This window comes from Fervidobacterium pennivorans DSM 9078, assembly GCF_000235405.2.
Classification (GTDB): domain Bacteria; phylum Thermotogota; class Thermotogae; order Thermotogales; family Fervidobacteriaceae; genus Fervidobacterium; species Fervidobacterium pennivorans.
On the sequence record NC_017095.1, the window covers coordinates 1,053,530 to 1,111,200 of the forward strand.

Below are 57,671 nucleotides of genomic sequence, written 5' to 3' on the forward strand. Positions count from 1 at the left end.
AACACCTGCAGCATTCCTCCCCATTGTGCGAACTTCATCAACTGGGAATCTTATACTCATACCAAGTTTGGTTGAGATTAAAACTGTGCTATCTTCTGATTCTACACGCAAAACTGAAACAAGTTCGTCTCCATCTCTAAAAGTAATTGCCCTTATACCTTTAGATGTAATATTCTTGAAGTCTTCTAAACTTGTTCGTTTAACTACGCCGTTTTTTGTGACAAACAGCAAATCGCCTTTGTAATCTGAGATGTCCATCATAGCAAGCACTCTTTCATTTGGTTCCAGCTTGATATATTTAGTAATCGGTTTTCCTTTTGTAGCTCTACCGCTTTCTTCTATATCTATGTTTTCTATCTCGTATACTTTGCCTTGCGAAGTGAAGAATAATGTTTTATTGTGCAACTTGGTATAAATAATCTGAGATATTATGTCGTCTTCCATCAAATTTGCCCCAGTAACACCTTTACCATTTCTCCTCTGCGTTCTGAATGCGTTCAAATCCATGAGCTTTAGGAATCCTTTTCTTGTAAGAGTCATAACAACATCTTTGTTTGGTATAAGGTCTTTCTTGCCAAATTTCGTTATAACTTCTTCGTGTTCTGTTATTTCTGTTCTACGAGCGTCTCCGTATTTCTCTTTAACCTCAAGCAACTCTTGAACAATCACTTCGTAAACTTTTTCATCGCTCATTAAGAGTTCTTTTTCTTTCTCAAGCCTTAAAAGAACCTCTCTGTATTCCGATTGGAGGTTCTGTGTCTCGAGGTTGGTTAATCTACCAAGTCTCATATCAAGCACAGCTTTTGCTTGTTCTTCAGTCATCTGTAAGATTTCCATAAGCTGAGACATAGCATCAGATGTATCTTTTGCATTCCGAATAATTTCTACGACAGTATCAATAGACTTTGAAGCTTTTATTAGTCCCTCCAAAATGTGCGCTCTTCGTGAGTCTTGTTGATAAGCGTACTGCGTCCTTTTCCTGATAACTTCGAATCTGTGCTTTATATAAGCTTCAACAAGTTGCTTTAAGTTCATCAATTTTGGTTGTTTGTCAGCGTCAATAACAAGAAATGTTGCATTAAATCGTGTTTGAAGGTTAGTTCTTTGATAGAGATTGTTTAAGATAACCTCTTCGTTTATATCCTCGGGAAATTCTATAACTATTCTAAGTCCTTCCTTATCACTTTCATCTCTTAGGTCCCTAACAGGAACTTCTTCTTCTTGTAAGTAGGCTGCTATTTGATTTATCAGGTCTGCTTTACTTACACCATACGGTATCTCAGTGATAATAATCGATTTTTTCTTTTTATCATGTTTTACTTCGACTCTTCCTCTAACTGTGAAACTTCCTTTACCGGTAACATACATTTCCCTGATACCGGCTTTACCTATAATGATACCTCCTGTTGGGAAATCAGGACCTTTTATTATATCAATCATCTCTTCCAACGATATATCAGGTTTCTTTATAACTGCAATTATGGTATCAACAACATCTCGTAAATTATGCGTTGGTATACTTGTTGCCATTCCAACAGCAATACCACTTGCACCATTTAAGAGGAGGTTCGGAAGCTTCGAAGGGAGCACTTCCGGTTCTTGTAGTGAGCCGTCGAAGTTGTCGAGCATCCGAACAGTTGATTTGTCTATGTCTTCGAGCATTTCTTCGGCAATTTTGTGCAACCTGGCTTCAGTATACCTCATTGCAGCAGGTGGATCACGGTCGATGGAACCAAAATTTCCCTGCCCTTCAACAAGTGGGTATCTCATCGACCAAGGTTGTGCCATTCGAACAAGCGCCTCGTATATTGCAGCATCACCATGAGGGTGGTATTTACCCATGACTTCACCAACGATACGTGCTGACTTCTTAAATGGTTTGTTGTGGAGCAACCCAAGCTCATACATGGAATATAATATCCTTCTTTGTACTGGCTTTAGCCCATCTCTCACATCCGGTATTGCACGACCAATAATGACACTCATTGAATAGCTCAAGTAAGACTTAACAAGCTCTTCCTCGAGTACACGTTCTATTACATTATTTGAATTGTTGTTCTCTCTTAACTCATTATTAGATAATGTATCCTGCTTAATTTCTCTTTCATCCACAGAAAATTACCTCCCAACGTTTTCAATATAGTTTGCCTTTGCTTAAATTTAAGCTATTCCATTAGGAAATTTTTGCTCCTGGTTCTATTTCACCAGACACTGTTAAAAGTGTAAGTCTGTCATTCTTTTTTGCAGCAAGAAGCATACCTTTAGATTCAATCCCCATAAGTTTTGCTGGTTTTAGGTTTGCTACAACAACTATCAGTCTTCCAACAAGTTCCTCGGGTTTGTAGAATTGAGCGATTCCGGCAACGATTTGTCGTGTCCCAAGTTCTCCCAGGTCAATTTGCAATTTAATTAACTTTTCTGATTTCTCAACCTTTTCAGCTGATATAATCTTTGCTACTCTAAGATCAACCTTTTTGAAGTAATCAATATCTATAAGTTCGTCCAAAGAAACAACATTTTCTGCCTGGCTTACAACACTCTCTTGCTTTTCCATAGGTTTATCCCCCTGCTTATTAGATTTTTGTGGTTTTTGGATTTCCTTTTCTGTTTTCTCTATCTTTTTAAAGAGAGGTTCGCCATGAACAACCTTGCGCCCTTTAAGTATGTTCCATCCTTCCAGAAACTTTTCCGAGAACGCTTCATTTACAGAAAGCCTGCTGTAAATCTCCCTTGAAGAATTCGGCATTACACACGATACAAGTGTTGCTACTTTGAAAATACTTTCAGTTACAAGAGAAAGAACCGTTCCAAGTCTCTCCTTGCTTCCTTCTTTAGCAAGTATCCAAGGTTTTGCCTCATCAAAATACTTGTTTAAATCACCTATAAACTGCCAAAGTACCTCTAGTGCTTCGGTAATTCTGTATTTATCCATAAGTTCAATATAGGTTTGCTTAGTCTTTTCGTAATTTTCCACTAATTTCTTGTCCAGTTCTTCCAATTCTCCAATTCCTGGTATCTGAGCATCAAAATGTTTTACTATCATTGCAAGCGTTCTATGTAAAAGATTTCCGTAATCGTTGGCAAGGTCTGAATTTAGTCTTTTGACCAAGTTTTCTTCAGAGAAATCCCCATCTTTACCAAAGACAATATCTCTGACAAGGTAATACCTAACAACATCGTTACCATACTTCTTAACGTATTCCCTTGGATCTATGGCATTTCCAAGCGACTTACTAATCTTTTGACCATTTACTGTTAACCAACCATGCGCGAAGATTTTTTTAGGTAATGGTAGACCAACCGACATCAACATCGCGGGCCAAATCAAACTATGAAACCTGTTAATTTCTTTTCCAATCAGATGCACATCAGCAGGCCACCATTTGTTGAATGTATCCATATCATCAGGATATCCTATAGCAGAAACGTAGTTTATAAGCGCATCGACCCAAACGTATATGACATGCTCCGGGTCATTTGGCATCGGAACTCCCCACTTCAGAGTCGTTCGAGTTATTGAAAGGTCCTTCAACCCCGATTCAAGAATCTTAAGCATCTCGTTTCTTCGAAAATCTGGCTCTACAAAATCGGGATTTTCTTTAAAATGTTTCAGGAGGGGTTCGTTGTATTTTGATAGTCTAAAGAAGTAATTTTCTTCTCTAATCAACTGCACTTCTCGTTTACATGATGGGCAAAGGTGTTTTCCATCTTCTGAATGTTCGAGTTCATCTTCATTCCAGTAAGTTTCACAAGGTACGCAATACCAACCTTCGTAGGTCCCCTTATAGATGTCGCCATTCTCCATCATCTTTGAAACAAAATATTGCACAGTTTTCATATGATGTTCATCGGTTGTTCTGATGAAATAATCGTTAGTAATTTCAAGCTCTTTCCAAAGCTCTTTAAACTTCTGGGCTAATTCATCACACAATTGCTGTGGTTCAACTCCTCTTTCCTTCGCTGCTTGCGCTATCTTTTGTCCGTGCTCGTCGGTACCGGTTAAGTAAAAGACATCATAACCCATCATCCGCTTGTAACGAGCAAGAATGTCACCAATGATAGTTGTATAAGAACTTCCAATGTGTGGCTCAGCATTAACATAATAAATAGGGGTTGTAATATAAAACTTCTTCACCTTAAAGCACCTCCAAAAAAGTCTATAATTATGATTCTTTGTATATTATACCACACTTTGAATCCCATTGTGTGAAACTTGTGAAAACTTTATTAGCTATAAAAAGCGAGGTGGAAGGGCTTTCCACCTCGCTTTTTATTTGTCATATTTGTTATATATTAAAAACTAATAAATCTCTATCTTGCCTCAAAAAGCTCTCTAAGAGGTGGAATGAGGTCAAGGTATTTTTTGTAATAAACGATTTCCCATCCAGGTCTAATAAGGTTCGGGTTTTTGATAATGGGATTAAGTGTCATAAGTTCCACTATCGCTAATGGCAAATCCTCATCTGAAGTTGCAATACCTAATCTGTAAGCTATCCGAGCCAAAGTATCTCCAGGTTTCACTGTGTAAGTAAGTTGCACCAACGAGACTCGATTATTATCTTCCTTTGTATCTAAGACACCTTCAGGCAGAATTTTTTTAACTTGAGAGAAGAGAATTTTTTGAACAGGTATTTCGAATTCTTCCACTATTGCCCCGCTAATAATAGCGTTTTGACCGTAAGTTCTCACGGATGGAACAGAAACAACAAAGACATCAGAGTCATTGATGACCTTCCCCATAAATTGTATCTTTCTCAATTCTTTTTTGTTAATTACAACTTCATATTCAAGATTTTCGAACAAATCGTAGATCCAAGGAGAACTTACAAGACTTTTTTCAAAAACAACCTTTCCATCCTTAAAAGAAAGCATATTTAGACTCTTCATGATAATCTCTTTCACCTGTTTTCCCGTCAATTTCAACGTTTTAACTGTAGTTGTTCTACCCACTAAAGCGTAAAGGTCTCGCCTCGTAATATCTCCTTCAATAAAGCCTTCAAAATTTGGGTTAAACACGTTCCATATTCCGATATGTGAGTTTGTATACTCGATTATCGATTTATTAACTATTTCTGTGACTAAGGTATCTTCTAAAATTGCCATGTACTTGTTAAATCCTATTGTTATGTTCGACTTTATTACAGGAGTATCTAGCCACTTTTCTACGTATGTTTCAAATTGCTGAGCCCAGTTCATTACGTTTTCTACAGGCTTTATCTTTTCTAGCTTTACATTTTGTACAGCTACTTTACTGATTTTCCATTTGCCGCTTGTTTGTGAAAGAGATATGTCTATTTGATTTACGGAAGTCCCTTCACTACCGGGAATTGAAAAAACTTTATTTTGCTTGTTTATGCCTGTGTAAACAAGTGTCTGATTACCGAAAAGGAAAATATCTACGTCTTTGTTGAATTCTTTAACCAAAACATCACCTAAGTTCAAGGCACTCTGGATCGAGATTTGCTTTCCACTTACCGGGTCATATGTTATTCCAGCGCTGGTTGCTAAGATAATAACATCTGGCTGAACCTCCGATTTCAATTTTTGTATAACTGATTTAATTGTGTTGACATAGTCTGCTGAAGCTAAATTACCGTATGGTGGAACGACACCTACTGTAGCAACTTTTAAACCGTTGCGAAAAACTTTGACGTAGTAATTTTTAATAAAACCAAACTTATTCACCAAATTAGATGCCAGTACGTATGTTTTCAAGCTTTTCAAATTTTTTTCAAATTTTTCACTTTCAAGCGTTAACTCAAATGTACCTGGCACGAACACATCATAACCAATTTGGTTGAATAAAGTAACAACAGGATTTTCACTTGCATCGTTTTCTAAAAAGTAATCGCCAAACGGGCTGCCGTATAATAAATTCCCGGTGTCAACTAACAATAACTCTGATGATTTTTGTCTAAGCTGTGAAACATAGGAATAAATTTGCACCAAACCTTTTGATTCATAAGTATTCGTGAAATAGTTGAACGGGAGAACATTCCCGTAAATATTGGCAGTATGAATAATAGTGACCGTTGTTGAAGTAGCCTGACCTAAGACTAAAACTGCCAGAACAAATAAACCTACCAGTGTAAGTGTCGTTCTTCCTTTCATAATGTTCTTCCCTCCTCTTCATCTATGTTTTGTGCATTTCTTTCATAACTTTCATAACAATCTTTACAAACGGCGATGTATTTGTCCTTCCCGCCGACATCAAAAACACCACCGTTGTTTTTTAATTTGTAAGATAACGTTGCCTTGTATTCGCCACATACTTCACAAACTGCTTTCTTTTTGATAATCTCATCTGCAAGTGCCATCAATTTTGCAGTCGTTTCAAAAGGTTCCCACAAATAACTCATATCCAGTCCTGCACAATAAACATCTACTCCATCTAAGGTTATTTTTTTGGTGATATTAACTAGTTCGACATCGAAAAAGTGAACTTCATCTATAAACACCGCATCCGGCTTTTCGATTAAAGAATTATAGTATTCAAAAAGCTCGGTCGAATCTTTGACAACCCTTGCAGGCATTTTGTGAAACTTGTGAGTTACAACGTCCTCAGCACTGTAGCGGGTATCGATAGCTGGCTTGAAAATCAAAGTTTTTTTCTTACCAATTTCGTAAATCTCAGCAAAGTTTAGAAGTTCTGTTGTCTTACCTGAATACATTGGACCAGTAATTACAGTGAGCTTCCCGATCGTTTTCATAGTTTAACATTTACACCTCTCTTTTGTCCTATATTTTTTCAAAGTTACACCATTTATCATATTACCACAAAGTTAAGTTTTTGTCGATAAAGCAGAGCAACTGTAAAAAATCTTAGCATATCTGGTATAATTATACCAGAAAAAGGAGGAATAGAAAAATGGATATGGGAAGAGATGAAAGATACCTCGTAGATACGCATGCACATTTGCATATGCCACATTTCAAATCAGACTTTCAAGATGTCCTTAAAAGGACTTCTCAACTACGTTTTGTCCTGAATGTTTCGACAAGTTTGAACGATATACAACCATGCATCGATATCGCCAAAACTCTGGGAAACACTTACACAGCTATAGGAATTCATCCGCATGATTCAACTGATGCTTTCAAAACCGGAACAGAATACCTTGATATTTTGGAAAAGACGGCAACGAAAGTAAACAGAGTCATTGCTATAGGTGAAATAGGTTTGGATTACTATCGAAATATATCTTCTGTGGATGTTCAAAAGAAAGTTTTTGCTGACCAGGTAGCACTGGCACTACACTTAAAACTACCAATAATTTTGCACATCAGGGAAGCATACGATGATACATACGATATTCTTAGAACCTTTTCTTTTGAAGGCTTACGTGGAATAGTGCATGCTTTCAGTAGCGACGAAACCTGGGCAAAGCGTTTTGTTAAATTAGGCTTTAAAATAGGAATTGGAGGTCCTATCACTTATCCAAAGAACGAAATGCTAAGGTCCGTGGTCAAAATAATTGGAGAGGAAAACATCGTTCCAGAGACGGATTGTCCTTACCTACCACCACAGCCTTACAGAGGTAAGCGGAATGAACCAATTTATGTATCTTACGTCTACGAAGAACTCGAAAAAATCTTTGGTCACGACGTTTCGGAACGGCTATGGAAAAATGTTCAAGAAATCTTCGAAGTTAGTCTTGCTGAAAGTTTTGCAAACATAGAACAAAGCACGGAATCTGGAGATGGTGAAAAATGATAGAACTAGTTCGCGGAAAATTCTTGGGACGTAGTGAAGGGAAAGTTCTTGTCGATATCGGTAATTTAGTAGTTGGTATTATATGCGATGCGGAAAGTTTTTCGGAAACAAAAGAAGGACAAGAAATTATTGTGTTTACAAAACTGATAGTAACGCAAGAAGATATAAGTATATACGGCTTCGATTCCAAAGAAAAGAGAGATGTTTTTGAAAAGCTCATAAAAGTATCAAAGTTAGGACCGAAGAGTGCAATAAAGATTCTATCTTCAGCAAGCATAGAATTTTTATCAACGGCAATCGCAAATGGTGATGTTGAAAGACTCTCGTCGATTCCTGGCATTGGAAGAAAAACAGCAGAAAGAATAGTTGCTGAACTTAAAGACGAATTTGAGCCAATGCAGGTTGATGACGTATCGCTTGAAGCAATCGAAGCACTTGTATCACTTGGATATGCGAAAACACAAGCTCAAAACGCTGTGAAACAAGCGAGGAAAGAATCTCCTGATGCAAATCTATCGAAATTGATAAAAGAAGCACTTAAGATTTTGTCAAAGATGTGAGGAAACATAAGGAAAGCATAAAAGAAAGAAGGTATTAGTATGGGGTAGGTCCTGTTGGTGGAATTTCAATGACAAATTCACCAAGCGTGGTCAACCCCGTTCTGGGTTATAAATTAGATCCCGGAGAACCCGGTGTTCCTTTTGGTGCACCGGCGAGCCAAAGTTTTTTAAGAGTGATGAACCAAGAATTTGCAAATTATATTGACTTTAAAAAGCAAGCTGCCGAGCAGGGTGGATTTATAATATACGGTGGTATATACCTTGATGTTCAAAAACGAGGCTCTTTCCTAGCGGCAGTTGCAGGTAAAACCAAAGTCTTAATCTATGTGCCTGGGCAGAGAAATGGTAATACTACGCAAGAAAACCAGCAAAACAAAATAGGTGAAGACAGTAGTTTGAAAAGAAACGAAATTGAAAGGAAAATAGATGAACTGTACAGAAAGCTACAGCAAACAGCGGATCCTATGGAGCGAGAAAAATTATTGCAACAGATTCTTTTACTAACAATGGCCATAAACGCACTCATGGTTGGTATGAAGATTCCAGAGCTACTTGTTGGAATGATTTTGAATACAACCGTGTAGTTAATATACTTAACTCTCATAAAAACTTCCGGAATATTTCAGGGGGAGGGGCTTTTGTGAAAATTTCCGAAATAGCAAAAACCATAGGTTTGAAAGAGGTTGTGTTCTGCCACGATTACGAAATCGAACATTGTTACGTTGGTGACTTACTAAGTGTTGTTATGCGTTCCGCTCAACAAAATAGCATTTGGCTCACGGTCCAAAGTCATGTCAACATAATTGCAGTTGCTGCACTAACAGGAATAAAAGCAATTGTACTGTGTGAAGGACTTGATTATCCGCAAGACACTATCGAAAAAGCAAAAGAGGAAGGTATAAATCTTTACGTCTCTTCGGAGAGTTCCTATTACATTGCTGGTAAGATCTACGAATTAGGGATTCGATGATTAGATATTTTAGTTGATTATGAGAAAGTTGATGATACATGTACAGGGCTGATCTTCACGTTCATTCTTGTTTGTCCCCTTGTGCAGAGCTTACGATGGTTCCTTCGGTGGTCTGTGATTCAGAAGTAGAAATCATATCAATCACTGACCATAACTCCGCACGTAACGTTGCGGCTTTTATTTCTTTATGTAGTAACAAAATTATCGTTCCTGGCATTGAAATCCATTCACTTGAAGACGTTCACGTGCTTGGTTACTTTCCGGATATTAAAGATGCGTTAGCTGTTTCAGAAGTCGTTGAACAAATGCTGCCAAAATTCGAGTATGATCCCGAAAAGTATGGTTACGAAGTAGTTTTGAATGAGCAGGAAGAATTCACAGAATCCCTGGATTATTACCTCGGTTTTCCTGTAAGTATGACTATCGAAGATATTTTACAACTAATTACAGAGCACAACGGTCTTCCAGTCTTTGCACACGTCGATAGAAGATTTGGCGTCATTCAACAACTCGGGATGGTGCCCCATAATGTCAAACACGTTGAAGTTAAGAAAAAGGAGCTTGCTTTTGAATTGCGAAGCAAGGGATTTATAATTTTAACTTCTTCTGATGCTCATACCCCCGACGAAATCGGCTCAAGGAAAGTATATTTTGAAGAGCAACCAAAGAGTGCAGAGCATGTCATAAAACTAATTCAAGAAGGGAGGTTTAAAACCATTTGGGACTTATAACTCTCGCAGACCACGTGCATGATATAGCAGAAAATTCAATAAATGCGAAAGCAAAGAATGTGAGGTTGGTAATCAAAGAAACAGATGAAATTTTTTATTTCTTAATAGAAGATGACGCGGGCGGAATTAGACCTGATATCCTTGAGAAAATCTTTGATCCATTTGTAACAACCAGAAAAAAAGAGATTAGAAGGGTGGGACTCGGGTTACCTTTTTTAAAGCAATCCGCCGAAGCAACTGGTGGTTATGTAAAAGTATATTCCGAATACGGTAAGGGTACAAGAACAGAAGCTTTGTTCTACAAATCCCACATTGATTGTCAACCGGTGGGAAACCTTGTCGATACATTTCTTGTTCTTTTGCTAAATCAAAATATAAAGTGGTTTATCACACGGTGCTATAATGACAATTGCTACGAAATTTCTTCTGAAACAATCCGAGAATACCTAGGAGTTTTGGACACGCCAGAAAAAATAAAAGCACTGTCAGAAATGCTGGAGGAACTTGAAAGCTCAATTAAGGAGTAAATAAAATAGAGAATTACAACAAGGGAGGAAAAAAGATGAGGAAAACAGCAGTTTTACCCATTTTAACGGTACTTTTTGTCTTCATCAGTATAACTTTACATGGTTTTGTGTTGAAAGACGTGAAGTTCGAGGGATTAAAAACTATTCAAAAAAACGAGTTAACTTATGCTTACAGTGCTTACATAGGAAAAGACATAAACATGTATGCAATAGAAGACATTGTCTCCCAACTTGAAGAACTTGGATACTTCGAAGACATTCAATACGTTCTGGAAGATGTTCCAGGGAAAGAAAATGAAAAAATTTTGCTCATAAAGGTTGTAGAAAACGAACCTGTCTCACAAGTTTCCTTAGAAATCACAGGACCCGGAATTATTGCCAAGGAAACACTCCAAGGCTCGATAACCTTACAAGAAGGTAAGGCCTTTAGTTTTGAAAAGTTCTGGGAAAGTATAAACAACATTGCGAAAATTTACACTGATAATGGTTACATTGTAGCAACTCCGAAATCTCAAGATAAGACTTTTGCTTTTGTCTACATATCGGGTCGTATTGATGGCAGTAATGTACTGTTCAAAGTAACAGAATATGTACTTTACGATGTAAAATTTGAAATTCAAAGCAACGATGAACAGTTCAAATCAGAGTTCCAAAATATCGAAAAGCAATTAAGTTTGCCAAAATACAAAGATTACGAAGTCAAAGCTCCACTCTTAAGGATTTTCGACAGCCCAAAGAATTACGTTCCAACCTTACAAAAGTTCCAGGAATTTTTCCAAAACCTTTCTAAATACGTATACTTCAAAGTGATTGATATTTCTACCTTTGAAGAGGAAATAGACATTCCCGCAAAAAGTCTTGTAATTACACTAACAGACAACACTATCGTAAATCAGCCTGCCCAATTAAAGGGAATCAGAACTAAGGGTAATACAATCTTTAGCGAAAGGGAACTCGTTGGTGAGGTAAAAGAAGGAACATACACAAATTTTGAGATTTTGAAAACGATACAAAAAGTAAAAGACAAATACGATAAATCCGGATACATCGTAAATCTGAATCTGGAAACTGACAAAGAAGGTTACCTGTACATAGTAGTAAGTGAAACCAAAGTTCGAAACGTTAAAATAACAGGGAATGAACGAACAAAAACCTATGTTTTCGACGATTTGATAGCCGTTAAACCCGGCGATTATTTAAACCGTAATCAGCTGCAAGTCACGTATATTGAACTCAAAAAGAGCAACTTCTTCAAAGACGTGAATTTAAACTTTGAACCAGTGGATAATGACAGTGTCGACATTGTTGTAAACGTCTTGGAAAAAGACAAGAAATTCGACTTCCAAGGTGGAATAACATGGGGGCCAGTGAAAGACAAACCTTGGTATGAGGGATTTGCAGGTATACTCTCACTATCTTCTACAAATCCTTTCGGTTACGGTGAGAACTTCTCCATATCGTTGCAAAAAGCACTTTCTACCACGAACCTGTCGCTCAATTTTGGTATAAGAAAGCCCTTTGAAATGCCATTAAGTGTATCGTCCTCAATTTCATTTAACCAGGAAACCCAAGAGGGAACAACAACAACAAAATGGAGCACTTCAGCCGGAATAAGCACTCTAAAAATGCCTATTGGTCAATTTTCTTTGACAGCGAATTACTCTGAAACCACGACCTCGTCTACAACAACGCTCACTACCAAAACCCTGGCTTTAACAGGAAGCTACGTTTATGAAACTTTAGATAACCTTTACGTCCCGATGAAAGGTTATTCATTCACCTTCAGTGGAACAAAATATTTCCCACTCTCAGAACAAGGTTCTGACGCTGTAAGTTACTTTACAGAGGCAACATACCACTTGCCATTATCCGAGACTGTTTCATTAGCAAGCCGCATTTATAACGCCCAAGTCTTTCAAACAGCGGGGGCTCCTGTGAACTTCAGCCTTGCTGGTCCATATCAGGTGAGAGGTGTAAAGAGCGAAGAAAAAGGAACCGTGCTTGTTTTAAACAACAACGAAATCAGATTTAAAGAACCAGACCAAATATTCTACTTTTCCATTTTCTACGACCTTGGATTCATAGGTCAAGCTTACACATTTGACAACCTCAAATCTTCAGCAGGTGTTGAACTGGGCTTAGTGTTACCTATGTTTGGTTTGGTGCGTTTTGGCGTAGGTTTGCAGATTTTACCAACATTTTCTCCGAACTTCAACACATATTTCATTTTTGGTCAGACATTCTAAAGAGCATAGTAAAGGGGACTTGGAGGTTTATAATAATGCACAATATTGACGAGTTACTTAAAAATCTCGAGTCGATTAGAGAACAAGCAAAACCTCTTGTTGAATCAAGATGGGAAGAATTTGAAAAACTAAGGCAGGAAGGTTCTGAAGAAGATTTATTTTCGGAGTTGTGTTTTTGCATTCTAACGGCGAACTGGAGTGCGCAGGGTGGTATTAAAGCACAGAAAATCATCGGACGTGGTTTTGTATATATGTCAAAAGAAGAGTTAGTTAGCAAACTACGGGAAGTTGGGCACAGGTATCCTGAAGCTAGAGCTGAATACATAATATCAAACAGGTGGATTATCGGCAAATTAAAAGAGTTAATTAAGCAGGAGGATCCTCGTGAGTACATCGTAAAGAATGTCAAAGGACTCGGTTGGAAAGAAAGCTCCCATTTCTTACGCAACATTGCGTTCACAAACTATGCTATCTTGGATAAGCATGTTCTAAGAATTATGAACAAATACGGTCTTATCGAAGAGATACCAAAAGGATGGACGAAAAAACGCTATTTAGACTACGAAGAAAGGCTTAGAAAAGTTGCAGATATGTTTGGAGAGCACTTAGGGAAGTTTGACCTCTACCTGTGGTATATGATAAAAAAGACTGTGGACAAATAAACAACTTTGTTCTAACTTAAGGAAGGGGGATTTCCATGAAACTAATCGAAAGCGTTCCAAATTTCAGTGAAGGTAGAAGGGAAGAGATTGTCAGGCAAATTATCGAAGAAGCCAGTAAGTATCCAAAAGTTAAGGTACTTGACTGGTCAATGGATAAGGACCACAACAGGTCTGTCGTCACGCTTGTTGGTGAACCAGAGCAGGTTCTCAACGCACTTTTCGACATGACAAAGAAGGCAGCCGAGCTAATAGATTTGCGCTACCATAAAGGTGAACATCCAAGGATGGGTGCTACGGATGTTATTCCTCTTGTTCCACTCATAGGAACAACCATGCAAGAATGTGTAGAGTGGTCAAAACAATTGGGCAAAAGAATAGGCGAAGAACTTGGGATTCCCGTTTACCTATACGAACGCAGCGCAACGCGTCCAGAGAGGGAGAACCTCTCAGAAATTAGAAAGGGAGAATTCGAGGGATTTTTTGAAAAAATCAAAGACCCAAATTGGAAACCAGACTTTGGTCCAGATAGAGTCCACGAAACAGCGGGTGTCACAGCTGTTGGCGCAAGAGAATTTCTCATTGCGTTCAACGTGAACTTAGGGACGAATAATATTGAAATTGCAGACAAGATAGCAAAAGCTGTAAGACACATTAGTGGTGGATACAGATACGTCAAAGCAATGGGTGTAGAATTAAAAGAAAAGGGCATAGTTCAAGTATCAATGAACCTCACAAACTATAAAAAATCTCCTATCTTCAGGGTTTTTGAAACAATCAAACGGGAAGCCGCGAGGTACGGTGTTCCTGTTGTTGGAAGTGAAATAATAGGTATGGTACCACTCCAAGCTGTTGTCGATACATTTGCATGGTATTTGCAGATCGACGACTTCGGGACTAACAGAGTTATAGAGGAAAGGTTACTTAACGAATTGACAAAAGAAATAGAGTGAAATAAGATATTTTTCACAATCTCAAAATTCAAGATTTTTCGGGAGGTGCACTTGCATCTCCCGTTGTTTTTGTGATATAATATAGCGGGTAAAAAGTTCGCATCTCGAACTTTTGATTTATCCTACAGCAGGAGGTGAGTATTATGGAATACAGGAAAGTAGGTAAGTGGGGATTAAAAATTAGTGAAGTTTCTCTTGGAACGTGGCTGACATTTGGAAACCAGCTGGATTTAAAATCCACTCGCGAAGTTGTGAGATATGCTGTGTCTAACGGTATTAACTTCATTGACACAGCCGAGGCATATGCAAATGGAATTGCAGAGTCTATGCTTGGTATGATTTTGAAAGAATACAGAAGAGAAGACCTTGTCATATCTACAAAAATCTTCTGGGGTGGCGATGGTCCAAACGACAAAGGACTTTCGAGAAAGCATCTTTTAGAAGGTACTTGGAACTCTCTTAAGAGATTACAACTGGACTATGTAGACATTCTCTACTGTCACAGACCAGACCCGGAAGTTCCTATGGAAGAAGTAGTCTGGACAATGGATCAAATTGTCAGGAGTGGACTCGCATTTTACTGGGGAACGAGCGAATGGAGTGCCGAAGAAATAGAAAGGGCACACCAAGTTGCAAAAGAGTTGAACTGCATACCACCTGTTGTTGAACAACCTCAGTACAACCTCATATTTAAAGACAGGGTTGAAAAAGAATACGCGCCACTTTACGAAAAATACGGTATGGGTCTAACCACATGGAGTCCTCTTGCATCAGGGGTCCTTACTGGGAAGTACTTGGAAGGAATACCTCAAGGCTCAAGACTCGATAGATGGCCCTGGCTTAAACAAGTGATGGAAGAAAGAGGAATATTTGGAGAAGAGACAACAAACAAAATCAAAAGGTTAAAACAAATCGCTGACGACCTGGGTGTTACTATGTCACAACTATCTATCGCTTGGTGTCTTAAAAATCCACATGTTAGTAGCGTCATACTTGGTGTAAGCTCCCTCGAACAACTCAAGGAAAACATAAAAGCTGTTGAAGTGAAAGACAAAATAACTGATGAAATCTATAAAGAATTAAGTTCCCTGTTTTGAGAACAACTCAATTAAGTAGCCGCGCAGTCGCGCGGCGCTTTTTATCATTCAATCACCATAGTGTAGATTTTAAAAGGTCTGTACTCTACCATAATAGCCCCTGCATTTACATGTACCTCTCTAACGTCTTCTTCCAAAATATTCGTAAGATACACCCTACTGAAGCTGAACTCTGGAATTATCTCCAAGTTTCCTGTTGAACCGACCTGCTCGCATAACCTTAGTACCTTCTTGCCATTTACTTTTCTGTAGGAAAGTATTTTAAAGTTGTCAGACTTAACATCTATCAAATTTTTTGGTTGACTTAATAAACCTTCGAAGACTATTATTTTCTTGTTGAAATTGTCGGCTCTCTTCACAATGTCTTTCACATCGCACGGTCCATGTACATAAATAGCATAGCTGAATTCTTGCAATCCTTCGTCATCGTAAAAATCTGGATATATACCTGCCTTGAGAGCCGTCAAACTTATGGTTGAATCTTCAACAGAATGTCCATATTTACCATCGTTTATTATCGTCACCCCAAGGTCGTATTGAGAAATATCCACCCACCTGTGAGCCAAAACTTCAAAACGGGCCTTTTCGAAGTTCGTGTTTCTGTGTGTGGCTCTCTCTATAAAGCCTCCATCAATATCAAACTTTGCAGTCCTTGAAAGTATGTTAGTTGGGAATTTAATCTTTAGAACTGTTCTTCTCATATGCCAATCAATACGAGTTCTAACAACAACTTCTTCACTGTCGGAACCAATAATAAAGTACTGTTCGACCATTGAACCCTCAATTGTGTATTGGGCTTTCAGAACTTTTCTCAGTTCATTATCTTCAACTACAGAAACGTTATCTGCTTTCAAAATCTTCTCAGAAAGGTGAGAATGGTAATCAATATCCCAATTGTCCCAGTAAGCAGGAATATCCTTGTACAAGGCTAACAGATTTCCTTTGCCTTTAAAAGCATACTTTCCTAAACGCTTGTTGTATATCTGTAGCGAACCATCGTTAAAGATACTCACCTTCATATGAATGTTTTCAATTTGGTATCCGTCTCCATCTTTTTTGAGTGTAAAATCCTCTCTTACTGCTGAATTTTGAACACTATCGACAGGATTCTTGATGCTTAACGAGAGGAGCTTTAGCGGTTCAATAGTGGTGGTATCATCACCCAGCTTATAGAAATACTTCCCATCGTACGTTGGAACTCTTTTCAAGGGCTTACCATTGAAGCTAAGCTCAAGCTCCTTTTCCAGTTCGAATTCGACGCTTCTTGAAAAAGAAGAAGTATTAAACAAAGTAATATATCCACTCTCTGAAACTATGTTTTCTAAAAATAGCTTTTGCTGTAGTTCTTTGCAATGTTGTATAATATAGCTCAACTCAGCGTTTGTTGTTTCGTATACCTCATGTATTGAGGAACCAGGAAGAATGTCATGAAACTCATTGCGAAGGAGAATCTTCCATAACTCGTCAATCTCTGGTTGCAATTCCCCGTCATATAACGCATTTAAGATTTCTGTAACCCTTAAATAATCTTCCGCAATTTTGTGAAGACGTTTTGTTCTGCTTTGCGAAGTTAACGTTCCACGATGAAGTTCCAGATAAAGTTCCCCGTCCCACACAGGCAATTTATCAAAAGAAAAATCTTCTTTCAATTTTTCGAAGAAATTCTCAGGTGTTGAATATACTGTATCTGGTATTCCTGGTACGTACTTCAAAGCATAGTAGTTCTCGCACATTTCTTCGGTAGGACCACCGCCGCCGTCACCGTATCCAAATGTTAGGAAAACTTTGTCTGTGAGTTCTTTCTGGCGGAAATTTTGCCACGTATTAATAATGGATTTTGCACTAATCCGACCGTTATAACCTTCTTCTAAATTCTTGTAACTGTAATACACAACCTCTGTTCCGTCAATTCCTCGCCATTTGCATATATCATAAGGGAATTCATTCGATTCATTCCATGTTAGTTTTGTTGTCACAAAATATTCTATACCAGATTGTTTTAAAACCTGTGGTAACACCCAAGAAAATCCAAAGACATCTGGCAACCAAGCTACTTTAGAAATCTTACCAAATTCTTTCTTGAAAAAGCTCTGACCGTAGTAGAATTGCCTGATAAGAGATTCTAAACTCGGAACATTACAATCTGATTCAACCCACATACCGCCAACAGGTTCCCACTTTCCCGTTTTGACCAGCTCTTTGATTTCGTTATATAGCTCTGGAGAGATTTCTTTTAGGTCTGCATACATCTGCGCAGAAGATTGGATGTATATAAACTCCGGATATTTCTTTGCTAATTGTACTGCATTGGCAAAGGTTCTTACGATTTTTCGTTTTGTTTCTTCAACTGGCCAAAGCCATGCATAGTCTATATGCGCATGCCCTGCTAAATAAACTTTTCCTAGTTTTGGGAATCGCACAGACACTTTTGATAATTCGGATCTAAATTTCTCATAAGCAATGAGCAAAGTTTCTCTAACTTCTTTTCTCCATAATGCAACCTGAGAAGAAATCTCTGGAGGTTCCCAAACGCTAAGTACAAGATTCTTAGCTGATTTATTCTCGCTTAATCCCTCCAAATAACTTTTTGTACCGCGTGGGATCTCTATTAACTGAATATGCTCGTCCAACAACCCCAATATTAGTGTTGATAGTCCTTCATCGTTTGTTTCTTGAACCACATCAATAGCATTTTTAAAGAATCTCACTGCCTTTAGCATATCGACATCGTAACAAATTAAGTGACCTTCGCTAAACAATGGCTCAGATTTTGTTCCGAAAAGTCCTCGTGGCATGGTTTCAACAGTGAGGTTGTGTTTTCTCCCATCGCAAAATTGAGTAAGATTTATTTCCCTGTGGTATTCATTTATTTCACCAAGAGTTAGTCCATCTAGTTTGATAAGCGATTCCCCACCAAACCAGGCACGTAGATAACACGTATGAAAACTTTCCAGTAGACTCTGTTGAAATACTGATTCAAAAATGGCTGGTTCATTTCCCGCTTCCCACCTGTACGGAAGTCTTATCATTTTTCCTTTATGTATCCAAGTAAGTTTTTCAATTCTTGTAACACAATACGGCATTACCTCATCCAGTATCTTGGAAAATCTCGCACAGTCGATTTGTTTGTTCCTGTACATATTTCTCACCCTCCCTTGCTTTGAACTTCATAATAAATTTCACGCACATCATAAATTATAAATTTAGAAACGTAAGACCTCCTCTGAAAGAGGCACAAAGAATAAAGAGCAATTCTAAGATAAAGAAAGCAATTCTAAGATAAAGTTTGATACAAGTTTTTTTCTTAAATTGTTTAATTGATTCTTATTTTTTTACACCAAAAAAAGTTTTTTTGGAAATAATCTCCAATGGTAAAATTTGTATGGAAATAATCTCAAAAAATGTTTTCGAAATCGTAAACGAGAGGGTGAACTAATTCATGAAAATAAAACCCGGTATTATACTGAGTGTTCAACTGGAACCAACAGACCCAATTGTAGACCCTTGTTTTGTGCTTAGCATGGGAAAAATTGCTGAAAGTGTAGGTGCAACGGCAGTAAGAACAAACGGAGGAAAACACGTCAAAATATTGAAACAAAACTTAAGAATCCCGGTTATTGGATTGGTTAAAAACAGAGCTTATGAAGCATACATAACCCCTACATTTGACGATGTCAAAGAAGTAGTGAGTTCAGGTTGTGATGTTGTAGCTATAGATTGCACTCGTCGCAATCGCCCCATCCCGCTAGAAGAACTATTTGGGATGATCAGAACAAATTTTCCCTATGTCGAGATAATAGCTGATATAGCCGACGAAATTGATGCACAGCAAGTTTTACCTTTGAAACCAGATTATATTGCTACAACTCTCAGTGGGTACACTGAGTACACGAAAAATACCTGGTTACCGAACATACGACTCGTAAAAGAGTTGGCTTCTTTCTCGCCGGTCCCAGTAATAGCGGAAGGTGGTTATTCAACCGAAAAGGAAATTGTAGAAGCTTTTCTTTCGGGAGCATATGCCGTTGTCATTGGAACAGCTATAACACGGCCTTGGGTTACACTATCTAAATTTATCGAAGCATTCAGAAACATTAACAACATAGGAGGGAACAAAAATGACTCTCGATTATGACGTTGCTGTTTTTGGTGCAGGCTTAGCAGGAATAAGTGCTGCTGTAACTATTCGTAGACTCGGAAAAAGAGTAATCTTAATTGAACAAAGTGCCGTTGTTGGTGGTAATGCAACAGCTGGTCTTGTTAATCCATTTATGAAATTTTGGCTTGATAACAAAACACTTTGCGGAGGTTTCTTCAAAGAACTGATAGAAGATCTAAAAAACCGGGGAGGAATAATTGAAAATTGCTTTGACTCAGAAATTCTCAAATTAGTGTTGATGGAAAAATTGCAGGATGTAGACGTACTTTTTAGAGCCATACCTGTATTTGTAAAAACCAGTGAAGATGGCAAAACAAGACAAAAAAGAATAGAGCATGTAGTAGTTAAAACTTCTTTGGGAAACGAGTATGAAATAAATTCCTCACTTTTTATTGATGCTACAGGGGATGGTAGCCTTTCTTATCTTGCAGGTTGTTCGTATGATTCAGGTGACGAGACAACAGGCGAGAACCAAGGGACAACACTTATTTTTACATTGTCAAACGTAGATTTTGAAAAAGTACGCGAATCTGTACGCAGAGATCCTGATAACTTTTTTAAGTGGGTTTCACCTAACTCAAAGGTCTTATCGGTAGGGGGTTACTTTAAGGAGGTGAGAAGAGCAAGGGAAGAAGGTCTAAACTATCCGGTCGACTACTTCTTTTTCAACCAGCTTCCAGGAACAGGTAGAGTTACAGTTAACACAACTCATGTCTGGGTTAAAACAACTGATGATTTCGAACTCTCAAAAGCCCTAAAAGAACTATATAAACAAGTTGAGACAGTGTACATATTTGCCAAGCATTATGTACCTGGTTTTGAGAACTGCTATATTGAAAAAATAGCAACATATCCCGGGGTCCGTGAAAGTCGTCGTATACGCGGACTTTACAGTTTTTCTGGTGACGATGTTATGAATAAAAGAAAATTCAAAGATGCAGCTGTCAAAGCCGTATATGGTATCGATGTTCATAAAAGGACTCAGGAGAGTAACTCGAAAGGTGAGTTTGAGGTTCCAATGGATGAAGACTATTATGAAATACCAATAAGGTCACTTATTTCCAAGGACTTTGTAAACTTAGGCATCGTCGGGCGTAATTTTTCTGGAACGTTCTTAGGTCAATCCGCCGCAAGAATAATGGCAACCTGCTCGGACATGGGGGAAGCAATTGGGCGCATAGCAGGCGTTACGAAAGGCAGTTTTTACGAAATATTAGGATTTAGCGAACCAAATAACAAGAAGGAGGGGTAACCAATGAGAAAGATTTTTTTGATGATTTTTGTTCTTATCACAGTACTTGGAGTATGTAAGACAATAACACTTGAATTTTGGACACTTTCTTTAAGTCCCACCTTTGATGCCTACATAAAAGAAATGATCGCAGATTTTGAAAAGAACAATCCAGGTATTAAAATCAACTGGTTGGATATTCCATATGCCTCTGCAGTCCAAAAGCTAACCGCATCCATTGCAGCAGGACAAGGTCCAGATGTTGTAAACCTCAATACAACGTGGGCCGTGGATTTTGCTGTGCAGGGTGCTCTGATACCTGTGGACAACCTGGTTCCACCAATCACCATTAAACAGTACTGGGAAAGACTATGGAATGCAACAGTAGTAAACGGAAGAGCTTACGCTTTTCCATGGTATGCATCAACTCCTATATTAATGTACAATAAAGACTTGTTCAAAAAAGCTGGTCTTGACCCCGCCAAGCCTCCGAAAACTTGGGATGAAGTCCTTGAATATTCAAGAATCATAAGGTCCAAATTGGATATATACGGTTTTGAGCCAAACATAATTGCTATCGACGAACTTCTCTTAGAAGGCGTACCAATAGTAACACCTGATGGCAAAAAAGCCGCCTTCAACACCCCGGAAGCAGTAGCCAAGTTAGAATGGTTCCAGAAGGCTTACAGAGAAAACCTGATGCCGAGATCACTTGGAGGCTATGGAGAGGGTAGAGAATTCTACCAACAGGGTAAGATAGCGATGTACCCTGCTGGTCTAACTATGTTAAAGCATATAGAAATAAATAGTCCTAATATCTTCAAAGTTACAGAGGTAGCGCCTTATCCTGTTGGAAAAGCTGGAATCGTAAAAGTCTCCTTGATGAATCTCGCAATTCCTATAACTTGTAAATATCCCAAAGAGGCAGCTAAGTTTGCAGCACACGTAACCTCTCCAAAATGGCAGATAGAGTTTAGCAAATATGCCACTGTTATTCCATCAACTATCCAAGGTTTGGAAACAAGTGAATACTTTAGACAACGTGTCAAGGCAGGAGACCTTAATGCCAAAGCCATGTACATGGCAAGTCTTTCTATGAAAAACGCTGTTGACCTTAACGCTCCTGCTGTCATAGGTGTTCCGGCTAACAAGCTTCCAGATGTCCGAAAAGTCCTACAAGACTATTGGATGAAAGCAATCAAAGGCGAATTGAGCGCAAAAGAAGCACTCAGCTTGGCCGAAAAAGAGGTGAACGCAATACTGGGCAAGTAATTTGTTCTTTGTTGTGTAATTCACATGTGGGGACATTGTCCCCACATGTGTTAGATTATGTGAGGTGATAACATTGCGTGCAAGAAAAAGACAGACGATAATAATAGCTGTTCTCTTTTTGGCAGTACCTTTGACGTTACTATCCATCTTTACATACTACCCGATAATAAGAGGCATAATTCTCTCCTTTTGTGACTACAACATGTTCACAAAAAAAATAACATGGGTTGGTCTAAGCAATTATAAAGAGATATTTAGGAACAAATACTTTTACGAAGCGCTTGTAAATATCCTTAAATATCTTATCGTAGTTCCGTTTATTCAATTTGTGGCAATTCTTACCGCAATACTTGTAAATCAAAAACTCCCTGGGATTAAATTCTTTCGTACACTTTTCTATGTCCCCGTGATAACTGGTTCAGTTATAGTAAGTATGACTTGGCGGTGGATATACAATGTTGATGGTTTGCTAAACAGCTTTTTGCTCTCAATAGGTGTGATAAAAGAACCGGTAATGTGGTTAACAGACGAACGCTTCGCACTTTATAGTGTTATGTTTGTCACGTTCTGGAGAGGTATTGGTTATTACATGGTCATTTACCTTGCAGGTCTCCAAAATATACCAACTGAACTTTACGAAGCGGCAAAGATTGACGGGGCCAATAGCAGGCATCTATTAACTAAAATTACTTTACCACTTCTTAAGCCAACAATGTTGTTTTGTTTTACTATATCGAGCCTAGCTGCTCTCAAGGTATTTGAAGAAGTTTTCTTAATGACACAGGGCGGTTCGGGAACAACAACAATGATGTACTTGATCTACGACTATGCTTTTGTCAGATTCAAGTTTGGGCTTTCCACAGCAACTTCAGTTATCTTTGCAGGTATTCTAATAACTTTCACGGTGATAAACTTCAAATTCTTTGGACCAAGAGGTGAGAAAAAATGAAAATAAGAAAGCTAATTCAAACGCTTTTTAGCTATTTTATTCTGATATTGTTAGCTGTATTCTTTACTTTCCCTTTTATATGGGTGTTGTCAACATCATTTAAAGGTCCAGGTGAAGACTTATTTACTTGGCCTCCGAAGTTTATTCCGGAACACCCAACATTTGAGAATTATATAACTGTCTTCAAGAAAGTACCGATGATACGATATTTCGCCAACACAATAATAATAACCTCTCTCGGAGTAGCTTTCCAAGTAGTATTAGCTGCATTTGCCGCTTATCCTCTTGCACGACTTGAGTGGAAAGGAAAAGAACTTGTTTTTAAATTCATCTTGCTACCTTTATTGATACCAATGGAAGGTGCGCTGATCGTCAATTTTATAACCATTCTAAAAATGGGATTGTACGATACCCATTTGGCGGTTGTTCTTCCAAGTGCCGTATCAATCTTTGGCATATTTCTAATGCGTCAACATTATCTCTCAGTTCCTGCAGAGCTAGAGGATGCTGCTAGGATAGACGGGTGTAATGAGTTCCAGGTGTTCTGGAAAATAACATTTCCACTTGTTCGACCAGCAACCGCAGCACTTGCAATCTTTGCATTTACAGCCTACTGGAACTCTCTGCTGTGGCCACTTATTGTGCTAAGGACACCTGCAAAATACCCTATTCAGGTTGGGTTGTCTCAGTTGAGTAGCACATTTGAACCGAATTTCAGAACAGCATCGGCTGCTATTGTCATAGCCATGATTCCTATTTTAGTATTCTTTTACTTCACACAAAGGTACTTCATAGAAGGTTACAAGGGAGCAATAATTCAATGATTCACTCCCTGGATTTTATTTAAAAGGAGGAGTGAGAGGATATGAGAAAAATTTGGAGTAGAGTTTTTTGCGGTTTCTTGATTTTGATAACCACGGTTGTTACAGCTCTTCCCTCTATTGGAATATTGTACTCACCGACAACAGAAGGTTACTACACAAAACCAACCTATGACAACATAATCCGTGGTGTGCTTGCAGTCTTGGATTATGGCAAATTGGAATACGAAATCATCAATACAAGTGAGGTTACAAGTATCCCCGAATATATAAAGCTTGTTGTTGATCCTTCGAATGGAGCTTTATCCGATAACGAGGTTGACCTTGTTGAATCTTATCTGATGAAAGGTGGAAAAATACTTGCTTGCTACGAAAGCAGTCTTAAAGATGCCAAAGCCAAAAACAGAGGAAACTTTGCATATTCGAAATTCTTGGGTATAAAGTTTATTTCCTGGGATAGTGGAAAATACTATAACATGAAGCCGACTCAATTAGGAGAATCAGTGTTCCAAACTAACAAGAGCGTACCTTTGTCCAGAGGTTTCACATTTGTTGTAGAGGTCACACAAAACGCAACACCTTTGGCAATTTGGTATACCAAAGACGGAAAAGTTTCAAACGAGAAGTACCCTTATGCTGCTGTTCTTTCACCATTCGGTATTTACTTTGGTGAAAATGTCTTCCTGCAGGCAGCAACAAATGAAGAGTTAAAATCCCTGGTGCTGAACGCTATAACTTACTTACTTGGAGAGCCCGTGTCTACAGTTAATCCCCTGTTTTATATGAAGGCATCACTGGATGAAAAGATATACAGTCTTGAACAGAAACTCCTTGAATATAGAAAGAAGTTATCTAAGTCAAAGCTTTACGAATTACAGGAAATCATCTGGAATCTTAAAGACGCCGCGAAGAAGGTCTCTGATGTGTCCGAACTGAAAAAGCTTCAAAAAACAGCAGATTTGCTCGAGATACAACTCTTACCACAGTTCAACGTTCAGTTAAGAGGGATTTGGTTTGATAGTTACGCAATTAGAGATTGCGAAACCCCTGAGAAGTTGCGAGAACAAATAAGAGAGCTTAGCGAATTAGGATTCAATGCTGTGTTTCCTGAAGTTATTTACAAAGGTATGACCATATCTCCAAAACTTTCTAAATTCCCACAAGACCCTGCGTTCAGAGATTGGAAAGAAGACCCATTGGAAATTATAGTTGATGAAGCCAAAAAAGTTGGTATGGAAGTCCATGCATGGTGCTGGGTGTACGCTGTTGCTACTGGTGGGGTGAAAACACCTTTCATGGAAGCTCATCCCGACTGGATTGAAAAAGACAAGTTTGGAGGTATTTTTTCAAAAAACAATACGGCCTGGTTGTCACATGCTAATCCAGAAGTGAAAAACTATCTCATTGACGCACTACTAGAAGTGGTACAAAAATACGAAATCGACGGTATAAATCTGGACTATATACGATATGACGGCGATGAGTTTGGATACGAGGAATTCGCGGTGAAGAGATTCAAAGAAGAAACCGGCATAGATCCGTTCAGTATAGAAAAGTATAGCAAAGAGAGTGTTGTATGGCAAATGTGGCGAGAAGAAAACGTGAACACATTTGTCCAGGAGTTCTATAGTAAAGCTAAAAAAATGAAAAACGATTTGATAATAAGTGCAGCGGTATATCCTACGCTCAGTGGTGCTCGTATGGAAAAAAAGCAAAACTGGGAATACTGGGTAAAAAAAGGATATCTAGACCTCCTTATACCAATGGATTATAGAACCTCGGTTGAAGACCTTAAGATTCTTTTTGACATGCAGTTAGAATACAAGAGCGATGTATACCTCTGCCCTGGACTTCAACTCATATCCTTGGACGAACCCAAGAAAGTCATTGACCAGATTTCCCTTGCGAGTGATTATTTCAAGGCTGGATTTGTCTTGTTCTCTGTCTCTCATATAAAAAAGTTCTCAAAAGATTATGAATACTTTAAAAACGCTATGTCGAAAAAAGCCATAACACCGTTTAGAAAAATGGAAGAATTGGTAGTTGCTTTCGACGAAGCTCTAAAATCAGAACTTCAAATCTTTGCTGAGAACGACACTGTAAAAAATGATATTGAAGTTGTCTTTTCAGAATTTGAGAAAATTAAGAAATGCAAAGATTACGCCGAGCTCACGGAGAGTATTTCGAAAGCAATTTTTACCATATCCGATAATGTAAAAAACCCTGAATTGGCTTTAGCAGCAGTAGATTTGTTGCATTGGATGCTTGAAATCGTGCGTCCAGCAGCAAACAGATTAAAGCCAAGAGCAGATTTCTTTCCACAGAAACCAAAAGAAATGGTCGTGGTTGATAACATAGTTCCAATACCAAAATTAGCAGTTCGGCAAGGCAGTTCAAATCTTAATCGAAATCTTGATGAATGGAAAGATGCAGAAGCTACCGGCGAATTCCTTTACCATGATAGTGGGCAAAAACCTGACGTAAAGACATTTGCAAAGGTCATGTACGACACTGAGAATTTGTATGTTCTTTTCATATGCGAAGAACCGGATCTCAGCTCTGTAAAAATAGTTTCTGGACCACGTGATACTCGTACTTACTTAGGCGACTCTGTTGAGGTCTTTATACTTAAAGATGAAAAGAACAATACTTATTACCACTTTGTCGTAGGCTTCGATGGTACTATTTACGATGAAGTGGGTTACGATAGCAAATGGAACGGCGATATTGTAGCAACCACCTGGAAGGAGAACAATGTGTGGTATGCAGAGATAAAGATTAATATGAATTACTTAGGGTTGTCTTTAGATGATATCTCTGAACTCAGAGTCAATTTGTGCAGAAATCGTTGGAAAGGCAATGATGCGTTTTACTATGCTTGGAGTGTCACTTATGGTACGTTCCACACACCTGAAAGGTTCGGAAAATTTATTTTTGGTAGAAAATAAATCACACTGAAACTTCGGTCATTTAAACCAAAGTAAAATCAAACATACTAGAGTGGGAGGTGTTTTGTACGCACCTTGCTTTCGTAAAAATGCTCGGTTTTAAACTGCAAGGTGCGTACATTTTGCAAATGAGAGTGCTATTTCTTCCTATAGACGAAAGATTTTGCACAAAGGATTATTTCCTACATCTCTGTTCGTCCGTCGGAATAGATGTTCTCGTTCCTGAATATTTCGGTCTTAAGAAAATACCAGCTGACGTTGACTACATAATTAACTGGTTATTTGAGAACTCAAGTAACTGCGATATAGCAATACTATCATTAGACATGCTTTTGCACGGTGGACTTGTCCCTTCGAGGTTGGATTACACACAAGAGGAAACGTTAGTCAAACGGCTGAACGTATTATCTCTGTTAAAAAGGCAAAATACTAACCTAAAAATATACGTAACAAAAAGTATTACAAGAATCCCGACTTATAATTCGATGGAGGAAGAACCAGATTACTGGGGCTATTTTGGAAAAGCACTTTACGAGTATTCGCTTGAACTTGCAAAGGGGTCGAAAGTAAAAAAGACAGATATTCCAAATTGGATTATTGAGGACTTTTTGTGGAGAAGAAGGAGAAATCTGAAAATAATAAGAGAAACCATCAAACTTGTTCGGTCAGAGGTTATAGATTTTCTTACCATCATGCTCGATGACAACTCTGAAGGAAGCCTTGTTTACAAGGAAGCTTGCGAACTTCATGAGCTGGTCAAGCAACAAGGATTAAGCGACAAAATACAAATCAGAAATGGAGCAGATGAAGCTTCTTTAAGTTTGCTTTCGAAATCTCTGTGTGATTACTTTGGTCTCCAACCAACCTTCAAAATTGTTTACAGGAAACCAGAGTACGCCCATCTCGTCCCCCCATATCACAGTGACGATTTAGATACGTCAACTAAGTCACATATTGTCGGTGCTGGAGGAAAGTTAACCGACTCAGAACGTGAATTTGATATATTGCTTTACGTAAACAACTTCGCTCCGGACGAACCAAGGGAAGCACCTTTTCAAGAAAACTTACATGAACAAGAAAGTCACGACAAATTGAAGCACTTGATAGAGTTAGCCCTTGAGCAAAGCAAAATAATAGCTATTGCAGACGTAAGATATGCAAACGGCTCAGATAATATTTTAGTCGAAGAACTTTTGCAAAGGCCAATTGATTGGAAAAGCGTAACTTACTATGGTTGGAATACTGCCGGTAACACCCTTGGATCAACATGTGCACACGCTGTAATACTTTACTTCAGCAAGGTTGGGTTGCTTAAACTAAACGTACAAGATCTGGAAAAATACCAATCTATACTTTTGTTAGAACACTGGGGATATCAAGCTAATGTCAGAAAAATGCTCTATGGAGAAATAGAAAAGCTTGGTTACAGCGCTGGCTCTTGTCTCTCAATGATAAAAGACGAGGATTGGGCTAAGAACTTTGTACAAGAAAATCTTAAACCATACCTTGAGAAGATCAACAGGGCTTTTAAAAAGAGTTGGAAATGTTCCATTTTCTTTCCTTGGCATAGACCTTTCGAAATCGGCATAGTTCTGCACGATACTCAATAAAGGTATTAAACATACTGAAAACAAGAAAGGAGTTAAGGCAAGTGGGAACCAAGATCATAGGAATTGATATAGGGGGAACCACTGTAAAAGGTGCAATATACGATAATGGGATCCTCGTAGATAAGATTGTCCGAAAAACATCAAAAACGAACCCGCTTGACACAGCTATGCAAATTATCTATCAGCTACTCACAAACAATAAAAAAATAGCAGCGATAGGAATTGCAACAGCTGGCAGGGTTAACTCAAATACTGGAGAGATTTTGTACGCCACTCCTAATTTAAAAAATTGGACCGGGAGGAACATTAAAAAAGAGGTTGAAACCACTTTAGGAATACCGACTTATGTTATAAACGATGCTAAAGCAGCAACATTAGCTGAAGCCCATGTTCGAGACGTTCAATCATTAGTTTTCTTAACTGTAGGAACAGGACTTGGTGGTGGAGTTCTCATTGATGGAAAGCTGGTAGACGGAAATTTCTGGGAAGCGGGAGAAATAGGGCATACCATACTATATCCTAATGGCCGCAGATGCAACTGTGGCAAGCGTGGATGTGCTGAGAGATATGTATCGATGAGTGTAATTCACAGATATGCAAAAGTTCCATTGAACAAACGTGCTCAATTGATTAATTATTTTAAAAACAACGAACAAAAAGTCCTGACTGCTGTTGAAAAAGTGTGTTCCGATTTGGCAATCTTGATTGATAAGATATTTCTTATGATTGACCCTGAACTTGTTGTCGTTGGTGGAGGTTTTTCGGAACTGGGCGAAGGAGCTTTACAAATACTTAAAACTAAAGTTGGAATTCATGCTTCTAAATCACTTTATCGACCTGAACAAGTCGAGCTTAGCGTTTTTCAAAACGATGCAGGGCTCATCGGTGCTTCTCTTTTCGCTATAAAAAATCTTGAGGAGGGAGCATAAATTATGGCTAAAGACATCTTTACACTTTTAACTTATCAGCGTGGTGTTCTTACTAAAAAGGAAAAAATTATTGCACAATACGTTTTAGAAAATGTTGAAGAAGTTGTACATATGAGTATTACAGAACTTTCTGAGCTTTTAGGTGTTGGTGAAGGCACAATTGTTCGATTCTGCCAAAAACTCGGTTTTCAAGGTTTCCATTCGTTCAAAATCTTCCTTGCAAAAAGCATACCAAATAACAAAAGTGAAAATGGTGCTCTTTCATCGGGGGATATACTTTCACAGATTAAAATAAATCACGTTACTGCTATTGAACAAACATACGAGCTACTCAGCTCATCCAAAGATGTTCTAATGAAGTGTGCTGAGATAGTTTCCACATGCAGAAAACTTTACACTGTTGGTGTTGGAGCCTCTGGCGCAACTGCACTGGATGCGTACTATAAATTCATGCGAATAGGTATCGATGCATTCTTTTCTCAAGACGCACATTTAGTAGCTATGGTCCTGTCAAGTTCTACGTCAGAGGATGTTCTTCTTACCTTTTCTCAGAGCGGTTCAACATCAGTCATTATAGACTTAGCAAAATTAGCAAAGGAAAATAACACTAAAGTTATTGCAGTAACGGGTCACAAAAGGTCTCCCCTTGCTGATATTGCTGATTATGTCCTACTGACACCCATTCGTGAAGCACCTTTTGAAAGTGGTGCAATAAGGTCAAAGATATCACAACTGCACGTTTTAGAAGCTCTGTTTGAGATGACAAAACAAACCATGAAAGACAAGGCAACTCAATGTGTGCAACGAACTGCTCGTGCTGTAGAAAAATGGATCTATTAATTCAATTAAGGCAGCAAAAGAATTTCGTAGAACATTAATCCTGCGTTGCTTAAAAAGAATATGAAAAATGCGATAAATTGAAGAAACATGCCAATGGTTAGTTTTTTTCAGATTCATTCAACTGATGTCAAAGTTTGTGGCGATGCTTAAAGTGTTCGCAATAAAACACTTTTGAAAGATTTAAACTACCTTTTTGAAGTAACGCGTATAAACTTTCGAGAGGCAGTATCCATTGCTCTGCTTGGTGAGTTATTCTTAAGAGGTATGGCACATCACACCTCAGTCACCGGTGCTATGAAACCTTCTGTCCTCGGTAAACTTGCGTTACCGGTTTAAGAACAATTAATAACATTTGCCAAATTTCTGGAGGGATTAGACCATGGCAAGTTTCAAAACGTACTATGAGATAATGAAAGTTGGAGAATTGTTCAAAACCGTTGATAAAATGACACCACCCAAGTTTGAGAAGGTTAAAAGATACATTTTCATAGGCTGTGGTAGTTCGTATAATGCGGGATTGATAATTTCAGAAATTATGCGGAAAAATGGTTATAGCGCCGATGCTATAACGGCTGGTGAAGTATTAGTTAAAGAGATGTTCGACGAAATCATAAAAAACTACGACCTTGCAATCCTGATCTCACGAACAGGTTATACAACTGAGACTGTCAAAGTTGCTGAACTGCTAAAGGGGCGTATCCAAACGCTCGGTGTTACTTGCGACAGAAAAACTCCATTGGCTAACGTTTGCGACTTAGCGTATGAACTCGATTTTGCTCACGAGGATTCTGTAATCATGACCGGAAGTTTCTCAGCTATAGTGAGATTATTCCTGAATGGTATCAAACGAATTGACATTGATGTGGAAGAAGTTCTAAAGAAATTCGACGAAATGACCTCAAATGACATTGTGCACAAAAAGAGTCATTTCATTTTCTTAGGTTATCGCGAACGCTACCATATGGCTAAAGAAAGTGCACTCAAGGTACAAGAGTTATCGCTTGACCACAGTGAATTCCATGAGACCCTCGAATACCGCCATGGTCCCATAGCATTGCTTTCTCCTAATTCGCATGTGGTAATCTTTTCTGAATTCAAAAATCCAAGTCCCCTTGAAGAGAATTTAGCAAAAGAAATCATGGATCGTGGAGCAAGTGCACAGATCATTGTTCCCTTCACCAATGATCCTGCCCTTGAGGTGCAAGTACTCAATCTCTATGGTCAACTTCTTGGCTATAAGCGAGCGATACACAAGGGTTTAAATCCTGACAAACCTCATGGACTTACGAAATTTGTTTCACTCAAAGATGTTTAAAACCATAGGACTTTAGCACTTGATGTAAAGGAGTGATTATATGCTGGTTGAAAACGTGCTTATAGTCGACCCAGTCGATGGAGAATATGTAGGAACCGTTGAGTTTGAAGATGTAATATTAGAAATCAGAAAAAGCGATAAATCCAGCTTTGAACATATCCTGATGCCTGCGTTTGTCGACCCACATATCCATGGGATTAAAGGTATAGACACAATGACGGCATCGCAAGAAGATTTTGAAAGATTCAAAGAATACGAGGCTTTAGAGGGTGTTTGGTATTTTCAACCAACGACTGTAACATGTCCCCTTGATGAACTCAGAAAGATAAAAATACCATCGGAGCTTAAACTACACATTGAAGGTCCGTTTATAGCCCCCAAAAGGAAAGGTGCACATAGCGAGTCGTATATTCAGTCTCCTCCAAGGGACGTTCATGAGCTCGAGCAATATCTTTCCTTATCTTCGATTGGTACGATAACCGTTGCCCCAGAATATGATTCTTTCCTGGATTTTGCCAAGAGTTGCGAGCTAAACAACATTAGAATATCCATTGGACACACAGATGCAACTTTTGCTCAAGCGAAAAGAGCATTCGAAAACGGGTTTAGACGTATCACGCACTTTCCAAATGCTTTGAGTCCTCTTCATCACAGAGAACTTGGGGTAACTGGTGCAGGATTACTTTTGGACTTTACTCTGGAAATAATTGCAGATGGGATTCACTGTGCACCAGAGTTTGTAAATTTGGTCTACAAAGTCAAAGAAGCTGAAAAAATAATACTTGTTACCGATAGCATAAGCGCTACAGGACTGGAAGATGGTAACTACATGCTTGGAGATTTGCGCGTTAAGGTTGAAAATGGAATAGCAAAACTAAGCGATGGCACATTGGCTGGTAGCACTTTGAAATTTTCTCAAGCGGTGAAGAATTTTGCTAAATTCACAGGATGTTCTTTAAAAGAACTTGCAATGGTAAGCTCTTATAATGCTTGTAAAGACTTAAATCTGAATGGCGGCAGAATAAAAGAAGGATATCCTGCAAAGTTAGTTCTACTCGATAACGAACTGAACATTAAAAAGGTCTGGAATTTCTAAGGTTACCAGGTTATAATAATATTAACTGAACTGACTCCAAAAAGCAAGTTTGGGGGGATTGGAATGCCAGCAGGATGTCCATCTCTTGAAAAGAACCTGAAAAATTGCACATGCACTTATCTTTCTTGTGACAAGCGTGGAAAGTGCTGCGAATGCGTTGCTTACCACAGAAGCCTTGGTGAAATTCCAGGTTGTTTCTTTACAAAAGAGGGTGAACGCACTTGGGACAGGTCTATTGAGAATTTCATAAGAGATAGAGGTAGAAAGTAATGGGGGAGAAATTACTACATCAAAGAATTCTCGAAAACGTTCAAAAAGTTATTAAAGGCAAAAACGAAGAGACCAAAGTTATTCTCGCTGCGATGTACGCGGGTGGTCATGTTTTATTAGAAGATGTACCCGGTGTTGGGAAAACTATACTCGCCAGATCTCTGGCTATTTCATTAGGGCTTAATTTCAAGCGCGTCCAATTTACACCTGACCTGCTTCCAACCGACTTAACAGGTTTATCTGTATACGATAGAAAGACCGAAACGTTTGTTTTCAGGGAAGGCCCCATCTTTACAGACATCCTCTTAGCCGACGAAATCAACCGCGCAACTCCAAGAACACAATCAGCACTTCTAGAAGCTATGGCCGAAAGGCAGGTTACCGTAGATGGGGTAACACATAAATTGTCTGATGATTTCTTTGTTATAGCAACGCAAAATCCTATAGAATACGAAGGAACTTTCCCGCTTCCTGAAGCACAACTTGATAGATTCACGATAAGGATTAGCCTTGGCTATCCCGACAAACAAAGCGAAATAGAAGTATTAGAATCGCAAAGGGTCAGACATCCCATTGAGGACCTTAAACCCGTTGGAAGCCCAGAAGAGTTTTCTCAAGAGAAACAAAAAGTGCGAGAAGTTAAGGTAAGTCAGGAAGTAAAAGAATACATTGTCAACATCGTTGATGCAACAAGGCACCATGAATCATTGAAATACGGTTCAAGCCCAAGAGGCAGCTTGGCGTTGATGCACGTCAGTATGGCTTGGGCATACATAAATGGGAGAGACTTTGTGTTACCTGATGACGTGAAGAAAGTTGCTCCATACGTGTTGATTCATAGAATCATCCAAAGCACAGAATCGAAGATTTTAAGAGAGTCAAAGGAAGATATTCTGAACAATATACTCGAGAAAGTACCAGTAGTTGCAGAAGAATAACCTTTAGATTGAAAAGGCCATCCAAGTAGAACCGGGTGGCTTTTTTGTTGTATTTGGTCTTTAGCTTTAGGTGTTTTGCATAAAAATAAGTTCTAACAACCTTTCTTTGTTTTCAATAATCGTAACAAAATCATTTTTGAGTTTTTCTATATCCTTTTGCATCACTTCCGATTTGAATGCATACTCTACTTCTACGTATTTGGCTGTTATTCCTTCAAGTTCAGGAATGTTGAACCTTTCAAAAAGTTCGTAAGGTGTCAAATGATCAAAGCCTTTGAAAACATTTTGTCTAACGTAATGGTATGCATGATGCACAAATTCTACACCGGACAAATCGAGAATCTCTTTGTAAGAAAGATTTGTCTGATACACTGGTGATTGAGTTGGTTCTGACTCTGTGACTTTATTGTCTTCCTGGTCAGTTTTTTGTGTTAGAAAATCGTAGTACATTTTCCCCAAAAAGAAAACAGCAAAAAGGCCAGCAGCGGTTGATAAGAGCTGAAAGATAAAAAGGATGTGGTCAGTTGTGTTATTTGAAGAAGCATTAGTTACCACTGATTTTTCTTGTGTGATTACTGTCGTTGCTGGATTTGTTTGATTAAAAGCACTCCTAGTTGAAAATTCTGATTCCAAAGTTCTTTGAGTTCTTAGATTAGAAATAACGCCAGAAATCGTTGGAGCAAATACAAAGAGGAAAAATAGCAGAATAGCTATTGTAACCCAAAAGCTGGAGATTATAGTCCTTCTTTGTTCGTAGGGTGCTCGTCTTATGACCGCCAAAATGTAGAGCAAAACTGTAGTTACAACTAGCATCGACAGAGTTTCCAACAGTTTAAACAATCGTTCTCTGCTAAGATTTTCTATCTTTTCTATGAGCTCTGGATTTTTCGTTATATCCGTTTCCAATGTTTGACTCGAGCGATTCTGAACGACTTCTTCAGGGATGCTGTATCTTTCCACTTTTTGTTGAGTTGAAGTTTTCGCTGGTCTTTCTTGTGATTCGACTACTTTTACAATGTTGAACCTAACGTCTGGAAGCGGCAGTGAAAGAAAGATAACAAACAAAGAGGAAAGTAAGATCATCTTTTTCACTTTCGCTTTGTTTTCAAAAAGAGCTTTAAATTCAGGCGTGTCTGAAAAGTTAAGAACTACAAACAAAAAGACAAAGAATGGAGTAAGGTAGTGGTTAAAGAACGCTAGCGCCGAAAGATAAAGTGCTAACGTCAACCACTTGTTCTGGAAATACTTACCAATGCTTAAAGCAAAAAGCACAACGACGAGCAGGTATTTTAGCGAATCCACCCTGAAAAATGAAAGGGCATACAGCGTGGAGAAAAATAGAAGAATTCTGGAAATTATAATGCTCTGCGATAAGATATACGTCAAGAGTAATATAGTAAAAACCCAAAAATGTAAGTTTTTGGCTACTCCCGCACTAGGTACAATCAATGAGAACATTATCGAAAATAGTAACATTATCCTTCGTAATGTTTCATTAATTTTCCTATACTGCTCCATAATTTCACCTCTTGGCGGTAAGTTACTACACCTGTGCACCATCAGTGAGTTTCAAAAGGCCTTCCATAAAGCTTGTGTTCTCATGCCACACTTCCACCATTATATTTTCCTCTTCCAAAACCCTTGCGTAGTTGTACAATTCCCTTACTTCAAGAGGAACATCAAAATATGATTTAAACTTTTTGCTCGTTGCTTCTCTAAAACCGTAGGGCATAATCAGTACGACAATCCTACCGCATCTTTTTCTCAATCTTAGCAGACTTTCAACCTCATCCTTTGTCAAGAACATACCTATCAATATAACTGTATCCGTTGGTTGAACTACATCAATTACATGTTCGAGAAGTTCGGTAGTGTTTTGGTTGCCTTCAAGTGTTCCTTCCACTTCAGCCAAGTAATCAAAATAAAGCACGTAATCTGTGAATGAAAGGTTGTAAGTGCCTTTTGAATGTGATATCAACAAATTTGTCTTTTCGTGTTTGCCGGTGAAATATTTCAGCAAACCGGCTGTCGCTCTAATAGCTTCTTCTTGATATTTCCTATGTATATATTCCCAAGCTGTCTTTGAATAAATGCCTGCTGGAAGGTTTAGGTCAAGTAGAATATAATTCCTCGTCGTTCCTGCGTACTCATATTCTTTTACCATCAGTTCACCCATCTTGGCGCTCTGCTTCCAATGAATTCGGCTCAAAGGTTCACGCTCGTATTCTCTCACGTTTCTGATATAAGAAATATCTTCAACAAGCTTGTACTTACTCTTCACAACCGGAAGCATCTCAAGTATTCTTTCAACCTCAGCCTCGGCGTATTCAAGTTTTGGAAAAACCTTGACCTTGAATGGTATGTCCTCCGTAATTAACACTTGGAAGAGTCTTGTGAAACTCTCTATCTTTATCGTGTAGTATCCCATGTCCTTTGTTCCGCGTGTTCCAAAAAACGTATCAAATGAAAGTGAAACACTATCTTGTGGGTTCAAAACCAAACGCACCGAAGCTTTTTTAACAACCGCTGGTGGCACAACTTCTATAACCAATGGTCTTTTCGCCTCAGAGGAAATGTTGATAACTATGTCAAACCTTTCATTGATAAATACTCTTGTTTTCCCACTTACATTAGTCTTAATTAATCTCGAGTAGGCTTTTAGTGTAAGATATTCCAGAATCAACCATCCTGAGAAGATATCAAGTAGCCATACATATTTGTTGTAAACGAAAGCACTTAAAACAACTGAGATAATTATTATCACATAGAACACCGGGCTTACTCTTGCCCATGTTTTTCTTTTTTGACGCACGTGTTCCATATTCAACAACCTCTCATTTTAGGTTGATATTAAACAACAATATTAAACCACGAATACGCCTTAAGTTCAAACCAAAGACTAATTTTCCTAAAAGTTCAAGCAGGAGTATAATAGTAACATGAATAAAAAGACTCACATTAAAAGCAGATTTCTCAATACTTTTGATATAACTAAGCGAAGAACTAATCGATATTTGAGAGGGGGACAAATGATTGTAAAGTGCGAAAGATTCAAAAGATTGAAAAGCTTCTTATTGCTTGCTTCATTTACTTTCTTGGTGATTGCAATTATACATAATCACGGATACGCCCTTGACTTTGTGCTTTATGGTCATAACTCCGTAGTTTGGGAGTTAAGTTTCGACAATGACAAGCTCTATTCAGTCGGTGCGGATGGTACTTTGAAGGTTTGGAATAAAGAACTATTGCCGTTACAAAATATTACCTCACACGAAAGCTGGGCAAGGTGTATAGATGTTAGCGATAAATATGTCGCCGTAGGAGGTTACAAGCCTGATAACACAATAAAGGTCTACGACAAAAACACACTGAAATTAATTTACACCTTGAAAGCTCATAAAGGCTCAGTTTTCACCCTGCTTTTCTACAAAGCGTTTCTTATTTCCGCTGGCTCAGACAACACAATAATCGTCTGGAAAGATTTTAAACCTCTCAAATTTCTGAAAATTCACGACGGCTGGGTTAGAAAACTCACAATCTACAACGGTTATCTTGTCTCAGGCGACGAAAATGGTAGACTTTCATTCTCTACGCTCGACGACTTTAAATTTGAACGTTCTTTTGAATTAAAATCTCAAATCCTTTCGCTACACGTATTTCAGAATAAACTTTACGTTGGTTCATCCGATGGTTCTGTGTACAGATTTTTGCTTGATAAAGGACAGATAAAATATGAGAAGGTTCTTTCTCTCAAATCCGCAGTTCAATCAATAACAGACGATGGAAAGTTTTTGTATCTGTCGGTAGAAGGGAAAGTTATCGTTGTTAACGATGAAACAATTGGTGCAAAAATCGTGCGCAATTTCGATATGTCTGCCTCAGAGATTACTTCACTACAAATTATTGATAAAACAATATATGTCTCAAACAGGGAAGGTGACATATTCAAGTACTCAATCGATGGAAGGTATTTAGGAAAAGCACCAAAGCATTTCCTATCCTCTGCAAAAATCTCAGCAAACGGAAATTCGCTTGTAATAGGCCGTGAAGATGGGAGTATCGAAAGATACAACGTAGATAATGGTTTACTGATATGGAGTTACAAGAACGATACCAGCATCAGGTTTGTCTTAACCTTGGACGAATCTGTTATCGCAGGAGACTCGTCAGGGAAGTTGCTCGTTCTAAAAGATGGGAAAGTTCAAAGCGTTTTTTACAACGAAGACGCGTTTTTAACCTGCACTCTCGACAATTCAAAAAAGAATCCCATCTATCTTGGAAGCCGGGGAAAGGTATTTTCGCTTGAAGATATCCAGGGAAGATGGAACCTCAAAACGATTGCAGTCATCTCTGAAGAATGGATCTGCTCAATATACAATAGTGAAGGAATTCTTTACGTTGGAACCAATCTTGGAAACGTATATGCATTAGACAAAATGTCTTATAAGCCAAAGCTTATAAATTCATACCCAAGTCCTGTAGTGAAAATATCAAGACTAAACAGTCAAATTGTTGTTTTTCACTTTAACGGAACAATCGCCGTGTTTGATGGTAAAGTTTGGAAAGTTCAAAGAAGTGATGTCTTTCCACTCTATTCAGGCTTAGTTATCGAGTCACAGATTATCACGGGTGGCTCGAAATTGAGAATCGGTAACAGTTCCTATGAATTTGAAGCCTTTATTGTGGATTTGGCAGAATTTCGAAAGACAAAAAACAACATTTTCGCAAGCTTATCAAATGGTATGGTCGTTCAAATCGAAGACGGCAATGTTGTCCGTAGGTTCTCGAGTCAAATAAGCTCGATTTCGACTATTTATGCAGATGATTTAGTCATTTGTGGACATGAAGATGGAAAGGTAAGCTTGTGGAACTACAATAAAAAACAAGCTAAATTCGAATTATCGATGATTTTCGACGACCACACAGATGCAGTGAAGAGTATCACAAGATACAAAAAATACATAATATCTGCATCAAACGATAAAACTATTAAAGTATGGGATTCCAAAACTGGAAAGTTGCTGAATATTTTAACCGGCCATACTGGTTACGTATGGAGCATATTTGTGGTTGGTGATATACTTGTAAGTGGTGGATGGGACGGCAAAGTTATATTGTGGAATTTAAAGAACTTTCAAAAAATAAAAGTCTATGAGCTCCCAAAGCTTTCCATTACGGGTATTTTTGCATTTTCAAGTGACGAGATATACTTAACAACTTTGGAAGGTTTTGTGGTAAGAATAAACAAAGATAAAGTCACAAAAATAAAAGCTTCCGAGCAAACGCTTTGGTCTATTGACAGTAATTATTCTGACAACTCAAATCCTTCTCAAATCAAAATATACGTTGCTGGATGGGATGGAAGAGTGTATGTATTAGACAGAGAACTTAGAAACATTGGACAATTTAAAGGGCATAATTCAACTATTTTCAAAATTATGTTTTTTGACGGCAAGCTTTTTACCGCTGGAACGGATAATTTGATTAAGGTATGGAGGATAGTCAGTGATAAACCAGAAAACATCGGTTCGTACTCAAATTTTCGTCAATCAATTCTTTCTGTAGCAATTTCAAAAACGCTTGGGAAAGTGATAACAACAGATGGGAAGGGCCTAATTTCTATCGACTTAGAAGAAACGTATAGATAGTAGCGAATGGCGAGCAAAAATAGAAATTCACAAACGCAAATTATGGGAGGTAAAGAAAGCTATGGAAAAGACGATAACAACAGAGGTAGTATTCAACGGTATGCTATTAACTGTTCTAAGAGATGAGGTACTTTTGGAAAACGGTGCTATGAGTATTCGAGAGCACGTGCTACACCCCGGTGCGGTAGCAGTCGTTCCAATAACAAGCGATGGAAAGATTATCCTGGTTGAACAATATCGGTATCCAATAAAACAAAAGCTATTGGAAATTCCTGCTGGAAAATTTGATAAACCAGGTGAAGATGCTTTAGAATGTGCTAAGCGTGAACTCTGGGAAGAGACAGGTTACACAGCAAGAAAATACACATATTTGGGATACATCTACACAACACCTGGTTTTTCCAACGAGATTATCCATCTGTACCTGGCACAAGATTTAGTTCCTGGAGACTCTAATCCAGATGAAGATGAAATTCTCGAAGTTCGAATTGAGGATTTTGACGCAGTTGTGAAGAAATGTATAAGTGGAGAGATAACTGATGCCAAAACAGTTGCTGGTGTCATGAGAGCATATTTTAAGTTAAGAGGTGAAAAGTGATGGTAAAAGTTGTCGTAAACGGCGAAGAAAAACTTTTCAACTCACAGGACTTTGAAAACTTCAACGCTTTACTCAGAACTGTCGTTACTGAAGGTCAAGTTTTGAAAAGTTTAAAGATTAATGGCAAGGAAATTCCTGTTGCTTACGTTGAGGAACTCAAAAACGCAAAGCTAGACGAAGAATTACTAATAGAAATTGAGACACAAGATGCTGTTTCTTTTTTAAAAGAGACGTTACAGGATGTGCTGGGTTACATCCAGCATGTTAAGGAACTCTTACCACAAGTAGCGAGTAGCATAATAACAGGAAATGAAGCTGGATGGAAGGCGATAAAGGACTTATCAGAAGGCTTGGCAGCAATTGAAAACTTAAGAAGTTCGACAAATCAGATTACGAAGTTAAACGAAAGCGAATTGGCTCTTGCAACAGATAAAAATGAAATATCAAACATTCTCAGAGAAATGTTGGAAGCGCTTGATAAAAGGGATGTTTTTGAAATCTCCGATGTCGTGGAAAATAAAATACCTGTAGTTTTAGATTACTACATAGAGTATTTCACAAAAGTATTAGAAGCAATAGCAAAAGTAAATTGATTTTATTATTAAGCAATTCACGAAATAAAAAAGGGAGGTATCGTGAATGGACTATATTGAACAAATGGTTTTAACTGCAAGCCCTGCCAAGCTTATAGAACTGCTCTTGCAAAAAGCAATAAGTGTCATAGATGAGGCAAAGAACTACATAGATGAAAAAGATTATAACAATGCGAACGCAAAAATTGTTAGGGCTCAAGATATAGTAATGGAGCTGAATTTGGCACTCGACATGGAGAAAGGTGGAGAAATAGCTAAAAATCTCAGAGCACTTTACAACTACATGTACAGAACATTAGTTGAAGCAAACATCAAAAAAGATAAAAAGATGCTTGATGATGTGAAATCGTTGCTCGAGGATTTACTCTCAACTTGGAGAGAGGCTATGAAATTGGCAGGAAGCACTGCCAGTCAAATTGATGTTAACAAACCTAGGATAAATCTAACCTACTAATTTTCCGGAGAATCTGTTATCAATATCAAAGGACTGATGTGAAAATGAAGATATCGTATATTCTTTCAAACGTGCTTTTCTTAGGCTTTGTTCTTAGTTTAGTCGTAGCTATTGTTTTTTTCGAAATCGGTTTGAGGGCTTTTAGAAACGCAAACGAAAAGAAATCAAAAGAAAGCAATTCACTAGGATTTCGATGGCTTTTTTATGCGGGAATACTTCTCGCACTTTCCATTGTGTTTTCTTTAATTAAGTTCTAGGAGACTTTATTTGTTTTCGGACTGTGATATAATAAAAATAGCAGTCAACCAAAAACTTGGGGGTGAATCTATGGAGCTCAAGTTTCTTACTTTTTACCTAGGCGAAGAGGTTTTTGCAATTAATATCATGAAGGTTGAGCGTGTTAAAGAGTACGAAAAGACAACCAAAATACCAAACATTGCAGATTTTGTGGAAGGAATTATTAACCTGATGGGAGAAATTGTTCCTATTATTAATTTGAGAAAAAAGTTCTTAATGGATGATTTCGCAAACAAAGAGAAGTCAAAGATTATTGTTGTCAAACTTGAAAATGGTAAGAAAGTTGGATTACTTGTTGACGATGTTAGAGAGGTGTTAACGGTTACCGAGGATATGATAGATGAGCCACCTGCACATGTAGCGGGTATGTCTGGTGCAAAATTCATATCGGGTGTTATAAAGCTTGAAAACGAGATGGTGTTAACCCTCGAGGTTGATAACTTATTAACAACCGAAGAAAAAATTGCTTTAGCAAATATTGGATAAAAAATCATTAAAATTCTTGTTGGTTCAACACAGGGCTTGAAAAAATACAAAGATATGATAAAATCTATCATGCACATTTCAGAAATAAAAAATGGGTGTGTAGCTCAGTGGAAGAGCACTTCCCTCACGAGGAAGGGGTCGTAGGTTCAATTCCTACCACACCCACCACAATCAAAAAGAGCGGCTTTTAAGCCGCTCTTTTTCTGCTTCATATGTTTTCTTCATTTCTTATTTGTCCACACGAGCCAAAGGTTTCTCATCACAGAGAAGATAAGATAAATAACCAATGCAACAAGGACTGTTGTAATTTCTCTATAAAATACTATATAAATTGGGGCTTTTATGTGACAGAATGAATTAAAAATGGATATGAATCCGAATGTTCCAAAGAATGTCAGTATGCCGCTAATAAATTCATTGTCGATATCACCGGCAATAAAAAACATCGGTAAAAACAAGAGTTCCTTTATTCTTGGTCTTATTATAAACACGTTCTCGAGTGTAAGACGTATCTTTTCCTCAAAATCAAGGACATAGCCGTAATTACCACTACGCATAAGCATATATACTATAGCAATTCCACCTATGACACCTGTGGTAACAATATGCCAACGTTTAACTGAGTTTTTTTGATAAAGTTCTCTAAATGTAAGTAATCCAACCATCACTGGTAATAGAACAAGGGAGACTTTAACTCCCCTATAGACTTCTAAATCATTCAAATATTCGTATGAATACAACGAAAAGTTAGTGAGTAATCCCAGTATGAAAATATTTGATACTCTTGTAAACCTATTATTGGATGAAAAGTAAGCAGCTAACGTTCCAAAAACGCTAACAACTGAAACAAATAGCCAGTATTGTTTGAAAAGCGCGAATCCAAGAATAGTAAAAGGTGCTTGAAGAGCAACAAATACACCCAGAAGTATTCCTGAAATTTTTTGATTCCAGTTTGTGTTGTCAGGCATTGGAATTCCGGACTGCACTTGGAAAAAATTGCCAAACGATTCTAAAGCTTCCTTTGTGATTTGTGATTTCGGTAAAACGATGACATCAACACTTCTTTCCATCACCGCTCGCCAGAGTCGTTTGAAAAGCGAATACGAATCATATCTGGACAGTTCCTTTGGCTTTACATAATGGACTTTGACAATTTTCTTGTAGCCTGTTGCTTTGTAAAAATTTCTGACAAACTCTGTGTCCCCGTAAAACTCCATAATCCCTACATACCTTGATTCTACCTTCTTGTAAAATTCTTCAGGTTTTTCGTTAATACCTTCCAATGGTATGATAATTTTTACGTCATCATTGATTTTTTCGCTTCCGGTGTAAAACAATATTGAAGGGTCATCATCGAAAAACACAGAAACGGTTAAGTTATTTTTATCATTTGGTATCCTAAGGAATATAAACACCGATAGAACAAGGGCGAAGACTGTGAGAATTACGTTAATGTAAGTATCATTTTTTGCAAATAATGGAAGTTTCAAAACTAATCACCTTCCGCTTCCAGAAGTTTTAGAACTGTTTTTAAATCCTGGCTCACGGATGCTTCAAATTTATAATGTTTTCCATGAAAATCAAAGGCCATCTGGTTGCAATGCAAAAAATGCCTTTTCAAACCGTACTTTTTTGAAAAGGCTCTGTTCAATCTAAAATCACCATAATCGTTGTCACAGACTATTGGGAACCCTTTCATCGAAAGATGCTTTCGTATTTGATGTTTCCTTCCTGTTTCGATTTTCACGTCAAGTAACGTTAAACTGATATCTTTTCCATCGAGCTTTGTCATAAACCTACGGACTGGTCTTATATGAGTAACTGCTTCCTGGTCGTCAATTGGTATGTTTATTGTTGCTGCTTTTGGGGAACCAAATACTAAAGCCACGTAATTTTTCTCCACATCACGAGACGAAATCATTTCGCTGAGTTCTCTTGCTACTTGTCTGCTTTTTGCAATAATCATGACACCTGAAGTTTCTTTATCCAATCTATGCACAAGGAAAGGTTCAAAACCTTTCGTCGTACCATAATGTTTTAAACCTTCTATCAACGAAGGTTTGTGAACATTCTTTCCCGGATGTACAGAAACACCGGCTGGTTTGTTGACGACTATAATGTTTTCGTCTTCGAATATGATATCTAAGTTCATTTTCACCGGTTTTATTTCTTTATATTCACGCGTATATTTGGACAAATCTTCGTTTCTGATTTCTATCCTATCCCCGATTTCTATCTTCACAGAAGGCTCTTTAACCCTTTTCTCATTAAGATAAACTTTGCCCGTTCTTATGAGTTTGTATATTGCACTCAAAGGCACGTTTTTCAGAACATTTCTCAAAAATTTATCAACTCTTGAGAAATAGTTATCTTCGTTTACTATCCATGAGTTCTTTACTGAGACATTTGGTAGGCTATCTTTTTGGGTTCCATTTCCCATACTTTTCATTTGCTCCTCTCTACGACTACAATAGATGTTTATCAAGCAGTTCGGAAACAATTGTTGATGGTAAACTTGAAAATTTCCTGAAATTTTGTTCGTATTCAATTTGCGCATGTTCTTCACTTGTGTCAACTATGACTTTTAGTGCGCAGAATTCCACGCCGTTTTGTTGACATACTTTTGCTATTGCGGCGCTATCCATATCAACAGCAAATGCTCCGTACTTGTCAAATAGTTTTCTTTTAAGCTCCCTATCACTAACTATTAGGTCCCCACTTACGATGGGACCAAAATTTATCTTGTCGTAAACATCCGCAATCTTTTCCAAAAGTTTCGAAGAGCTTTCTATTCCAAACGTGTTAGTGGTTTGAAAATCGTGTTCGTAGAAAACACTACCACAAACTAAATCTCCAATTTTCAGCTCTGGATGAATTGCTCCAGCGGAACCGCAATGAATTATATAGCTGGGCCTAAACCTATCAATTATAGCTTGAGCCATCATAGCACTCTCAACTTTACCAACGAACCCATATATTGTGACTACTTCGTTACCTCCGACAATACCCCTTGAAAAATTCCTCTTCACAAGCTCACCATTTTCAAGTAGGGGTAGCATTTCTCGAAAAACTCCAATTATCTCTTCTTTCAAAACACCGGTAACAACAACCATAAAAATCACCTCAACAAACTACTAATCTAAAGATTTTAGGCCGTTTTCTGATAATCCATTTAACCTACTGAATCTAATCCTTCCACCAATTCTTTATTTCCCGCCCCTAATAGCTATGTGAAACTCTACATCCTCAGGAATGAATAAACTAACTGGAAGTTTTATTATCAAACCTTCAGCACTAATTTTCATGTCCCTACCGGTAACCACCGTTGGAGGCGTGATATCAATTTTGTATCCAAGCTTTTCAAGGTTCATAGCGATACTTCCAGAAGTCATGTTGCCTAGTTCGCCTATAGCACTTAATGATAGCTCATCAAGGGTGTTGTATTCCATCCCCATCATTTTTGAGACAATTTTTAGAGCAGTTTCTTCATTAAACGCGTAAACAAAGTTTCCCTCTATGTTGCCAAGAAAACCAATTATTGTAACCAAGTTGTACTTTGGAGTTATATCTTTTACAGCTTGCGGTTTACCAAATTGTGCTTGCATTTGCAGAACGGCCTCATAAGTTCCTTGAACTGCTGCTAAAACTGAGTTAACAATCCTTACATCAACCATTTTTTAGCACCTCCCAAAACTTTTCAAACTCAGTATCGTAAGTTAACCTACCATGCTTACCCTCTGAAACTTCTTTGAAAAAGAGGGTCTTTGCTTTCTCGTAATCAACTTGCCCACCTTTTTTCAATAGACCGCGCGAACGTCCGTATTCCTCCAGGAACTGAACGATATCTTTCTGGACCCCTGCCGCAGAAGCATATATTTTAAAAGCGTAATCGAAGATTTCATCATCGACGTTTTCAATAGGTAAAGAACCTATGAGCAGCAGTTTTGCCGCTATATCCTTTGAAAATATCTCGGAAAACAGTATCCCAGGTGAATCCAAAACCGTAAATCCTTCGACATTGACCCACTGGACACCACGAGTAATACCAGGCTGGGCTCCTGTTTTTGCTTTGTGCCTCCCAAGTATCTTATTTATTATTGTTGATTTTCCAACATTCGGAACCCCAACAACTGCTATCCTTGGATTCGCATACTTTGTAGGAATAGACTTTAAAAAGGTCAGCAATTCTTTTCTATTCGTATCCTTGTTAACAAGAAGGGTTGGATATAACTTTGCTATCTCACAAGCCCATTTCTTATTGTATTCAGAATCCGCTAAGTCCGTTTTATTAAGCAAAAAGACACGCTGTTTATCTTTGAAAATTTTCATCTCAAAACTCGTGGTTGCAACAGGTGCGCGTGCATCAAGCACAATAACAACGATATCTATCTTTTTCAGATTTTCTCTGATTTGTCTTTTAGCCTTTTGAACGTGACCCGGATACCAAGCTTTGACATGCTCGTTGGACTGATTGCTCACTTACTTAAACCTCCATCTTCTACAATCTTATCACCTAATTATCTACTTACTCGGGACAACGAGGGTACCTACATTTTCACCACGGATCGCTCTAAGTAGGTTGTTATCCTCGAAGAAGTTCATAACAAGAATTTTCATTTGATAGCGTTTGCAGATAGAAAATGCTTCCGTGTCCATGATTTTCAAATCCTTCTCGATAGCCTCATCGTAGGTTATTACATTATATTTTACAGCATCGTTGTATATCTTCGGGTCTTTGTCGTAAATTCCTGAAACCTTCGTACCCTTTATCAGTAATTCCGCTTTCATCTCAACCGCCCTAAGTGCAGCTCCAGTGTCGGTCGTAAAGAATGGGTTACTTGTTCCACCAGCAAAGATAACGATATACCCCGCATCAAAATAAAGGTCAATGTCGTCGTAGTTTATAAATTTCACACTTGGTAGGGTGACAATTTGAGAAACCACCACGGTTCTAATACCTGCGCTCTCAAATCTATCTTTCAAATATAGTGCGTTAATGACAGTACCTAACATCCCTATTTGGTCTGATATCGTTGGTCTTACACCTTCGAAGTCTCTTCCTCTAAAAAGGTTGCCCGCACCAATCACAATTCCCAGTTTCACTCCATATTCAGAAACTTTTTTTATCTCCCTTATAAGATAATTAACATGCTCTTCGCTAAAACCTTTCTGTGCTTCTCCACTGAGTACCTCACCACTTAGCTTGAGAAGAACTCGTTTGTACATTCATCATCCCTCCAAGAGTATGACGTTCTTTTTATCTCTGAAAAATTCGAGTATTCTTCTATCGTTCGTCATCAATATTATCTGTCTCAATTCCGATTCTTCGTTTAAATATTCACACACTCTTTTCAACCTATCGTCATCCAAACGTATCAAGGTATTATCTATAACCAAAGGCAAACTACCATCATAGAATGTCTTATAAAGAGCATTTTTAATGCAGAATATCAATAAGTCCTTCGTGGAACCGCTTAAAAACTCGTCAGGGGCCTTCATATCCCCTTCAACGACCAGTCTCACAGATAAATCTGGCAATACGACAAAATTCTTCTCAGCCCCGGAAACTTTCGTAAAGAGTCCGGCGAATTCATCGCTGAATATTTTATGGTAACTTTCGATGAAATTTGCAAGTCTTTCGTTAAGAAACCTATTTATCTCCGGTATTTCGTTAATCAGGTTCGATATTATCTTCGCTTTCAGCTTAAACTCGTCCAATTTTTCAACTAACGCTTGGAGTTGTTTGAAGTCCACATCGATATTTTCATAAAGGTTCTTCATCTCTTTGAGCTCAGTCAAAAGTGAATCTTTACTTGAATAAAGTTCACGTAGTATAGCTTTCGTTTGACTTATGGAAGTATCAAGGTCCTCATTTTCCCTCTCTTCAACGGCTTTTTGCAATTCGATACTTAACGTCTTTTTAGCATTCTTTAATTCTTGATACTGCTCAAAGTGAGATTTAAAAGTTTCAACCTGCTCTTTTGTTATTCCAAATCTACTTAAAATCTCGTCCAAATTCTCGGCTATAGTTTTATATTCCCTTTGAACAGACAAATATTCCCCACGAAGTTGGGATAATCTTCTCTCGAGCGATTCCTTTTCGTAAAGTAACTCCTGAACTTCTCCAAATGTCGTTTGCAAATTTTCAACAGCGGAAACTATCATCTGTGCCGCACCTGTGACACCAAACTTTGAAAGTTCTTTTATAACTTCCTGCTCGATATCTTTAAGTTCGTTGAGCAACCTTTGTCTCTCTACATTCTGTGCCTTCCATTCTAAAAACTCTGTGTATTTTTTCCTCAGTTGTTTAACGTTGGTTATACCGTAGTTTGCAAGCACTTTCCAAACAGACGGTTGTTGAGGTTGTTTCATTGCCACTTCAACTAAGCGTTCTTGAAGGACCTCTACAAAAGCCATCTTCTTTTTCCAATTGAACATGAGAAAGACAGCTAATGCCAAGAAGACGACGGCAGGAGTATACATGAAGAGTGATATTCCTTTAAAAAGAAGTCCAAGCACAAACAAAACAATACCAGCACTGGCTGAAACTATCGATAAATCTTTCGAATATTTAGCTATCTGTTCATTTCTCTCTATTTCGTTTTGTAGGCTCAGTTTAGTAGATTCTATTTCGTTTATAGTTTCTTTGTACCTTTGTTCCTCTTCTTCCGCCTGTTCTAAAATGTTCTCATTTTCAAGAAACAATCTCCAAAGTGGGTCCTCATCAACAACGTTTCCTACTCTTTCACTATACATCTTGGTAAGCAACGAAAGATGTTTCAAGCGCAACCCTACGTTTTCTAAATCATCAACGGAAGATGCACCAAGTTGTCTGAGCTTTTCCTCAATGTCTCTTTCTTTCTTCTGAAGTACTTCCTTCAATTTTTCTTGCTCTGTTTCCAGAGCTTCCAAACGAGCCTTTATGGAATTTAATTTGTAAATAAGGTTCTGAGCCTCATCAACAACAGTAGTATCTAATGAATCAATCCAGATATACTTCGTTAGTTCCGTTTCTATAGCTTCTATATTCCTTCTAAGTTGTGCTATTTTTGTCTCAAGTTCTGACTTTTTTACAGTTCTAAGTTCTTCTAAATTGTTCTCTAAAGTATTAATCTGTTCTTGTAAATCTTTTATTCGCTTTTCAATGTTCTTTATCTTCACAAACAATGTATTCTTCTTATTTATCTTTTCCTCAAGTTCCGATATCATTCCCTCCGTTTTACGAATCTCTTCCGAGATTGCTACCAAACATCTGTTCATATCAAGTGTTTGAATTCTCTTTATTGCCTCTCTTAGGATACGGCCTTCAGATGTTTTCTCGGTCTTTTTCTTAAGTGTGCTTTCCAAAATGCCTCTATCAACTCTTACTGCTTCAAGCTCGTCGTCTTCCATTATGAAGGCTAAACTTTCGAGCAAGCTAATATCGAACTTTGGCACTTCTGCTGTGTCTTCACCAAACACATACTTCCCATCGGATGTTTCTAAATACCCACCAAAAACGTTATGTCCCCACGGTCTGTATTTGAGCGCTTCGTTGCTTGGTTTGCCAAGCGTGTATAACAAAAACCTTGCTAAAGTGGTTTTACCACTCTCGTTAGGTCCAAAGACAATGTTCAGCCCTGGTCCGAACTTAAATGAAGCATTGACAAATTTTCCAAATCCGTCTATTTGTGCTTTTTTTATAAGCATATTTCTTCACCTCGGATGAGTTTTAGCACAACGTAACGTTGATTAGCAGTTTTCAGAGAATTAACCAATTCGGATTCGAAGAAACTCTTAGGAAGGATTTCTACTTTAAATCCTTTAAACTTATCTCCTAAATCTTTTTCCGTAAGGTTTTCGAGCAAATACAGGCATGTAGTATAGTCACATTTAAGGGTATTTTCACTTTCCACTTTCACCAAACCTATTGTTTCAACAGAATCAATAGCAGTTACCTTTCCGTCAATACGAACATGGGGGAGATTGTTAATAGGAGAGCTGTTGAAATCGAGGAACTTATTTTCCAAATCAATTTCAAAGTTTTCGAAGATGTTCTCAAGTATTTTATATACTTCTTCCAAAAGTCCAAAGCGACCGAGAGCATTGTAGAACACGAATTTTGAGTTTGGATACATCTTCGCAAGCTGGACCAAGAATTTCAACTTACATTGAAATATCTGTTCTTGAAATCCAGAGAATCCTTCGTAATATTCAAAAAGAGAGATGTTGTTGACCTCAACGACCACTTTTTACTCCTCCCAACGGACTATTTTAGTTCACACTTACAAAAGCTCAGCAGCTAAACTGGCTAATTCGGACCTCTCACCTTTTTTCAAAAAGATATGGGCTGCTATAGATTTTCCTACAAACTTTGAAGCAGCGTAAACCAATCCGTTACTACTTTCATCAAGATAAGGTGTATCTATCTGATACGGATCACCGGTTAGAACCACTTTTGTCCCTTCTCCTGCCCTTGTTAGTATAGTCTTAACCTCCAAAGGAGTTAAGTTTTGAGCCTCGTCGATGATTATGAACTGGTTTGGAATGGACCTTCCTCTTATGTACGTTAGTGCCTCAAGCTCAACAATTTCTTTTTTCATAATTTCTTTTAGGCTAACATTGTTCAATCTACACAGATACTCAAGGTTGTCCATAACACCGCTCATCCAAGGAGAAATCTTCTCCTCAAGAGCGCCCGGAAGATACCCTATATCCTTACCACCCATCGGTATTAACGGCCTTGCAACTATTATTCGCTCGTACAAACCTTCCACAAGAGTCTTTTGAAGTGCAGCAACAAGCGCAAGAAACGTCTTTCCTGTTCCTGCTATACCAATCAACGACACTAGCTTTATATCGTCCTCTAATAGTGCGTCTAAAGCAAAGAGCTGTTCTTTGTTTCTAGGGCTGATACCAAACACTTTTGATTTGAGACTTATTTGCTCAAAATCTTGACCATTGAACCTGAAGAAACCTTCTTTGCTTTCAACGTATTCGTTAACATACAGTTTTTCTACATTTAGGTCTTTCAAAGAATCAACAGAAACATAGCCTAGGGGCAAAAGAGATAAATCACTCTTGTCCGTAAGATAGTCTTCCGCTTGCAAACCAAGAGCCAGTGCCTTTAAACGTAAACTTATGTCTTTTGATACTATTATTGTAGGTTCCGTTCTTGTGGTTTTTAAAAACATTGCGTAGCTCAATATCCAATTGTCGACATACTTTTCAAATAAAAATTTCACCTGGTGTCTGTCAAAATCACCCTCACTAAGCACCGGTATTATTATTTTGCCACCGCTGTCTAATTTAACTCCATCGTGAAGGTTACCTTTGTTTCGTAGTTCCTCTAAGACTCTAATAGCCGTTCTGGCGCTTTTCCCAACTCGGCCTTGTTCTTTTTTGAGCTTATCTAATTCTTCTATTACAGGCAAAGGGATGAAAACGTTATTATCCTCAAAAGAATATATAGCTTCTGGGTCATGTATCAAAACGTTGGTATCTAAAACGTAATTCTTGACCATTAGTATTCCCTCCCCATCCACCGCCTCAGAAATTCGTGGATTCTCTCCCATCCAAACATATCGAAAAACTTGATAAATACATTCGCGGTCACTAGCGCATCATCATATGCTCTATGTGTTACTTTGTGTGTAATACCCATTTCAGTTGCCAGTGTCTCCAGCTTTTTTCCCCTGCCGTATACTGCTTTTGAAATCTCCAAGGTATCTATGTAATATACATCCAGAGGAAGCTGTCCGACTTCTTTTGCAGCGTAATCAAGGAAAGTCAAATCAAAACGAGCGTTATGAAAGACCAACACGGTATCTCTGGAATACTTTCTAACGACTGATAATACATCCTCTAACCCAGGTGCACTTTGTATATCCTTTATCGAAATTTTGTGTACACTCTGTGCATAAGTCTGTATGCTGACCTTTGGGTTGACCAAAGATGTGTAAATCCAATCTTTAACTACTTTTCCCTTGTATATCGGCACAATTGCTATTTCGATAATACGGTCCCCACCTGACGGGTCTATTCCCGTCGTTTCTATATCAACAGCGCAATACACATTGTCATCCCATGCCACGACTCGGTTCTCCTTTTCATTTCAGTTCTTTCCAACCTTTTCAGTACTAATATCGTGGTCTATTGCTTATGTGATTAACTCTTCTCCTCCACCTCTTGCGATTACGATTTCTCCGGCTTCTTCAAGTCTTCTTATAATATTAATTATCTTTTGTTGGGCTTCTTCAACATCCTTTACGCGAACAGGTCCCATGAATTCAATTTCATCTTTCAGTAGTTGCTGCGCACGTTTCGACATATTATTGAATATCTTCTGTTTCAGTTCTTCAGATGCACCTTTAAGAGCTACAGCAAGGTCTTGCGTGTTAACCTCCCTGAGAACAAGCTGTATAGACCTGTCGTCAAGTTTCAGAATATCTTCAAAGACAAACATTCTTCTTCTGATTTCTTCGGCAAGTTCCGGTGATTCGTACGTAAGTCTTTCCATAATGGCCTTTTCAGTTGACCTATCAAGATTATTCATAATCTCGGCTGCCGTATCCAGTCCACCAACAGCACTAAGGGTTTGAGTTGTAACACCGGCGAATTTCTTTTCAAGCAACTTTTCAACTTCTTTGACAACATCAGGAGACGCACGTTCCAAAAGAGATATTCGTTTGATAACTTCTATTTGCAAATTCTCAGGGAGAGCACTTAAAACTTGTGCAGCAATGCGAGGTTCAAGAAAGCTAAGAACCAGTGCAATAGTTTGTGGATGCTCAGATTGCAGGAAGTTGACAATTTGCATAACATCTGCATTGCGCATAAACTCAAATGGCTTCACAGATAGGTTCGAAACAAGCCTTTCGATAATCTGCATAGCCTTTTCTGGTCCGAAAGCTTTTATAAGCATTTCCTTGGCGTATTCAATACCTCCGGATACTATCATTTCTCTTGCTTTTGTCAAATTCTGGAATTCTTCAAGGACAGCCTTTCGTTCTTCGTTTGTGACCTTACCAAGATTCGCAATCTCTATGGTTAGCATCTCTACTTCTGATTCTTCAAGATTTTTCAGCACTTTTGCCGCCTTCTCAGGACCCATAGTGACCAACAATATGGCTGCTTTACGCCTTCCTGTCAACTTTCCAGCCATAATCTCATCCTTTCTCAGATATCCAAACTTTTAAAACTGCAGCCACATCTCCGGGAGAAGTATCAGCAACTTGTTGCAAATAAGCTTTGAGTTCTTCCAGGAGCGAATCTTCTTCCGCACCAGCTGGCATTTCCTCTTCTGTAATTGCTTCCAATGTTCTTTGAGCTTCTTCCTGTAAAGCCCTGTATCTTTGTTCCATCAACTTTCTTGCTTTCACTTTCTTGAACTGTATTAATCCAAGGTAAGTTGCAAAGAATATTAGCACAGATGCCAGCATCAGAAGAACCAACCTGGTTCGCAATTTTTGCAGTTCCGTAGTTGCTTGCACCTGCTTGTAGAATTCTTGTTCAAATTCCCTACTGAATGGTAGAAACGCAACAGCGTAAGTTACTGAGCCTTCTGGAGTATTTGCATCTATGCTTTTTTGAATTATCGAACTGATAAGTTTTTCAACTTGGTCTTTCGATGTTTTCTCAAGGACTGTGGAGGAAGAATCGATTATGACAGACAGTGTTATGTTTTCTATCTCCCCCTCGGAGTTTTTCACAATATTCTCAACAATCTGGTTCAGTTCGTAATTGACTATTTCGTGGCTCTTTTGGTAATATCCCTGGGTTGTAGGAGATGTAGATTCATAAGTTGTTGGTGGGATGTTTGATTCGGTTCCCACAGGACCTCCTGTCGTTGGTTGATTGGTTGAATACTCTTGTTCAGTTTCTTTGCTTCTCACCAGTCCTTCCTTTTTGTTAGGTGCCGTATAAGTTGTTATTTGCTTTTCTATCTTTTCCCAGTTCAACTTGATGTCCGGTATAACTTCTACACGTCCTGGTCCAAAGACATTTTCAAGAGGGACTTTTATTTTCTGCTTGTAGTAATTTTCCAAGCTAACCTTAAGCTCCATCTTGGTTGAAGCCAATGCCGTTGATGTGTCCAAATTCAAAAGGCTTGTTAAATCGCGTCCGGTTTGGTCTATAACCCTGATATTCTCAGGTTTGATTCCTTCAACAGCACCCTGTATTAACGAAACAATGCCTTTCACTTGTTCTTTCGTTAAAGACTGTCCAGGTTTCATAACTACCATTACAGAAGCCCTTGGTTCTGACATTTCTCCTCGGACGTAGTAAGTGTACTTTGGAAGAGTTAAAACCACCCTTGCACTGTCTACACCTTGAATTGTGGAGATAGTTCTTTCCAACTCCCCCTGAAGAGCTATCTGGTATCTTACTTGTTTATCAAAACTTGTTGCTCCAAGAGTGTTTTGATCTAGAATTTCGAATCCTCTAGATGTTCCCGCAAGCACACCAGCTGACGCTAATCGCATACGCACTTCGTAAACATTGTAATTCGAAGGTATCAATATCTTGTTTCCTGCCTCGACCTTATACGGTATACCCAAAGATTCTAGTTGTTGCAGGATAGGACCCGCATCTTCTTCTGTCTTTGTGGTAAGTAACAAAACATACTTAGGAGCATTTATTATAGCAAGCAAAATAATAGCCATTATGACAGAAACGGCTACCATAATAATTATTAATTTTTGAGATTTTGGTGCTTCCTTCCATTTTTGGGGTATCTTGGAAAACCAATCCAAAAATTTTCTAAACCACTCCATTGATTCACCACCAAAAAATGATTATACCATACAATCGACGAAAATTTACACTAAAGTAAAGATTTTTGTATTAACAAAACGAAAAAAGGTACTATAATTATAATACCAAAGTTTTGAGGTGATTGCAATGTGGAAAGTCAACGTGAAAGATTTAATAAAAGAACGACGAAAAGTTATTGAAGGGACATACGCTCCGGAATTCGTTGAACTACACACAGGAACGTATAGGGTTCTGCATGGTGGATTCAAAGTAAAAATGGTACTTACATATGCTGACAACAAGATATTACTTGGTGGATATGCACGTGGATATGTCGAAAAACCATGCGATAGATGTTTAAAACTTTCAGAAATGTACATTGACGGAATCATAGAAGCGGTGTATACTTTTGAGAAGAAACCACCTTCAAAAAATGAAGAACTGAAAGATTTGACTAACGAAATATTGTTGACTGGTGATATAATTGACCTTGAAGAACGTATCGTAGAAGGGATAGTCAGTAGCGCACCTGATGTTTTTGTTTGTAGTCCGGATTGTAAAGGTCTATGTCCATACTGCGGTGCGGATTTAAACGAAGAACCAAACCACACATGTAAGGCTATGGAGGAAGAGCAGGTAGACCCAAGATTCGCAAAATTACTGAAAATAAAGCATACACAGGAGGGATAAGTATGGCTGTACCAAAGCAGAAACGTTCAAGAAGCAGAACACATCACAAAAGGGCAAAGATTTACAGAGCTTTTAGCGTTGCGGTAACGACCTGTCCAAATTGTGGAGCACCAAAACAACCACACAGAGTTTGCTTGAACTGCGGCTACTACGGAAAGAAGCAGGTGTTTGAGGTAGCAAAATGATACGAGTAGCATTGGATGTAATGGGTGGAGACAAAGCGCCGGAAGAAATAAAAGCCGGCGCTTTAATGTTTGCAGAAGAGGTTAAAAGTTCTAAGAAAGCAGTTCACTTAGTGCTTATCGGAACGGAAGATGCGATATCTGACTTGAAAAATCATAAACTGGCGGATTATTTCACGTTGGAAATAGTCAAAGACTACTTACCGATGGACATAAAACCCACTGACGCCCTACGAAGAAAAGAAAGCTCCATGTATGTTGGTGCCCAACTTTTAAAAGAGCGCAAAGTTGATGCTTTTGTCAGTGCAGGAAACACAGGAGCGTTGTTAGCCTGTGCAACCCTTGTGGTCGGAAGGATTGAAGGAATAGACCGGCCTGCGTTAGCCGTTCCTATTCCTTCTCTCAACGGCTTTACGGTCTTGATAGACGGTGGTGCAAACGCAGAAGTACGCCCAGACTACTTGATTCAATTTGCAGCAATGGGTGTTGAATACGCAAGAATACTTGGCAAACATTCACCTAAAGTTGGATTACTAAACGTCGGAACGGAAGAGAACAAGGGAACAGATATGCATAAATTGGCTTACCAGATGTTGAAAGAGAAATTAGGTCCTATGTTCCACGGAAATGTTGAGGGGAACGACATAAATCTTGGAACTGTTGATGTTGTAGTCACCGACGGTTTTACAGGAAACGTTGCGATGAAAACAATGGAGGGTGTTGCAAAATTAATCTCTCAAACAATAAAAGATGAGGCAAAGAAAAGCATAGATGGTATCATAGGTGCGCTTATTTTCTCCAGGGTACTGAAAAAGCTGAAAGAAAAATTGGATCCTAGAACCTATGGCGGGACGTTCTTTTTAGGAGTCAACGGGATAGTTGTAAAAGCTCACGGTAATTCCGACAGAATTGCTATTAAAAACGCATTGAAAGTAGCAGTTCAAGGAATTGAAAAACAATTAATTAAAAACTTGGAAGCCCAATTAGCGAGGTGGAAATAAACTCATGTGTGGAATAGTTGGCATCATCGGTCATGAATTCAAAGTGGCAGAACTTATAGAAGGTCTGAAAAAATTGGAATACAGAGGTTACGATTCTGCTGGTATAGCAGCGACGAACGGTAGTCAACTAATTGTTACAAAAAGCGTTGGACGTGTTGATTCATTAAAAGCTGTCATTGAAGAAGAAAAAGTAGTAAGAAGTGGCATAGCGCATACTAGATGGGCGACACATGGTACGCCTAACGACACAAATGCTCACCCACATACGGATTGCAGTGGAAAAATTGCGGTAGTTCATAATGGAATCATTGAAAACTATCAAGAATTAAAAACGGAGCTTATCAAAAGAGGCCATAAATTTAAATCAGAAACTGATACAGAAGTCATCAGTCATTTAATTGAAGAGAATTTCAAGGGCGACTTATTCCAAGCAGTTTTGGACACTTTAAAAATCTTGAAAGGTGCCTTTGCGATTGCTGTTATCCATTCTGATATTCCCAACGTTATGATTGGGGCAAGAAAAGGTAGCCCACTTGTAGTTGGTTGCAACGACAAATACTGTGTTTTAGCATCCGATGTCACCCCAATAATCAAATACACACGCGATGTTATATTCCTCGAGGATGGAGACGTGGTCTACATTGAGGGTAATAAAATAAAAATCACGGACTTTTCAGGAAACACACTCATTAGAAAACATACACATATCACGTGGGATGAATCTGCAGCGGAAAAGGGCGGATTCAAACATTTCATGTTAAAAGAAATACATGAGATTCCAGAAGCTATAGAAAGTGCGCTTGTTGGAAGAATAGATTCTAACTACACTCCCAGCTTACATGAACTTGATGAATTCAACTTAGAAAGAGTAAAAAGGATACTTCTTGTTGCGTGTGGAACAAGCTATCATGCTGGGCTTGTTTTCAAATACTTTGCCGAAAAATACTTAGATGTTGACGTTCTGATAGATGTGGCTTCTGAATTCAGATACAGACCTATTAGAATCACTGAAGATACTATAACAATTGCCATTTCTCAATCAGGAGAAACAGCCGACACACTTGAGAGTGTTAGAGCTGTAAAAAAGGCCGGAGGAAAAGTTATCGCTATTTCAAATGTTGTAGGTTCGACAATTACAAGAGAAAGCGACGT

Annotated in this window: 52 protein-coding genes and 1 tRNA gene (2 of these 53 running past the window's edge); 34 read left to right on the forward strand and 19 right to left on the reverse strand. The window is 38.3% G+C overall.

Annotation, left to right across the window (positions count from 1 at the left end):
• The 4 genes from gyrA to FERPE_RS04930 form a co-directional block, all read right to left on the reverse strand.
• On the reverse strand, positions 1-2,112 hold the 5' portion of the coding sequence (gyrA, locus tag FERPE_RS04915; RefSeq protein ID WP_014451549.1) for a DNA gyrase subunit A. It extends 372 nt beyond the left edge of the window; only the first 2,112 of its 2,484 coding nucleotides appear in the window; the start codon lies at positions 2,110-2,112; its stop codon lies off the left edge, out of view.
• Between the two features lie 61 nt (positions 2,113-2,173).
• A complete protein-coding gene (gene metG / locus FERPE_RS04920) occupies positions 2,174-4,135 on the reverse strand; it encodes a methionine--tRNA ligase (protein WP_014451550.1) in 1,962 nt (653 codons plus the stop codon).
• Positions 4,136-4,311: 176 nt separating this feature from the next.
• Positions 4,312-6,111, reverse strand: coding sequence for a 5'-nucleotidase C-terminal domain-containing protein (locus tag FERPE_RS04925; RefSeq protein ID WP_014451551.1), 1,800 nt, complete (start codon positions 6,109-6,111; stop codon positions 4,312-4,314).
• Positions 6,108-6,710 carry a thymidine kinase gene (locus FERPE_RS04930; RefSeq protein ID WP_014451552.1) on the reverse strand — a complete coding sequence of 201 codons (603 nt, stop codon included), beginning with the start codon at positions 6,708-6,710 and terminating at the stop codon, positions 6,108-6,110. Before FERPE_RS04930 ends, FERPE_RS04925 begins: the two co-directional genes overlap by 4 nt.
• Before the next feature lie 158 nt (positions 6,711-6,868).
• Between FERPE_RS04930 and FERPE_RS04935 the strand changes: the two genes are divergently transcribed.
• The 10 genes from FERPE_RS04935 to FERPE_RS04980 all read left to right on the forward strand — a co-directional run bounded on the left by FERPE_RS04935 (position 6,869) and on the right by FERPE_RS04980 (position 15,457).
• On the forward strand, positions 6,869-7,714 hold the full coding sequence (locus FERPE_RS04935; protein WP_014451553.1) for a TatD family hydrolase: 846 nt from the start codon (positions 6,869-6,871) through the stop codon (positions 7,712-7,714).
• Positions 7,711-8,274 (forward strand): Holliday junction branch migration protein RuvA, encoded by a 564-nt coding sequence (ruvA, locus tag FERPE_RS04940; RefSeq protein ID WP_014451554.1) that lies wholly within the window; start codon positions 7,711-7,713, stop codon positions 8,272-8,274. Before FERPE_RS04935 ends, ruvA begins: the two co-directional genes overlap by 4 nt.
• A 68-nt stretch (positions 8,275-8,342) precedes the next feature.
• On the forward strand, positions 8,343-8,858 hold the full coding sequence (locus FERPE_RS04945; protein ID WP_014451555.1) for a hypothetical protein: 516 nt from the start codon (positions 8,343-8,345) through the stop codon (positions 8,856-8,858).
• Between the two features lie 56 nt (positions 8,859-8,914).
• Complete coding sequence (locus FERPE_RS04950) at positions 8,915-9,244, forward strand: hypothetical protein (RefSeq protein WP_014451556.1); 330 nt, start codon at positions 8,915-8,917, stop codon at positions 9,242-9,244.
• 95 nt (positions 9,245-9,339) lie between these two features.
• Positions 9,340-9,975 (forward strand): PHP-associated domain-containing protein, encoded by a 636-nt coding sequence (locus tag FERPE_RS04955; RefSeq protein ID WP_041262835.1) that lies wholly within the window; start codon positions 9,340-9,342, stop codon positions 9,973-9,975.
• Entirely contained in the window at positions 9,963-10,502 is a 540-nt protein-coding gene (locus tag FERPE_RS04960) for an ATP-binding protein (protein ID WP_014451558.1), read from the forward strand. The genes FERPE_RS04955 and FERPE_RS04960 overlap by 13 nt, the downstream gene beginning before the upstream one ends.
• A 35-nt stretch (positions 10,503-10,537) precedes the next feature.
• The gene (locus FERPE_RS04965) at positions 10,538-12,748 is read left to right on the forward strand and encodes a BamA/OMP85 family outer membrane protein (RefSeq protein WP_014451559.1); all 2,211 of its coding nucleotides are present in this window, start codon (positions 10,538-10,540) and stop codon (positions 12,746-12,748) included.
• Between the two features lie 44 nt (positions 12,749-12,792).
• Positions 12,793-13,410, forward strand: a complete 618-nt coding sequence (locus FERPE_RS04970) for an N-glycosylase/DNA lyase (protein ID WP_041263306.1) — start codon at positions 12,793-12,795, stop codon at positions 13,408-13,410.
• 35 nt (positions 13,411-13,445) lie between these two features.
• Positions 13,446-14,360 carry a glutamate formimidoyltransferase gene (gene ftcD / locus FERPE_RS04975; protein WP_014451561.1) on the forward strand — a complete coding sequence of 305 codons (915 nt, stop codon included), beginning with the start codon at positions 13,446-13,448 and terminating at the stop codon, positions 14,358-14,360.
• Between the two features lie 143 nt (positions 14,361-14,503).
• Positions 14,504-15,457: an aldo/keto reductase gene (locus tag FERPE_RS04980; protein ID WP_014451562.1), complete on the forward strand. Its 954-nt coding sequence runs from the start codon at positions 14,504-14,506 to the stop codon at positions 15,455-15,457.
• A gap of 44 nt (positions 15,458-15,501) precedes the next feature.
• Here the strand turns inward: FERPE_RS04980 and FERPE_RS04985 are convergent, their stop codons facing one another.
• On the reverse strand, positions 15,502-18,597 hold the full coding sequence (locus FERPE_RS04985; protein ID WP_014451563.1) for an alpha-mannosidase: 3,096 nt from the start codon (positions 18,595-18,597) through the stop codon (positions 15,502-15,504).
• A gap of 299 nt (positions 18,598-18,896) precedes the next feature.
• Between FERPE_RS04985 and FERPE_RS04990 the strand changes: the two genes are divergently transcribed.
• The 13 genes from FERPE_RS04990 to FERPE_RS05050 all read left to right on the forward strand — a co-directional run bounded on the left by FERPE_RS04990 (position 18,897) and on the right by FERPE_RS05050 (position 33,835).
• Entirely contained in the window at positions 18,897-19,592 is a 696-nt protein-coding gene (locus FERPE_RS04990; RefSeq protein WP_014451564.1) for an N-acetylmannosamine-6-phosphate 2-epimerase, read from the forward strand.
• Positions 19,576-20,868 carry an FAD-dependent oxidoreductase gene (locus FERPE_RS04995; protein WP_014451565.1) on the forward strand — a complete coding sequence of 431 codons (1,293 nt, stop codon included), beginning with the start codon at positions 19,576-19,578 and terminating at the stop codon, positions 20,866-20,868. Before FERPE_RS04990 ends, FERPE_RS04995 begins: the two co-directional genes overlap by 17 nt.
• A 3-nt stretch (positions 20,869-20,871) precedes the next feature.
• Positions 20,872-22,119, forward strand: a complete 1,248-nt coding sequence (locus FERPE_RS05000; RefSeq protein WP_014451566.1) for an ABC transporter substrate-binding protein — start codon at positions 20,872-20,874, stop codon at positions 22,117-22,119.
• A gap of 64 nt (positions 22,120-22,183) precedes the next feature.
• Positions 22,184-23,068 carry a carbohydrate ABC transporter permease gene (locus FERPE_RS05005; protein WP_372588941.1) on the forward strand — a complete coding sequence of 295 codons (885 nt, stop codon included), beginning with the start codon at positions 22,184-22,186 and terminating at the stop codon, positions 23,066-23,068.
• A complete protein-coding gene (locus FERPE_RS05010) occupies positions 23,065-23,892 on the forward strand; it encodes a carbohydrate ABC transporter permease (RefSeq protein WP_014451568.1) in 828 nt (275 codons plus the stop codon). The genes FERPE_RS05005 and FERPE_RS05010 overlap by 4 nt, the downstream gene beginning before the upstream one ends.
• Before the next feature lie 41 nt (positions 23,893-23,933).
• The gene (locus FERPE_RS05015; RefSeq protein WP_014451569.1) at positions 23,934-26,837 is read left to right on the forward strand and encodes a family 10 glycosylhydrolase; all 2,904 of its coding nucleotides are present in this window, start codon (positions 23,934-23,936) and stop codon (positions 26,835-26,837) included.
• A 128-nt stretch (positions 26,838-26,965) separates the two neighbouring features.
• The gene (locus FERPE_RS05020; RefSeq protein WP_155804245.1) at positions 26,966-28,447 is read left to right on the forward strand and encodes a DUF4127 family protein; all 1,482 of its coding nucleotides are present in this window, start codon (positions 26,966-26,968) and stop codon (positions 28,445-28,447) included.
• A gap of 41 nt (positions 28,448-28,488) precedes the next feature.
• Positions 28,489-29,376, forward strand: coding sequence for an ROK family protein (locus FERPE_RS05025; RefSeq protein WP_014451571.1), 888 nt, complete (start codon positions 28,489-28,491; stop codon positions 29,374-29,376).
• 3 nt (positions 29,377-29,379) lie between these two features.
• Positions 29,380-30,216, forward strand: a complete 837-nt coding sequence (locus tag FERPE_RS05030; protein WP_014451572.1) for a MurR/RpiR family transcriptional regulator — start codon at positions 29,380-29,382, stop codon at positions 30,214-30,216.
• Positions 30,217-30,595: 379 nt separating this feature from the next.
• Complete coding sequence (locus FERPE_RS05035) at positions 30,596-31,531, forward strand: SIS domain-containing protein (RefSeq protein ID WP_014451573.1); 936 nt, start codon at positions 30,596-30,598, stop codon at positions 31,529-31,531.
• 40 nt (positions 31,532-31,571) lie between these two features.
• A complete protein-coding gene (gene nagA, locus FERPE_RS05040) occupies positions 31,572-32,627 on the forward strand; it encodes an N-acetylglucosamine-6-phosphate deacetylase (protein ID WP_014451574.1) in 1,056 nt (351 codons plus the stop codon).
• Between the two features lie 63 nt (positions 32,628-32,690).
• On the forward strand, positions 32,691-32,897 hold the full coding sequence (locus FERPE_RS05045) for a DUF6485 family protein (protein ID WP_014451575.1): 207 nt from the start codon (positions 32,691-32,693) through the stop codon (positions 32,895-32,897).
• Positions 32,897-33,835, forward strand: coding sequence for an AAA family ATPase (locus FERPE_RS05050; protein ID WP_014451576.1), 939 nt, complete (start codon positions 32,897-32,899; stop codon positions 33,833-33,835). Before FERPE_RS05045 ends, FERPE_RS05050 begins: the two co-directional genes overlap by 1 nt.
• A 66-nt stretch (positions 33,836-33,901) precedes the next feature.
• Here the strand turns inward: FERPE_RS05050 and FERPE_RS05055 are convergent, their stop codons facing one another.
• A complete protein-coding gene (locus FERPE_RS05055) occupies positions 33,902-35,353 on the reverse strand; it encodes a hypothetical protein (protein ID WP_014451577.1) in 1,452 nt (483 codons plus the stop codon).
• Positions 35,354-35,378: 25 nt separating this feature from the next.
• Positions 35,379-36,656 (reverse strand): DUF58 domain-containing protein, encoded by a 1,278-nt coding sequence (locus tag FERPE_RS05060; protein WP_014451578.1) that lies wholly within the window; start codon positions 36,654-36,656, stop codon positions 35,379-35,381.
• Positions 36,657-36,864: 208 nt separating this feature from the next.
• On the opposite strand from FERPE_RS05060, the gene FERPE_RS05065 reads away from it, so the two are divergent.
• The 7 genes from FERPE_RS05065 to FERPE_RS05095 all read left to right on the forward strand — a co-directional run bounded on the left by FERPE_RS05065 (position 36,865) and on the right by FERPE_RS05095 (position 42,079).
• Entirely contained in the window at positions 36,865-39,483 is a 2,619-nt protein-coding gene (locus FERPE_RS05065; protein ID WP_041262837.1) for a hypothetical protein, read from the forward strand.
• A 61-nt stretch (positions 39,484-39,544) separates the two neighbouring features.
• On the forward strand, positions 39,545-40,081 hold the full coding sequence (locus FERPE_RS05070) for an NUDIX domain-containing protein (protein WP_014451580.1): 537 nt from the start codon (positions 39,545-39,547) through the stop codon (positions 40,079-40,081).
• The gene (locus FERPE_RS05075) at positions 40,081-40,674 is read left to right on the forward strand and encodes a hypothetical protein (protein ID WP_014451581.1); all 594 of its coding nucleotides are present in this window, start codon (positions 40,081-40,083) and stop codon (positions 40,672-40,674) included. The genes FERPE_RS05070 and FERPE_RS05075 overlap by 1 nt, the downstream gene beginning before the upstream one ends.
• A gap of 46 nt (positions 40,675-40,720) precedes the next feature.
• A complete protein-coding gene (fliS, locus tag FERPE_RS05080) occupies positions 40,721-41,128 on the forward strand; it encodes a flagellar export chaperone FliS (RefSeq protein ID WP_014451582.1) in 408 nt (135 codons plus the stop codon).
• 44 nt (positions 41,129-41,172) lie between these two features.
• Positions 41,173-41,385 carry a hypothetical protein gene (locus FERPE_RS05085; protein WP_014451583.1) on the forward strand — a complete coding sequence of 71 codons (213 nt, stop codon included), beginning with the start codon at positions 41,173-41,175 and terminating at the stop codon, positions 41,383-41,385.
• Between the two features lie 70 nt (positions 41,386-41,455).
• Positions 41,456-41,911, forward strand: a complete 456-nt coding sequence (locus tag FERPE_RS05090; protein WP_041262838.1) for a chemotaxis protein CheW — start codon at positions 41,456-41,458, stop codon at positions 41,909-41,911.
• 93 nt (positions 41,912-42,004) lie between these two features.
• Positions 42,005-42,079, forward strand: a tRNA-Val gene (locus FERPE_RS05095).
• 53 nt (positions 42,080-42,132) lie between these two features.
• On the opposite strand, the gene FERPE_RS05100 is transcribed toward FERPE_RS05095, so the two are convergent.
• From FERPE_RS05100 to fliF, 12 genes are all read right to left on the reverse strand, one after another.
• Positions 42,133-43,401, reverse strand: a complete 1,269-nt coding sequence (locus tag FERPE_RS05100; protein WP_014451585.1) for a DUF5693 family protein — start codon at positions 43,399-43,401, stop codon at positions 42,133-42,135.
• A 2-nt stretch (positions 43,402-43,403) separates the two neighbouring features.
• Positions 43,404-44,351: an RluA family pseudouridine synthase gene (locus tag FERPE_RS05105; RefSeq protein ID WP_014451586.1), complete on the reverse strand. Its 948-nt coding sequence runs from the start codon at positions 44,349-44,351 to the stop codon at positions 43,404-43,406.
• A 25-nt stretch (positions 44,352-44,376) separates the two neighbouring features.
• Positions 44,377-45,024 (reverse strand): 5'-methylthioadenosine/S-adenosylhomocysteine nucleosidase, encoded by a 648-nt coding sequence (mtnN, locus tag FERPE_RS05110; RefSeq protein WP_014451587.1) that lies wholly within the window; start codon positions 45,022-45,024, stop codon positions 44,377-44,379.
• A 93-nt stretch (positions 45,025-45,117) separates the two neighbouring features.
• Positions 45,118-45,585, reverse strand: a complete 468-nt coding sequence (locus tag FERPE_RS05115; RefSeq protein WP_014451588.1) for a chemotaxis protein CheX — start codon at positions 45,583-45,585, stop codon at positions 45,118-45,120.
• Positions 45,578-46,390 carry a GTPase gene (locus FERPE_RS05120; protein ID WP_014451589.1) on the reverse strand — a complete coding sequence of 271 codons (813 nt, stop codon included), beginning with the start codon at positions 46,388-46,390 and terminating at the stop codon, positions 45,578-45,580. The genes FERPE_RS05115 and FERPE_RS05120 overlap by 8 nt, the downstream gene beginning before the upstream one ends.
• A gap of 42 nt (positions 46,391-46,432) precedes the next feature.
• Positions 46,433-47,137 (reverse strand): UMP kinase, encoded by a 705-nt coding sequence (gene pyrH / locus FERPE_RS05125; RefSeq protein ID WP_014451590.1) that lies wholly within the window; start codon positions 47,135-47,137, stop codon positions 46,433-46,435.
• Between the two features lie 3 nt (positions 47,138-47,140).
• Positions 47,141-49,600, reverse strand: a complete 2,460-nt coding sequence (locus FERPE_RS05130; protein ID WP_014451591.1) for an ATP-binding protein — start codon at positions 49,598-49,600, stop codon at positions 47,141-47,143.
• Positions 49,591-50,139, reverse strand: coding sequence for a hypothetical protein (locus tag FERPE_RS05135; RefSeq protein ID WP_014451592.1), 549 nt, complete (start codon positions 50,137-50,139; stop codon positions 49,591-49,593). The genes FERPE_RS05130 and FERPE_RS05135 overlap by 10 nt, the downstream gene beginning before the upstream one ends.
• A gap of 36 nt (positions 50,140-50,175) precedes the next feature.
• On the reverse strand, positions 50,176-51,414 hold the full coding sequence (locus FERPE_RS05140) for a PhoH family protein (RefSeq protein WP_014451593.1): 1,239 nt from the start codon (positions 51,412-51,414) through the stop codon (positions 50,176-50,178).
• A complete protein-coding gene (locus FERPE_RS05145) occupies positions 51,414-51,983 on the reverse strand; it encodes a 3'-5' exonuclease (RefSeq protein WP_014451594.1) in 570 nt (189 codons plus the stop codon). Before FERPE_RS05145 ends, FERPE_RS05140 begins: the two co-directional genes overlap by 1 nt.
• Positions 51,984-52,049: 66 nt before the next feature.
• Positions 52,050-53,054, reverse strand: a complete 1,005-nt coding sequence (fliG, locus tag FERPE_RS05150) for a flagellar motor switch protein FliG (protein WP_014451595.1) — start codon at positions 53,052-53,054, stop codon at positions 52,050-52,052.
• A gap of 4 nt (positions 53,055-53,058) precedes the next feature.
• Complete coding sequence (gene fliF, locus FERPE_RS05155; RefSeq protein ID WP_014451596.1) at positions 53,059-54,666, reverse strand: flagellar basal-body MS-ring/collar protein FliF; 1,608 nt, start codon at positions 54,664-54,666, stop codon at positions 53,059-53,061.
• Positions 54,667-54,793: 127 nt separating this feature from the next.
• On the opposite strand from fliF, the gene FERPE_RS05160 reads away from it, so the two are divergent.
• The 4 genes in view from FERPE_RS05160 to glmS are tightly spaced (at most 4 nt apart) and all read left to right on the forward strand, a layout consistent with a single transcriptional unit that may run on beyond the window.
• Positions 54,794-55,336, forward strand: coding sequence for a YceD family protein (locus tag FERPE_RS05160; RefSeq protein ID WP_014451597.1), 543 nt, complete (start codon positions 54,794-54,796; stop codon positions 55,334-55,336).
• Positions 55,337-55,338: 2 nt separating this feature from the next.
• Positions 55,339-55,521: a 50S ribosomal protein L32 gene (rpmF, locus tag FERPE_RS05165; protein WP_014451598.1), complete on the forward strand. Its 183-nt coding sequence runs from the start codon at positions 55,339-55,341 to the stop codon at positions 55,519-55,521.
• The gene (gene plsX / locus FERPE_RS05170; RefSeq protein WP_014451599.1) at positions 55,518-56,519 is read left to right on the forward strand and encodes a phosphate acyltransferase PlsX; all 1,002 of its coding nucleotides are present in this window, start codon (positions 55,518-55,520) and stop codon (positions 56,517-56,519) included. The genes rpmF and plsX overlap by 4 nt, the downstream gene beginning before the upstream one ends.
• A 4-nt stretch (positions 56,520-56,523) precedes the next feature.
• Positions 56,524-57,671 carry the 5' portion of a glutamine--fructose-6-phosphate transaminase (isomerizing) gene (gene glmS / locus FERPE_RS05175; RefSeq protein WP_014451600.1) on the forward strand. It continues 664 nt past the right edge of the window, so the window shows 1,148 of its 1,812 coding nt (coding positions 1-1,148); its start codon is at positions 56,524-56,526; its stop codon lies off the right edge, out of view.

Excerpts from the sequence above, each read along its gene's own strand:
- FERPE_RS05015 (WP_014451569.1), top strand. The coding sequence starts at position 23,934 with ATGAGAAAAATTTGGAGTAGAGTTTTTTGCGGTTTCTTGATTTTGATA.
- FERPE_RS05090 (WP_041262838.1), top strand. The coding sequence starts at position 41,456 with ATGGAGCTCAAGTTTCTTACTTTTTACCTAGGCGAAGAGGTTTTTGCA.
- FERPE_RS05035 (WP_014451573.1), top strand. The coding sequence starts at position 30,596 with ATGGCAAGTTTCAAAACGTACTATGAGATAATGAAAGTTGGAGAATTG.
- FERPE_RS05030 (WP_014451572.1), top strand. The coding sequence starts at position 29,380 with ATGGCTAAAGACATCTTTACACTTTTAACTTATCAGCGTGGTGTTCTT.
- FERPE_RS05105 (WP_014451586.1), bottom strand. The coding sequence starts at position 44,351 with ATGGGAAATGGAACCCAAAAAGATAGCCTACCAAATGTCTCAGTAAAG.
- FERPE_RS04955 (WP_041262835.1), top strand. The coding sequence starts at position 9,340 with ATGGTTCCTTCGGTGGTCTGTGATTCAGAAGTAGAAATCATATCAATC.
- ftcD (WP_014451561.1), top strand. The coding sequence starts at position 13,446 with ATGAAACTAATCGAAAGCGTTCCAAATTTCAGTGAAGGTAGAAGGGAA.
- FERPE_RS05085 (WP_014451583.1), top strand. The coding sequence starts at position 41,173 with ATGAAGATATCGTATATTCTTTCAAACGTGCTTTTCTTAGGCTTTGTT.
- FERPE_RS05060 (WP_014451578.1), bottom strand. The coding sequence starts at position 36,656 with ATGGAACACGTGCGTCAAAAAAGAAAAACATGGGCAAGAGTAAGCCCG.
- FERPE_RS04930 (WP_014451552.1), bottom strand. The coding sequence starts at position 6,710 with ATGAAAACGATCGGGAAGCTCACTGTAATTACTGGTCCAATGTATTCA.
- ruvA (WP_014451554.1), top strand. The coding sequence starts at position 7,711 with ATGATAGAACTAGTTCGCGGAAAATTCTTGGGACGTAGTGAAGGGAAA.
- FERPE_RS04990 (WP_014451564.1), top strand. The coding sequence starts at position 18,897 with ATGAAAATAAAACCCGGTATTATACTGAGTGTTCAACTGGAACCAACA.
- pyrH (WP_014451590.1), bottom strand. The coding sequence starts at position 47,137 with ATGTACAAACGAGTTCTTCTCAAGCTAAGTGGTGAGGTACTCAGTGGA.
- mtnN (WP_014451587.1), bottom strand. The coding sequence starts at position 45,024 with ATGGTTGTTGTTACCGGTGTTTTGAAAGAAGAGATAATTGGAGTTTTT.
- rpmF (WP_014451598.1), top strand. The coding sequence starts at position 55,339 with ATGGCTGTACCAAAGCAGAAACGTTCAAGAAGCAGAACACATCACAAA.
- FERPE_RS05055 (WP_014451577.1), bottom strand. The coding sequence starts at position 35,353 with ATGGAGCAGTATAGGAAAATTAATGAAACATTACGAAGGATAATGTTA.
- FERPE_RS05075 (WP_014451581.1), top strand. The coding sequence starts at position 40,081 with ATGGTAAAAGTTGTCGTAAACGGCGAAGAAAAACTTTTCAACTCACAG.
- FERPE_RS05020 (WP_155804245.1), top strand. The coding sequence starts at position 26,966 with ATGAGAGTGCTATTTCTTCCTATAGACGAAAGATTTTGCACAAAGGAT.
- fliF (WP_014451596.1), bottom strand. The coding sequence starts at position 54,666 with ATGGAGTGGTTTAGAAAATTTTTGGATTGGTTTTCCAAGATACCCCAA.
- FERPE_RS05070 (WP_014451580.1), top strand. The coding sequence starts at position 39,545 with ATGGAAAAGACGATAACAACAGAGGTAGTATTCAACGGTATGCTATTA.
- FERPE_RS05115 (WP_014451588.1), bottom strand. The coding sequence starts at position 45,585 with ATGGTTGATGTAAGGATTGTTAACTCAGTTTTAGCAGCAGTTCAAGGA.
- FERPE_RS05045 (WP_014451575.1), top strand. The coding sequence starts at position 32,691 with ATGCCAGCAGGATGTCCATCTCTTGAAAAGAACCTGAAAAATTGCACA.
- FERPE_RS05130 (WP_014451591.1), bottom strand. The coding sequence starts at position 49,600 with ATGCTTATAAAAAAAGCACAAATAGACGGATTTGGAAAATTTGTCAAT.
- FERPE_RS05160 (WP_014451597.1), top strand. The coding sequence starts at position 54,794 with ATGTGGAAAGTCAACGTGAAAGATTTAATAAAAGAACGACGAAAAGTT.
- FERPE_RS04985 (WP_014451563.1), bottom strand. The coding sequence starts at position 18,597 with ATGTACAGGAACAAACAAATCGACTGTGCGAGATTTTCCAAGATACTG.
- plsX (WP_014451599.1), top strand. The coding sequence starts at position 55,518 with ATGATACGAGTAGCATTGGATGTAATGGGTGGAGACAAAGCGCCGGAA.
- FERPE_RS04995 (WP_014451565.1), top strand. The coding sequence starts at position 19,576 with ATGACTCTCGATTATGACGTTGCTGTTTTTGGTGCAGGCTTAGCAGGA.
- FERPE_RS04945 (WP_014451555.1), top strand. The coding sequence starts at position 8,343 with ATGACAAATTCACCAAGCGTGGTCAACCCCGTTCTGGGTTATAAATTA.
- FERPE_RS05050 (WP_014451576.1), top strand. The coding sequence starts at position 32,897 with ATGGGGGAGAAATTACTACATCAAAGAATTCTCGAAAACGTTCAAAAA.
- FERPE_RS05140 (WP_014451593.1), bottom strand. The coding sequence starts at position 51,414 with ATGGTCAAGAATTACGTTTTAGATACCAACGTTTTGATACATGACCCA.
- FERPE_RS05010 (WP_014451568.1), top strand. The coding sequence starts at position 23,065 with ATGAAAATAAGAAAGCTAATTCAAACGCTTTTTAGCTATTTTATTCTG.
- FERPE_RS04935 (WP_014451553.1), top strand. The coding sequence starts at position 6,869 with ATGGATATGGGAAGAGATGAAAGATACCTCGTAGATACGCATGCACAT.
- FERPE_RS04980 (WP_014451562.1), top strand. The coding sequence starts at position 14,504 with ATGGAATACAGGAAAGTAGGTAAGTGGGGATTAAAAATTAGTGAAGTT.
- nagA (WP_014451574.1), top strand. The coding sequence starts at position 31,572 with ATGCTGGTTGAAAACGTGCTTATAGTCGACCCAGTCGATGGAGAATAT.
- fliG (WP_014451595.1), bottom strand. The coding sequence starts at position 53,054 with ATGGCTGGAAAGTTGACAGGAAGGCGTAAAGCAGCCATATTGTTGGTC.
- FERPE_RS04965 (WP_014451559.1), top strand. The coding sequence starts at position 10,538 with ATGAGGAAAACAGCAGTTTTACCCATTTTAACGGTACTTTTTGTCTTC.
- FERPE_RS05065 (WP_041262837.1), top strand. The coding sequence starts at position 36,865 with ATGATTGTAAAGTGCGAAAGATTCAAAAGATTGAAAAGCTTCTTATTG.
- FERPE_RS05000 (WP_014451566.1), top strand. The coding sequence starts at position 20,872 with ATGAGAAAGATTTTTTTGATGATTTTTGTTCTTATCACAGTACTTGGA.
- FERPE_RS04925 (WP_014451551.1), bottom strand. The coding sequence starts at position 6,111 with ATGAAAGGAAGAACGACACTTACACTGGTAGGTTTATTTGTTCTGGCA.
- fliS (WP_014451582.1), top strand. The coding sequence starts at position 40,721 with ATGGACTATATTGAACAAATGGTTTTAACTGCAAGCCCTGCCAAGCTT.